General features: G+C 54.9%; 41 protein-coding genes, 1 tRNA gene and 7 pseudogenes (1 of these 49 running past the window's edge). 22 read left to right on the top strand and 27 right to left on the bottom strand.

What is annotated here, in order from left to right:
- Positions 1 to 193 precede the first annotated feature (193 nt).
- From ET810_RS11425 to ET810_RS11410, 4 genes are all read right to left on the bottom strand, one after another.
- The gene (locus ET810_RS11425; RefSeq protein WP_087453597.1) at positions 194 to 1,375 is read right to left on the bottom strand and encodes a pyridoxal phosphate-dependent aminotransferase; all 1,182 of its coding nucleotides are present in this window, start codon (positions 1,373 to 1,375) and stop codon (positions 194 to 196) included.
- Positions 1,375 to 2,016 (bottom strand): DUF3239 domain-containing protein, encoded by a 642-nt coding sequence (locus ET810_RS11420; RefSeq protein ID WP_087453598.1) that lies wholly within the window; start codon positions 2,014 to 2,016, stop codon positions 1,375 to 1,377. Before ET810_RS11420 ends, ET810_RS11425 begins: the two co-directional genes overlap by 1 nt.
- 67 nt (positions 2,017 to 2,083) lie before the next feature.
- Positions 2,084 to 3,733: a DNA repair helicase XPB gene (locus tag ET810_RS11415; protein WP_134316060.1), complete on the bottom strand. Its 1,650-nt coding sequence runs from the start codon at positions 3,731 to 3,733 to the stop codon at positions 2,084 to 2,086.
- A 113-nt stretch (positions 3,734 to 3,846) separates the two neighbouring features.
- Complete coding sequence (locus ET810_RS11410; protein WP_134316059.1) at positions 3,847 to 6,153, bottom strand: helicase-associated domain-containing protein; 2,307 nt, start codon at positions 6,151 to 6,153, stop codon at positions 3,847 to 3,849.
- A gap of 67 nt (positions 6,154 to 6,220) precedes the next feature.
- Between ET810_RS11410 and ET810_RS11405 the strand changes: the two genes are divergently transcribed.
- Positions 6,221 to 6,409, top strand: coding sequence for a hypothetical protein (locus ET810_RS11405; RefSeq protein ID WP_134316058.1), 189 nt, complete (start codon positions 6,221 to 6,223; stop codon positions 6,407 to 6,409).
- A 132-nt stretch (positions 6,410 to 6,541) separates the two neighbouring features.
- On the opposite strand, the gene ET810_RS11400 is transcribed toward ET810_RS11405, so the two are convergent.
- The gene (locus ET810_RS11400; protein ID WP_087453600.1) at positions 6,542 to 7,165 is read right to left on the bottom strand and encodes a resuscitation-promoting factor Rpf1 domain-containing protein; all 624 of its coding nucleotides are present in this window, start codon (positions 7,163 to 7,165) and stop codon (positions 6,542 to 6,544) included.
- Positions 7,166 to 7,985: 820 nt separating this feature from the next.
- Between ET810_RS11400 and ET810_RS11395 the strand changes: the two genes are divergently transcribed.
- Entirely contained in the window at positions 7,986 to 8,378 is a 393-nt protein-coding gene (locus ET810_RS11395) for a cold-shock protein (protein WP_087453601.1), read from the top strand.
- A gap of 70 nt (positions 8,379 to 8,448) precedes the next feature.
- On the opposite strand, the gene ET810_RS11390 is transcribed toward ET810_RS11395, so the two are convergent.
- The gene (locus tag ET810_RS11390; protein ID WP_087453602.1) at positions 8,449 to 8,976 is read right to left on the bottom strand and encodes a DUF2771 domain-containing protein; all 528 of its coding nucleotides are present in this window, start codon (positions 8,974 to 8,976) and stop codon (positions 8,449 to 8,451) included.
- Between the two features lie 28 nt (positions 8,977 to 9,004).
- Entirely contained in the window at positions 9,005 to 9,961 is a 957-nt protein-coding gene (locus ET810_RS11385) for a glutaminyl-peptide cyclotransferase (RefSeq protein ID WP_087453603.1), read from the bottom strand.
- A gap of 56 nt (positions 9,962 to 10,017) precedes the next feature.
- Between ET810_RS11385 and ET810_RS11380 the strand changes: the two genes are divergently transcribed.
- The 3 genes from ET810_RS11380 (at position 10,018) to ET810_RS11370 (ending at position 13,477) form a co-directional block, all read left to right on the top strand.
- Positions 10,018 to 10,752, top strand: a complete 735-nt coding sequence (locus ET810_RS11380) for a DUF3027 domain-containing protein (protein WP_087453604.1) — start codon at positions 10,018 to 10,020, stop codon at positions 10,750 to 10,752.
- 214 nt (positions 10,753 to 10,966) lie between these two features.
- The gene (locus ET810_RS11375; protein WP_134316057.1) at positions 10,967 to 12,445 is read left to right on the top strand and encodes an NCS2 family permease; all 1,479 of its coding nucleotides are present in this window, start codon (positions 10,967 to 10,969) and stop codon (positions 12,443 to 12,445) included.
- Positions 12,446 to 12,601: 156 nt separating this feature from the next.
- Positions 12,602 to 13,477, top strand: coding sequence for a TrmH family RNA methyltransferase (locus tag ET810_RS11370; RefSeq protein ID WP_087453606.1), 876 nt, complete (start codon positions 12,602 to 12,604; stop codon positions 13,475 to 13,477).
- Here the strand turns inward: ET810_RS11370 and ET810_RS11365 are convergent, their stop codons facing one another.
- The 3 genes from ET810_RS11365 to serC all read right to left on the bottom strand — a co-directional run bounded on the left by ET810_RS11365 (position 13,478) and on the right by serC (position 16,857).
- Positions 13,478 to 14,380 (bottom strand): DUF6928 family protein, encoded by a 903-nt coding sequence (locus tag ET810_RS11365; protein WP_134316056.1) that lies wholly within the window; start codon positions 14,378 to 14,380, stop codon positions 13,478 to 13,480. It abuts the gene before it with no gap.
- A gap of 68 nt (positions 14,381 to 14,448) precedes the next feature.
- Positions 14,449 to 15,525, bottom strand: coding sequence for a septation protein SepH (gene sepH, locus ET810_RS11360; RefSeq protein WP_087453608.1), 1,077 nt, complete (start codon positions 15,523 to 15,525; stop codon positions 14,449 to 14,451).
- A 201-nt stretch (positions 15,526 to 15,726) separates the two neighbouring features.
- Entirely contained in the window at positions 15,727 to 16,857 is a 1,131-nt protein-coding gene (gene serC, locus ET810_RS11355) for a phosphoserine transaminase (protein ID WP_134316055.1), read from the bottom strand.
- A gap of 666 nt (positions 16,858 to 17,523) precedes the next feature.
- Here serC and ET810_RS11350 point away from each other — a divergent pair.
- Both ET810_RS11350 and fkpA read left to right on the top strand, forming a co-directional pair.
- Positions 17,524 to 18,819, top strand: a complete 1,296-nt coding sequence (locus ET810_RS11350; protein WP_087453610.1) for a citrate synthase — start codon at positions 17,524 to 17,526, stop codon at positions 18,817 to 18,819.
- A 183-nt stretch (positions 18,820 to 19,002) separates the two neighbouring features.
- Entirely contained in the window at positions 19,003 to 19,362 is a 360-nt protein-coding gene (gene fkpA / locus ET810_RS11345; protein ID WP_013241465.1) for an FKBP-type peptidyl-prolyl cis-trans isomerase FkpA, read from the top strand.
- A gap of 74 nt (positions 19,363 to 19,436) precedes the next feature.
- On the opposite strand, the pseudogene ET810_RS11340 reads toward fkpA, so the two are convergent.
- Together ET810_RS11340 and ET810_RS11335 are read right to left on the bottom strand one after the other, a co-directional pair.
- Positions 19,437 to 20,942: pseudogene (locus ET810_RS11340) on the bottom strand (carboxyl transferase domain-containing protein).
- A 186-nt stretch (positions 20,943 to 21,128) separates the two neighbouring features.
- The gene (locus ET810_RS11335) at positions 21,129 to 21,749 is read right to left on the bottom strand and encodes a superoxide dismutase family protein (RefSeq protein ID WP_087453612.1); all 621 of its coding nucleotides are present in this window, start codon (positions 21,747 to 21,749) and stop codon (positions 21,129 to 21,131) included.
- Between the two features lie 327 nt (positions 21,750 to 22,076).
- On the opposite strand from ET810_RS11335, the gene ET810_RS12115 reads away from it, so the two are divergent.
- From ET810_RS12115 to ET810_RS11305, 6 genes are all read left to right on the top strand, one after another.
- Positions 22,077 to 22,253, top strand: coding sequence for a hypothetical protein (locus ET810_RS12115; protein ID WP_166741008.1), 177 nt, complete (start codon positions 22,077 to 22,079; stop codon positions 22,251 to 22,253).
- Positions 22,254 to 22,330: 77 nt separating this feature from the next.
- Positions 22,331 to 23,191 (top strand): aldo/keto reductase, encoded by an 861-nt coding sequence (locus tag ET810_RS11325; protein ID WP_087454850.1) that lies wholly within the window; start codon positions 22,331 to 22,333, stop codon positions 23,189 to 23,191.
- 93 nt (positions 23,192 to 23,284) lie between these two features.
- The gene (locus tag ET810_RS11320) at positions 23,285 to 24,115 is read left to right on the top strand and encodes an enoyl-CoA hydratase (RefSeq protein ID WP_375167317.1); all 831 of its coding nucleotides are present in this window, start codon (positions 23,285 to 23,287) and stop codon (positions 24,113 to 24,115) included.
- 421 nt (positions 24,116 to 24,536) lie between these two features.
- Positions 24,537 to 24,878, top strand: coding sequence for a DUF485 domain-containing protein (locus ET810_RS11315; RefSeq protein ID WP_087453615.1), 342 nt, complete (start codon positions 24,537 to 24,539; stop codon positions 24,876 to 24,878).
- Positions 24,879 to 24,880: 2 nt separating this feature from the next.
- Positions 24,881 to 26,524, top strand: coding sequence for a solute symporter family protein (locus ET810_RS11310; protein ID WP_134316054.1), 1,644 nt, complete (start codon positions 24,881 to 24,883; stop codon positions 26,522 to 26,524).
- 147 nt (positions 26,525 to 26,671) lie between these two features.
- The gene (locus ET810_RS11305) at positions 26,672 to 27,490 is read left to right on the top strand and encodes a hypothetical protein (protein ID WP_134316053.1); all 819 of its coding nucleotides are present in this window, start codon (positions 26,672 to 26,674) and stop codon (positions 27,488 to 27,490) included.
- Between the two features lie 43 nt (positions 27,491 to 27,533).
- Here ET810_RS11305 and ET810_RS11300 read toward each other — a convergent pair whose 3' ends face one another.
- The 8 genes and pseudogenes from ET810_RS11300 to ET810_RS11265 form a co-directional block, all read right to left on the bottom strand.
- Positions 27,534 to 28,442, bottom strand: a complete 909-nt coding sequence (locus tag ET810_RS11300) for a DUF1906 domain-containing protein (RefSeq protein WP_134316052.1) — start codon at positions 28,440 to 28,442, stop codon at positions 27,534 to 27,536.
- A gap of 239 nt (positions 28,443 to 28,681) precedes the next feature.
- Entirely contained in the window at positions 28,682 to 29,956 is a 1,275-nt protein-coding gene (locus ET810_RS11295) for a cation:proton antiporter (RefSeq protein WP_087453618.1), read from the bottom strand.
- Between the two features lie 88 nt (positions 29,957 to 30,044).
- Positions 30,045 to 30,628, bottom strand: a pseudogene (locus ET810_RS13255) (Ltp family lipoprotein).
- Between the two features lie 375 nt (positions 30,629 to 31,003).
- Entirely contained in the window at positions 31,004 to 32,410 is a 1,407-nt protein-coding gene (locus ET810_RS11285) for an MATE family efflux transporter (protein ID WP_134316051.1), read from the bottom strand.
- Positions 32,401 to 33,471, bottom strand: a complete 1,071-nt coding sequence (locus tag ET810_RS11280) for a cysteine synthase family protein (RefSeq protein WP_087453620.1) — start codon at positions 33,469 to 33,471, stop codon at positions 32,401 to 32,403. Before ET810_RS11280 ends, ET810_RS11285 begins: the two co-directional genes overlap by 10 nt.
- A pseudogene (locus tag ET810_RS13250) lies at positions 33,468 to 34,575 on the bottom strand (alanine racemase). The gene ET810_RS11280 and the pseudogene ET810_RS13250 overlap by 4 nt, the downstream one beginning before the upstream one ends.
- Positions 34,569 to 35,559: pseudogene (locus ET810_RS13245) on the bottom strand (ornithine cyclodeaminase). The pseudogenes ET810_RS13250 and ET810_RS13245 overlap by 7 nt, the downstream one beginning before the upstream one ends.
- Positions 35,556 to 36,554 carry a TauD/TfdA family dioxygenase gene (locus ET810_RS11265; RefSeq protein WP_087453621.1) on the bottom strand — a complete coding sequence of 333 codons (999 nt, stop codon included), beginning with the start codon at positions 36,552 to 36,554 and terminating at the stop codon, positions 35,556 to 35,558. Before ET810_RS11265 ends, ET810_RS13245 begins: the two are co-directional and overlap by 4 nt.
- A gap of 160 nt (positions 36,555 to 36,714) precedes the next feature.
- Between ET810_RS11265 and ET810_RS11260 the strand changes: the two are divergent.
- The 4 genes and pseudogenes from ET810_RS11260 (at position 36,715) to ET810_RS11245 (ending at position 41,453) form a co-directional block, all read left to right on the top strand.
- Positions 36,715 to 38,257 (top strand): annotated as a pseudogene (locus ET810_RS11260) (ABC transporter substrate-binding protein).
- Positions 38,251 to 39,208: pseudogene (locus tag ET810_RS11255) on the top strand (ABC transporter permease). Before ET810_RS11260 ends, ET810_RS11255 begins: the two co-directional pseudogenes overlap by 7 nt.
- A complete protein-coding gene (locus ET810_RS11250) occupies positions 39,205 to 39,981 on the top strand; it encodes an ABC transporter permease subunit (protein ID WP_134316050.1) in 777 nt (258 codons plus the stop codon). Before ET810_RS11255 ends, ET810_RS11250 begins: the two are co-directional and overlap by 4 nt.
- Positions 39,978 to 41,453: an ABC transporter ATP-binding protein gene (locus tag ET810_RS11245; RefSeq protein WP_134316049.1), complete on the top strand. Its 1,476-nt coding sequence runs from the start codon at positions 39,978 to 39,980 to the stop codon at positions 41,451 to 41,453. The genes ET810_RS11250 and ET810_RS11245 overlap by 4 nt, the downstream gene beginning before the upstream one ends.
- 331 nt (positions 41,454 to 41,784) lie before the next feature.
- Here ET810_RS11245 and ET810_RS11240 read toward each other — a convergent pair.
- A tRNA-Arg gene (locus ET810_RS11240) sits at positions 41,785 to 41,857 on the bottom strand.
- Positions 41,858 to 42,040: 183 nt separating this feature from the next.
- Between ET810_RS11240 and ET810_RS11235 the strand changes: the two genes are divergently transcribed.
- Both ET810_RS11235 and cobF read left to right on the top strand, forming a co-directional pair.
- Complete coding sequence (locus ET810_RS11235; protein ID WP_087453624.1) at positions 42,041 to 42,319, top strand: cg0963 family protein; 279 nt, start codon at positions 42,041 to 42,043, stop codon at positions 42,317 to 42,319.
- A gap of 6 nt (positions 42,320 to 42,325) precedes the next feature.
- Positions 42,326 to 43,081: a precorrin-6A synthase (deacetylating) gene (gene cobF, locus ET810_RS11230; protein WP_087453625.1), complete on the top strand. Its 756-nt coding sequence runs from the start codon at positions 42,326 to 42,328 to the stop codon at positions 43,079 to 43,081.
- On the opposite strand, the gene ET810_RS11225 is transcribed toward cobF, so the two are convergent.
- From ET810_RS11225 to ET810_RS11210, 4 genes are all read right to left on the bottom strand, one after another.
- Positions 43,078 to 43,329: a mycoredoxin gene (locus ET810_RS11225; protein ID WP_013911060.1), complete on the bottom strand. Its 252-nt coding sequence runs from the start codon at positions 43,327 to 43,329 to the stop codon at positions 43,078 to 43,080. The two genes, cobF and ET810_RS11225, sit on opposite strands and share 4 nt — an antisense overlap.
- Positions 43,330 to 43,347: 18 nt before the next feature.
- On the bottom strand, positions 43,348 to 43,875 hold the full coding sequence (locus ET810_RS11220) for a dihydrofolate reductase (RefSeq protein ID WP_087453626.1): 528 nt from the start codon (positions 43,873 to 43,875) through the stop codon (positions 43,348 to 43,350).
- Entirely contained in the window at positions 43,875 to 44,675 is an 801-nt protein-coding gene (locus ET810_RS11215) for a thymidylate synthase (RefSeq protein WP_087453627.1), read from the bottom strand. Before ET810_RS11215 ends, ET810_RS11220 begins: the two co-directional genes overlap by 1 nt.
- A 112-nt stretch (positions 44,676 to 44,787) precedes the next feature.
- Entirely contained in the window at positions 44,788 to 45,546 is a 759-nt protein-coding gene (locus ET810_RS11210) for a 3'(2'),5'-bisphosphate nucleotidase CysQ (protein WP_087453628.1), read from the bottom strand.
- 204 nt (positions 45,547 to 45,750) lie between these two features.
- On the opposite strand from ET810_RS11210, the gene ET810_RS11205 reads away from it, so the two are divergent.
- Complete coding sequence (locus ET810_RS11205; RefSeq protein WP_216605356.1) at positions 45,751 to 50,745, top strand: ATP-dependent helicase; 4,995 nt, start codon at positions 45,751 to 45,753, stop codon at positions 50,743 to 50,745.
- A gap of 4 nt (positions 50,746 to 50,749) precedes the next feature.
- On the opposite strand, the gene ET810_RS11200 is transcribed toward ET810_RS11205, so the two are convergent.
- Entirely contained in the window at positions 50,750 to 51,379 is a 630-nt protein-coding gene (locus ET810_RS11200; RefSeq protein WP_087453629.1) for a mismatch-specific DNA-glycosylase, read from the bottom strand.
- A gap of 72 nt (positions 51,380 to 51,451) precedes the next feature.
- Between ET810_RS11200 and ET810_RS11195 the strand changes: the two are divergent.
- Both ET810_RS11195 and ET810_RS11190 read left to right on the top strand, forming a co-directional pair.
- Positions 51,452 to 52,272, top strand: a pseudogene (locus ET810_RS11195) (DNA-formamidopyrimidine glycosylase family protein).
- Between the two features lie 42 nt (positions 52,273 to 52,314).
- Complete coding sequence (locus ET810_RS11190; protein WP_087453630.1) at positions 52,315 to 52,728, top strand: YccF domain-containing protein; 414 nt, start codon at positions 52,315 to 52,317, stop codon at positions 52,726 to 52,728.
- Positions 52,729 to 52,793: 65 nt separating this feature from the next.
- Here the strand turns inward: ET810_RS11190 and pgi are convergent, their stop codons facing one another.
- Positions 52,794 to 54,072, bottom strand: partial view of a glucose-6-phosphate isomerase gene (pgi, locus tag ET810_RS11185; protein ID WP_134316048.1) — the 3' portion only. 365 nt of this gene lie beyond the right edge of the window; 1,279 of the gene's 1,644 nt are visible here — the last part of the coding sequence; the start codon falls outside the window, past its right edge; it ends in the stop codon at positions 52,794 to 52,796.

Raw genomic sequence — 54,072 nt, 5'->3', positions numbered from 1 at the left:
GAGAGTAGGTCGCCGCCAACCAAAAAATTTGATATGTAGGAAGAGAGTCTAGGTATGATGCCTTACCCCCTTGGGGGTGGGTGTGGTGCCTAGACTCTCTTCCCTTTTTTTACGCGTAAACAACCCCTTAACACCCCCTCGAGTAGGGGGTGTTAAGGGGTTTAAGCTTTTTAGAGGGGGTTGTTCACAACCCCTAACAAACAGGGGCAATCAGACGCTCAATCGCCGTGAGGATCTCTTGTCGGTCTCTGCAGTATGCAAAGCGAACAGCGCTGCTCCAGCCCACGGAAGAGCCTGTAAACGGCTCTATGGGGATGGCTGCTACGCCTTTTTCTTGGGGAAGATCGAGGCAGAATTGGTTGCCGGTTTTATCGGTCATAGAGGAGATATCGGCGACAACGTAGAAAGCGCCGTGGGTGTCGTAGACGTTGAATCCTGCTTGGCGCAGGCCGTCGGAAGGCAGAATGCCTTTAGCTTCGGTCTCTGCGACGGTGCTGTGAATCCATGCGTCTTCATGGTCTAGCGCGTAAGCGACAGCGGGTTGGAATGGGGTGGCACCGACGTAGCTCATAAATTGCTTTGCTTTAAATACTGCATTGAGTAGCGGTGCGGGGGCTAGAGCCCACCCGGTTTTCCATCCAGTTACGTTGAATGTCTTGGCCGCGGAGGAGACCGTAATGGTGCGTTCTCGCATACCTGGAAGGCTAGCTACCGGGAGATGAGAGTGGTCGCCAAAGGTGTAGTGCTCATAAGCCTCGTCAGAGAGGACGAGGAGATCATGCTCAGCACAGACGGAAGCGAAGGCTTTGAGCGTTTGTTCATCAAAAACAGCGCCCGTTGGATTATGCGGTGAATTGATAATCACCATGGATGTACGCGGGGTAAGCGCAGCTGTAAAGGCATCTATGTCGAGTGTCCACGAGCGTCCATCTGGAATGAGCGGAACAGCAGCTATACGACGCGCGCCAGCGAGCGCGATAGATGCAGCATAAGAGTCATAATAGGGTTCGAAGACTAGGACGTCTTCGCCTGGTTCTACGAGACCCAATATCGTGGCGGAAATCGCTTCGGTTGCGCCCACCGTCACAAGTACTTCGGTGTCGGGATCGTAGGAGACACCGAAGTGTCGTTCTCGGGCGCTGGCAATGGCCTGGCGCAAACGAGGAATCCCACGAGCCGGCGCATATTGGTTGTTGCCTTGAGCTATTTCTTGCTGAGCTCGTTCCAGCATGGCCGCGGGGCCATCGCTTTCGGGAAAACCTTGACCAAGATTGACCGCATGGAATTCTGCGGCCTTTGCACTCATCGTGGCAAAGATGGTTTGGCCAAATTCGTTTAGACGCTGGACGCCGGGAGTATGTGGAGTATGCGTCATTAGTCGATCACCAACAGATCAAATTTGGTTTCTTTAACATCGTCCAACCGTGTGAGGTTTTTGTGCAAGGTGTTCCACTGCTCGTCAGGAATTTCCTCGATGGCGCGTTCAATGACGGTGGGGTCAGTGGTGGCCCAGCCGATGGGCATGGGAGAAATCTGGTCCCAGGTACCTTGGCTGTGTACAGAGCGTTGCCCTGCAACAGCAACCACCGGGACACGTTCGCCCACGGTGCGCTCTACGCCCTCAAGGTTGGTGATGTTGCGAGTAGCCAGAGCCCACGTGGGAGGAGCTTGTTCATCAACATTTGCGTTGACTAATGCCATAACAACAAAATCGCGGGGATTAACCTCTGCGATCATTCCTGCTGCTAAAGGATAGTTCTGGTAGAGGCTTTCTGAGGTTCCCACTTTTTTAGGGATCACGGTTATCATCGCAAAGCTAATCAGGGCCATGACCGCAAAAATCGCAAAAACTATTCCGCCAAAGGTCCCTCCTAGGGCCAAGAGCAAAGCGATGCCGATGACGAGCTGTATGAGTCCAAAAAGACCAGCTGAAAGCTGTAAGCGCTTGGTGTCCTTTAATAACTCATTATTCTTTTTAGCGTAATCGGAGTCGATAGGAAAAGAAAACTTTTGCATGATTGGTCAGGTCCCTTGGTAGAAATACGCGGAAAGCAGCCTTGGGCTGCTCTTATAGCTTAACTGTCTAGATGAGGTCGGCGGCATCGATGATCCGGTACGCGTAGCCCTGTTCGGCCAGGAATCGTTGCCTATGTGCTGCATACTCACTATCGAGGCTGTCGCGGCTCACAACGCTATAGAAGTGCGCCTCTGAGCCATCGGACTTTGGGCGTAACAGTCTTCCTAGCCGCTGCGCCTCCTCTTGCCGCGAGCCGAAAGTGCCGGACACCTGGATGGCTACTGCGGCTTCCGGCAAATCGATAGAGAAGTTAGCTACTTTGCTCACCACGAGAGTGGTGATGTCTCCAGCGCGGAATTTGTTAAACAGCTCCTCACGCTTTTTGTTGCTTGTCTTCCCCTCGATCACGGGGACACCAAAACGCGTACCGAGTTCTTCTAATTGATCGATGTAAGCGCCGATGATGAGCGTCGGCAAGCCTTGATGGCGCTGCAGGAGCGTATCGACGGCGCGAAGCTTGGACTCCGCGCAGGCAGCAATGCGATACCGATCTTGGTTTTCCGCTGTGGCATAGAGCATGCGCTCTTCTTCTGTCATGGTCGTGCGGACTTCAGTGCACTCTGCGGTAGCGATAAACCCGCGTTGTTCTAAGTCTTTCCACGGGGCATCGTAGCGCTTTGGTCCAATCAAACTAAACACATCGCCTTCTCGGCCGTCCTCCCGGACAAGCGTTGCAGTAAGGCCTAAGCGTCGGCGGGATTGGAGATCGGAGGTCATCCGGAAGACCGGTGCCGGAAGAAGGTGGACCTCATCGTAGATAATGAGTCCCCAGTCGCGAGAATCAAAGAGTTCAAGGGCACGATATTCCCCTTTGGTTTTACGAGTGACCACTTGATACGTTGCGATGGTCACCGGTCGAATCTCCTTTTTCTCCCCGGAATATTCGCCGATCTCCTCTGGCGTTAGCGTTGTGCGCCGTAATAGCTCGTCGCGCCATTGTCGTCCGGCTACGGTGTTGGTGACCAAAATAAGGGTGGTGGCTTGCGCCTGGGCCATAGAAGCCGCTCCCACCATGGTCTTTCCTGCCCCACAGGGGAGCACGACCACGCCGCTTCCGCCTTCCCAGAAGGAATCCGCAGCCATCTTTTGATAGTCGCGTAGTTCCCAGTGCTCATGCTCCTGGGACAACGCAATCGGGTGAGCCTCACCATCCACGTAGCCCGCGAGATCTTCAGCCGGCCAGCCAACTTTGAGCAGTTCTTGCTTGAGCCGACCTCTCTCAGACGGATGCACAACGATGGTTTCTGCATCAATCTGTGCGCCTAACATGGGATGGATCTTCTTATGACGAATCAGCTCAGCAAGGATTGCCGGTTCTGCCGATTCCAGAATAAGACCATGCGCAGGATGCTTGTGCAGCCGTACTCGACCGTACCTAGACATGGTCTCGGCGACGTCGATAAGCAAAGCCTGCGGGACGGGGAAGCGTGAGAACTTTTCTAATACATCGACAACGCCTTCTGCGTCATGACCTGCGGCACGAGCGTTCCATAAAGCTAAAGGAGTGATCCGATAGGTATGAATGTGCTCAGGGGCTCGCTCCAGCTCTGCAAAGGGAGCTAGCGCTGCTCGTGCGGCACCGGCTTGGGCGTGGTCGATTTCTAACAAAACGGTTTTATCCGACTGGACGATCAGCGGGCCGTCAGCAAATGCCACAGGGAAACACTCCTCAACCCTCAAGGGAAATACAGACTGTCCATTATGGCATTGAGCACCGTGGCATCCCAGCTTTTATGCACGAATACGCTGTTATATCGACAGGGCGTGGATTACTCGGACTGGTTGATCACTATCTCGGTGATCCTGTGGATGGTAAAACGATGCATGGCACCGTCGACAGGATCTACGGCAGAAAGCTGACCACTAGAAACAGTGATGGGCGTGACCACCCTATGCACCGCTTGGCCATGTTTGTCCACGAATCCGAGCGTGACGGTGCGCTTGGCACGAATCGCCGACTGCAGCGCACTGAGAACTCCTGAACCATGAACCGTCGCCTTTGTGCCCGCCGCGACGGCTTCCTTAGCAGCATCATGTCGCAGAATAGACGCTATGGCGGCAGCAATGTGTGCCTCATTGTCTTCCTCTGGGTGGTGCGACCGCAGCGGTGTGGACAGGCGAGAGGGCGCGGGCCGGATATCGATACTGATGCCGTTGGCATCTTCAGCAACTGGATGAAAACCTTCCTCACGCAGCGCCTGAAGCACTCGAACCAGCGGCGCCTGCGATATGGCGACAGTGGGTGCTATGAGCCTGAGGCCAACAGCTTCCGCCGCGGAGGTCCGACTGACCTGTAACAGCAAAGCTTCATCGGCGCAACGTAGGTAACTTACGGCGGGCCCACCCCTTAAAGAGCCGTGACGACGCGCAACGTCAGCGATGAGGTACGAGATAGATTGCGGCAGCTCACCCAGGACATGAGCCTTGAGAAAGCCTGTGAGCTCTTCAGGCGTACGCCCTGCGTCTAAGGCACGTCGTACGCTTGATTCCGTGATGCGATAGACGCTAGCCAACCCCATCGATTCGGCCTCGCCCAAAAGTGCCATCTCTTGCATAAGAAGCTGGGGCAGCGGGCCAGGAGCAAGGATTGTCATATCAGCCTGGGGGATGAGCTGTGTGACTTCTGTAGGAGTTAAGGATTGCGTTATCTGATCAAGACGCGAAAGCGCAGTAGTCTCGGTTCCCTTGACAAGGGCATCCAGCACAGAAGTAGTGCCATTGCTCGCGGTGAGTACGCCGATCCAACGAGCTTCTGCAACGAGCTGATCAATATGCTCGGGGGAGACCCTAGACACACGCAGTGGGGCTGCAAAACCGATATTCGCGCGGAGTGAATGATCGGAAATACCTGAAGGTGTGGAATGCTGCGCCGTAGTCCGCAGAACCAGCTCACGCAGCGACGGTAGTTTTTCATTCCACGTGGCTGGCGAAAGGAAGCGTTGAGGTTTGCCCTTATCATCTAGGGTATTGACCACCCAAGGGCGCAAGATCCCATGAAAATACCAGCCGTACACCAACTGTGACCATTGGTGAGACAGCGGAGAAACGAGCCACTCGTCGGCGCGGTGAGTAGGGCAGAGATAGTCACCCCCTGTGTCGTCGGTGGGGAGAGGATCTGGTACTCCTCGGGCGACCAAGTCGCAGGACATAGCCAACGACATGACTCGGAGGGCTGTGAGCTCGTCGGAATCGAGAATCTGCGTGAGCGTGGTGACGCTACGAACTCCCAGAACTCCGTCTTTGAGCAGGGGCATGGGATCATGCCCGAGTTCGCGCAGAAGTATCCGCATAAGGCGTACCACCTCTAGACCAGTCCCGGCGCTATTCTCATCATTCTTACTGGACGCGGCGAACTCCACGCGGGAACTCGGTAGTACAGGGATAAGCGGTGGCTGTTGGCCTCTCAGAAGGTATCGCACAGGCATAGAAAGCCGAACAGTCGTGGCGTCAACCCGTATGAGAAGCCCCTGCGCGATCAGTCGTGGTATCGGTCGCTGAGGGTCTGCATCAGGAGCAGCATCTTTGGTTATTCCTGTGCCGCCGGACCGGTCAAGGGTAGTGAGGATTTTGTGATCGCGTTCATCCAAGGTATCCAGAACCTGCTGGAAATCGGTTTCTTCTTGGGCGCTTACCCCAAATAATTGCCATCCGGTAGGAAGCGCGTTCATTGCCTCAGGGACAACCTTGAAAGACGCGGGGGAACCATACATGAGGGCGCGCAGTACAAGTGAGGTGACAGCTTCTTCGACGAGTACATCAAGGTTGTCCGGAGCCTGTTCCCCAAGATAGTCACGCAGTGCATCCACCAGATTGGGGGCAATCACAGGTTCGAGTTCTGCGCCAAGGGAACTGGCCGCCTCAAGCGTCAAAAGCTCGAATGCAGTGAGGGACATCAATGCACGCGCCAATGATGCGCGTAGCTGTAAACGAGCAGCTAATGAGGATATTCCGGGAGGAAGCGGGTGGGTGACATCGGGCCTATTTTTAAGGATGGCCGCGAGGTTTTTCTCGTCGAGTGAACTCAGCCACTCGCGGAAATTGAGGGGCCACGTATAAGGGGCAAAAGAAGAGCACATGATGGTATTTCAGTTTAGTTGCTCTTTCAGGTGACTTTTACCCCTAAAGTTTGAAACAATGGGACACATGGCAAACATGGAGAAAAAAGGATACGTCGATCCGGGCTGGCCTGCACACGTCCCGGGTGGCGGGCACGCTGTGACCGAGCTTGTGGCTAAAGTCGCTGGTGCTAATAGCCCGTGGGGCGACATTGAGCTACCTGTTCCTGTAGAAGAAACCGGTTATGTTCACCCTTATACCCGGGTGAATAAGTAGCCTGTAGCTCCACTATCTGTGGTGTCCTCACTTGTAGAACAAGCGAGGACACCACATGTGTGTATAAAAAAGATAGGTCCCGTTAGCGCCCAATAATGTAGCGCTAGCGGGACCTAAAATTTTAGGCGTGTTTTACATGCCCATGGCGGTATCAATTACCTGGCGATTTGCCTGGTAGAAGGCATCGAAATTGTTGTTGTTGGCCTGGTAGAAGGCGTCAATTTCAGGGTGAACCCCGATGCCGTAGCCAGCGAGGCGATCCTTGACTACCTTGTAAACCGCATCGACAGCAAGCTTATCGGCGTTTTGGCCGGATGCAGCTGCGTAGTTCTGTGCGTCGTCAACGATCTGCTGTAGCGGTGCTGGTGCAGATGCGACAGAATCGCGAGGCGTTGGTGCTGAGTTAAGCCCAAGCTTTGCGGAGCAGGAAGGCCATGCGCCCCAGCCCTGAGAAGCAAGAACCTTTTCTGCGACGGCGATCTGCTGCTCGCGGGTGGCCTTGTCAGCGGTTGGTGCGTACTGCCCACCGCCGAAGCCTTTCCACGTGCTTGCAGAGAACTGAATGCCACCGTAGTAGCCGTTGCCGGTGTTGATTGCCCAGTTGCCACCGGATTCGCAGCCTGCAAGACGATCCCAGTCAGAATCTGGTGCAGCAGATGCTGCGGGAGCGAACAGGGTGGCTGCTGAGCCGACTGCGACAGTGGAAGCTGCAATCTTTGCCAGTGCAGAAGCGGACTTACGAGCGTGACGTGCCATTAAAGAAAGTTTCCTCTCGTTGTGCCGCCGAGAATCGTGGTAAGCGCAGGACGCGTGTTGTAGTCCATGGGACAAACGCATGTCTTGCAGGGAAGGAACCACACGCTCGATACGAATGTACCGAGTGCGGTGGTCAACCACGAGCCCCTGTCTGCTGAGTGAGTTGTGTGTAGTTGGTTGGGCCGGAGCTCAACCGCGAACGGTCAATTCCTCTGCACTTCATGCGTAGACCGGCTCGATATCCAGACAGGGGCTGGCGAAGATATCGGACGGTGGCCTACGCGGTGCTCGATTGACTACGGTACTGGTTTATAACGGTTGTGTCACGTTTTTCTTTCTTTTTAGCGGCGAAATTCCTGGGAGTTTTGGGTGAAAATGCTGGTCAATGGCTGTTGTTGCGAGATAGAAATTTTTTATCACAGAGGCTAAAAAGAAGGCGTTTTGGGGAAATCTGCACCTTATCGCTGTTTTTATTGTGACCTGTGAGGTAGATGTGACGGTGTCTTGAGAGGTTTCTGGAATGAGCTATACTTTGAGTTTTACTATCTCGAACTTTCCCTAGGAAAACAGTGCATAGGCCGCCGCATCGTCTGAGGAATAACAACCAGTCGCGGTGGTTTCTTTTATTGCTGGCTTCAGTGGGGAAACGTGCGATAAATCTCGGATCGGCGCATAAGGGTCGGTGCGGGAGTCAGTGAAACTAGGTACCTGTCATACTTGACTCTGAGTGCTTGATTGCGTGATTTGCTGCGGTTTTGTGTGCGAATATCGCAAGATAACCATGAGGATCATGTAGATAAAATATGGAAGGAGTCTTGTCGTGCCGATTGGCAGAGTTCGGTGGTACGACCCCGAAAAGGGCTACGGATTCGTTTCTAATCCTGGAGACGAAGACTGCTACGTGGGCAAGAATGTGTTGCCGGCGGGCGTCGATAAGCTTGAAAAAGGTCAGCGGATCGAGTTCGATTTTGCGGACGTGGGGAAGAAACCTCAGGCATTGCGCATAAAAATTCTTGAGGCGCCCAAGACGCGTAGGCCGCAACATCGGCACAAGCATAGCCCTGAGGAGCTTCATGGCATGGTGTCGGATCTTGTGACCATTTTAGAGTTCAAGGTACAGCCAAGCCTGAGAAGTGGCCGGTTCCCAGAGCGTAAAGACGGACGCCAGATAGCTGGAATACTTCGAGCAGTGGCAAAGGAACTTGATTCCTAGGCAGACAAATAATATACCGACTATAAAGAAACGGATGTCTTTATAGTCGGTATTTGTCTTACATAAGGTTTTATGTCACCGTGGCGCGTATCGACCATGTGACGGTGTATGGAGTCTCCTCGCCCTTATCGTCATGGCCTATGAGCACGGAGGAGACTTCAACGACAACAAGCTTTGTGCGATCCTGAGAATCCTTTTTCAAAGACGCAGAAGCGGGGACAGCGACCTCACTTGCCTCATGCGCGGTGTAGAAAGATTGATCGTTTGCTGTGGGATCATCATAGATTTTCAGTAAAGACCAGTCATGGTCGGAGACTTGTGATGGAACTTTGACGGTGAGTTCCTGATCCGCGTTCACGGTTATAACCGGAACGGTGTTTTCCAGGCATTCGACGCCGGGTTCGCAGATACTAAAAGGGAAAACCTCTTGGCTAGATGACGGCGAAGAAACCTCGATCGCGACCTCACGCGGTTCTTTTTCCGGACGGTTATTCCACCACGTTTGGAATGCTATCGACCCCGCTACCACTAGTGCTACCGCCACGATGAGGGCGGTAATCTGGATGAGGTTTCTGCGTCGAGTTCTGCGACTAGCCATGGTGAGCAATACTACCTCGCCTGGAGAACTAGGGGGATACGCGCTGGAGAAACCGGACGCGGTAGAGATCCGGCCACCGTTTGCCAGTGATATAAAAGTTGTCTGTGCCCGGTATATGGGCGATGCCGTTGAGTACGTTGTCAATATCTGGTTGTGCGTTGTTGGGGATAGGGGAGGCGTCGATACGCTCTCTGACAACGCCGCTGGTTACGTCGATACCTAGAATCTCTGTGGACAAGAATTTATTTGCATAGACGGTATCGGTTTGCGCGCCTGAGCCAGCAGGAACGCATTCCAGTTCGTTGAGCCCTTCTACCGGTATCGCTTGTCCCTGGGCGTTGGACACACGAACAGAGATCCGTTTTATTTCCTCAAAAGTCAGTGGGTCGAGAACGCGCAGGCTGCTCGTGCCGTCAGACATGATTAAGCGATCTGAGAAAGCGCACAATCCCCAGCCCTCACCCGGGTACGTTGCCCGTGCGGTTTCCTCCAACGATTCAGGATCACGCTGGATTGCAACATTATTTTTCCACGTCAATTGCCATATTTTCCGCGAACTGTCCTTAGTCGGATCGGTCTTAGTCACCGTGATGCCTTCACCAAAGAAGGAGTCTGGAAGCTGCTTGCGCGTTGTCTGGATATTGTCCACAGAAGTGCGGTAGATCGAGCTGGTTCCGTATCCTCCTGTTCCCACGATTAATGAGTCGCCGTCCATTTCGAGCCCCTGAGTAAAAGATCGTGAGTCGAAATCATGGCGCGAGATTATTTCTGCCTGCAGCTCCAACGGACGTTCGAGTGGTTCTTGCGTTGGTTGGGAAACCTCGGCGGGAGAAGCGCACGAGGTAACGCCGAGCGCGATGGAGAGGAGACCCACTGAAAAAACTTTCATGGTGGGTGTATCCCTACGCGGAAGATGCGACCGCTGTAGCAGTATCAACAGTGGATTGAGGACTTTCATCGTGCAGGTGAAACGGTGCAATCGCATAGCAGTTATTGTGCCCTCAATGTATCGATTGTGGATAGATGCTGGATAATAGGGGAGTGCCGAACAGACGTAATACCAAAAATAGCCAGTCCGGCCCGTTATTGAGTGCCAAGGCGCTTTCAGTCGCACGACACGCCCTAGAAGAACTAGGGGAGGGTGAAGTCGGAGCCCACATCGGGGTAAGAAACGTCAACGAAACCTCCGCGACGCATCGCTTTGTCGCCGACGTACCTGGATATAACGGGTGGGAATGGAACGTGGTGGTCGCATGTGCCAGTGGCTCCCGCTGGGTAACAGTGAGCGAGCTTGCTCTTGTGCCTGGACAAGAAGCCCTGCAAGCACCTGATTGGGTCCCGTACCACCAGCGAGTTCAGCCGGGAGACCTCGGCCCCAATGACTTCCTTCCTCCTAGGCCAGATGATCCACGGCTTACTGAAGATTCGGAGCAAGCAGCTTACGATTTTGGGACGCCGAAGAAGCTGACAAAGGTGGGAATCCAGACCGCCTCAGAACGATGGAAAGACGGAGCTTTTGGTCCTTCGTCTGAGTATGCGAGGAAAGCGGCTCACAATTGTGGCGGATGCGCATTTTATTTCCCGCTTGCAGAACCCGTAGGAAACGATTTCGGCGTGTGCGTCAACGAGTATTCGGCGGATGGGCGCGTAGTTCATACGACGTATGGGTGCGGTGCACACACTGATACGCCTCCCTCTGAGCCGCTTGGGGTAGTAGAAAATAGCCCCTTTGATGATGAAAAACCAGAAATTTTTCCAGCTGGTACTAACCAATAAATATGGTGGTTTTAACCCCTACCCCTGGGCAGCAGCTTTGTCGTCGATTATGTCCCTTGTGGGGCACAAGAAACGATAAAAATGACTCGTTTTGAGGATGAACCCGCTGTGTGTCGGCTATTTTCGGTTTGATCCAAGTGCTCCTGAATGGGAATATCTTGTGTGCGGAAGTTTTTCCGAGGTATCCCTCTTTTAAATATTTGGAGCGAATCAGATGGCTTCTATGCCTACTTCTGATCAAGCAGCGCCGAAGCAGACTGAGAAGTCTCGCGGCGCGTTCGATCGCTATTTCAAGATCAGTGAGCGTGGTTCAACAATTGGAACCGAAGTTCGTGCAGGTGTGGTCACGTTCTTTGCGATGGCTTACATCATCATCCTTAACTCTCTCATCCTAGGGACGAGTCCTGACTCCGAGGGAACAGTACTTGGTATTCCGCAGGTGGCCGCAGCTACTGCTTTTGTAGCTGGCGTAATGACGATCCTTTTTGGCGTCATAGCCAAGTATCCCTTTGGCATTGCGGCCGGCCTTGGCATCAACACCCTTGTTGCTGTCTCTATGGTCTCCACTGAGGGACTGACCTGGGCAGAAGCCATGGGCCTGGTAGTCCTCGACGGCGTGATCATCGTCATCCTGGCGGTTTCTGGTTTCCGTCAGGCGGTGTTTGATGCCATTCCTAAGCCGATGATCGCCGCTATGAGTGTTGGTATCGGCATGTTCATTGCTCTTATCGGGCTTGTCGACGCCGGCTTTGTGCGCCGCCTCCCAGACGCTGCACACACTACTGTCCCCGTCGGATTGGGCACCAATGGTTCGATTGCTTCGTGGCCTACCTTTGTCTTTATCATCGGTCTGCTGATTTGTGGCTTCATGGTAATCCGCAACATTCGTGGCGGTCTTTTCATCGGCATCGTGGCGACCACAATCATCGGCATGATCGTAGAAGCCCTGACCGGTGCTGGCTCTTCCGCGGATAACCCCACCGGAGGCTGGAGCCTTGCAATTCCGATGATTCCGGAAGGCTTTGGCGGAATCCCAGATCTTTCCCTCATTGGTAACGTCTCTCTCCTCGGCGCTTTTACCCGCGTTGGTGCCCTAGCCGCTACCTTGCTGCTGTTTACCCTCGTGTTGGCTAACTTCTTCGACGCAATGGGAACTATGACGGCGCTAGGAAAGCAGGCACGGCTTGTCGACGACAACGGCGTGCTTCCGGACATGAAGAAGGCACTTGTTGTTGAAGGCGCAGGTGCAATTATCGGCGGTGGCGCCTCTGCTTCCTCCGCGACTGTTTACGTTGACTCCGCTGCCGGTATTGCAGACGGCGCTCGTACCGGCCTGTCTAACGTGGTTACGGGCCTTCTCTTCCTCCTCGCGATGTTCCTTACACCGTTGTATGAGATAGTGCCGATTGAAGCAGCTGCACCGGTCCTCGTCGTGGTCGGCGCAATGATGATCGGACAGGTGAGAGAGATTGACTTTACAAAGTTCAACATTGCGCTCCCGGCCTTCCTCACCATCGTCATCATGCCTTTTACCTACTCGATCGCTAATGGCATCGGCGTCGGGTTCATTACCTTCACCCTGATGACTCTCTTTGCTGGAAAAGCCAAAGAAATCCACTGGATTATGTGGCTGGTCTCCGCGTTGTTTGTGATGTACTTCTCCATCGACCCGATTATGTCGGCTCTTGGCTAAGCATTAGTGGACAGCGTTATGTCCCATGAGACTCCCGATTACGGCATGCCTGTGCCTGATCGGGAGTTTTGTTTTATTAAGTGCGGAACGCCTCTCACAAGGGTCTTCGAACTACCGAGGCATTGAAGAATCCCCACGCGCGATAACATGTAATGCGTGACTGAACAACCAACTCCATCGGCGCTTAACATCGTGCATATCGCAGATCCTGAAGACCCGCGTCTTGATGATTTCCGAGACTTGAATCATTCCGACAACCGACCAGATCTTCCTGGCGGAAAAGGGTTGGTCATTGCTGAGGGGCCGTTGGTGGTCGGCAGGCTTATACAGTCGCGTTTTCCTGTTCGCTGTCTGATTGGTTTTCCTGCCAAACTCGAATCATTTCTTAGCGATCCCGCGATAGCCGAACTGGTGCGTGATATCCCAGTCTACTCCCTGGATCGAGAGACACTGGCGAGCGTGGCTGGTTTTGACATGCACCGCGGACTACTTGCAGCGGCCGACCGCGTGGCGGGGCTATCCATCGCAGAGGCCGTATCTGAAGCATATACCGTCGCCATACTTGAGGGGGTAGGCGATCACGAGAACATTGGCTCAATGTTCCGAAATGCCGCAGGAATGGGCGTGGACGCCATCCTATTTGGCAATGGTTGCACAGACCCGCTGTATCGTCGCGTCGTGCGTGTTTCCATGGGGCATGTGCTCCGGACACCTTTTGCTCATTTTGGTGGCAAAAGAACAACATGGCAACGAGAACTAGAAGAACTGAAAGAGGCTGGGTTCCATCTGGTTTCCCTTACCCCTCACCCTGAGGCTGAACACCTTGCAGATGCGCTTGTCGACGCCACCACCGGGCGCCCATACGACAAAGTGGCACTCCTCGTCGGTGCTGAAGGCCCTGGGCTCACCGAACATGCTATGCGCGCAACTGATGTCCGCGCCCGCATTCCTATGGCACCTGGAACTGATTCGCTTAACCTTGCCACATCCGCCGCGATTGCTTTTTATGAGCGTGACAGATCGCTCAGGTAATTAGTGGCGGTCGGTGTGACGCAGCTTTTCAGCTAGCTTGCGGGAAAAAGTTCGAATCTTTTTCCCCGCAGCAACAGCGAGGTGCTGGGCCACATCTTTTGATACTTCCGCGTAACGAGCCAGCTCTGCGGTGACCGGCGGCTCAGAACCATGCTGCTCATAGTCGTCGTAGTCGTTTCGAGATTCTCCCAGTCCAAGTTTGGAGGAAGCTGTGGTAACCAACGACTGAATGCTCTTTTTCTGGTCGGAAGGATGATCCACGAGTTTGGGCTCGGGTCGTCCGTCGACAGCAAAGGCAGCCACGTTGATGTCGGAGGCATCCTCAACGTCAAAACCGAGCCATTGTCTTTGGGCCTCATACATGAGTTCAATGGGCCAGAAAGGCAGAGTAATTCCTCCGCTGTCCTCTGCTTTTTCTCCTGCCCAATAGGGGTTTTCAAAGGGTTCTGGAAGCCCTAGGTCCTCATATACGCGTTCTCTGCGGGCGGAAAAAGACCGCCGTAAGGCGTCGCCAGTCCAATGCGCAAACGCCCCTAGCCCGGTCTCCTCGTTGATCGCAAAGGCATAGACATCTGCCGCTGGAATACAGGAACGAAGCTTTGGATTGAGCTTGGACAGCTTAGTGGCGTCAGCTACACCTGTTTGGATGATTGAAAGCCCCTCAAATCCCGCGATATAGAACTCATGCGGGGAAGCCTGTGCCGAACGATTCAAGGAAAACTGACCAATGGGAGTAATCGGCCAGCGTGGATTTAGTTGGGCTAGTAGCTTTCGGCCAAACCCTCGGTCCGCTCGGGGTTGCTTTGCTATAACCGCGCCGGGGTCCGCGGTTGTGACAAACCACAAGGTCACCACGGCGTCGTGATGTGGAGCTGAGGGATCTCCATAATCGGGTGTGCTCATAAGAATCGTTCCTTATCGCAATGAAGTAAACGTGGGGGAGGGAAGCGATAAAACGGAGGTGGGAATGACTAAGACCGGGGGCGCTTGGTGTTGGTGCGTACACCGAGTAGAACGTCTTCCCAGTGCGGAGTCACAGCCTTGCGGCGACGCTTGGAGGGGGTCTTAGGCTGTTGGTCTGGGCTCTGGAAGAATCCCTCGCCAGAAACTTCTATGGAATCTTGAGAAGAAATCTCGCGTTGTGCTTCTTCTGCGTCTGTGATGGGTGGAAGATCATCGCGAGTTTTTTCTACCTCTGACTCCGCATGCGGGTCCTGAGGAGCCTCGGGAGACCGAGTATTGTCAAAGACATCGACCGCGCGTGGCCTTCCTACCGGGGAGATTGTTCGCACGGGTTGGATGAAATCGGGGTCGATGAGATCTGCGGCAATCCCGTTCCGAGCTATTGCGGTGGTAGAGGACATGCTATTTCGGTGGTAAGACCACTCTGCGGTGAGATCACTGACACCGGATTTCCATGACACCGTGGCAATCCACTGGCCGGAGGCGTCACGGTAGGCATCCCACTGTGTGGTTGATAGATCAAGGCCGCGAGCTGCAAACGCAGTGACTAGTACTTCCCACAACGTAAGACGTGCCGGCCCGTCATCACGTACGGGATGCGACTGCTTAGCCATATCTGCGATGCGTGCACGCTCCAACAGGACTGGGTGGGCGTAGGGCTCAATACGGGATTCTGTGACCCCGTTTTCTTCTGCTAGCTGGGCTACAGTTGCGCCACCCCGGATCCGATCCTGGATTTCTCGTGGACGCATAGCCAGTGGTGTAGAGAGCCGGGGGTCCATTTCTTTGGTGCGCAGCTCGCGTTGCTCAGGGGCGTCTGTTGCCGTCGAAACAGGCGAAACGGCAGCAACGTCCGCGGGACGAGCTTCTTCCGGTTCAGAGGCAGTCTCTTTCACATCTGCTGCAGAATCAGCTTCAGCGGTATTCGTTGCCGCAGGGGATTGATCCTCGGAGGTCTTTCCTAGCAGCGTTGCACGCAAGGAGTCGTCTACGACGAGGAAGTACTGGTCCTCAGGGGACTCAGCGGCGTGGAAGACAAGGGATGTCTTCGTGGACTCGCTTGGTATGAGAACGAGTTCCTGCATCAGTACTCCTTTGCTGTGATGATGGACATAACCATCCTCTACTTTAACGCAGCGATGCCTCCAACGGCCGGTGCTCTGCCGGCATGTGGGATGAATGCTTGCGGAAGAACCATGGGGCGGCTGCGGTGGGCACTGAGAGAACTGTGAGGTTTGGGTGGCGTCGACAAGCTTAACGACGCCACCCATGGGGCGGGACTGCCGTTACGCGAGAGCGAATGAATTGTCCAGGATGTAATCGATTGCGGATGTCAGGATTCTGATGTCTGAAGTCTCGATAGCTGGGAACATGCCGATGCGTAGCTGGTTGCGTCCGAGCTTGCGGTATGGCTCTACGTCAAGAATCCCATGTGCGCGGAGAATTCGAGCCACCTGTGCGGCATCGATGGAATCATCAAAATCAATGGTTCCTACAACTAGGGAGCGTTTTTCTGGCGACGCAACAAAAGGCGTTGTTTCCTGACGTGCCTCAGCCCACTGATAAAGAGCATCGGAAGACGCAGTTGTGCGCTGCACCATGGCAGACAACCCACCCTGGTCATTCATCCACTGAACCTGCTGTTCCAGCATGAGCAGTGTGGATACCGCAGGCGTGTTATACGTCTGGTTTTTGCGGGAATTATCGACGGCTGTCTGCAGATTGAGGAAGTCCGGGATGAAGCGGTCGGAAGAATTGATCTTCTGGATACGCTCCAAAGCTGCTGGGCTCATTGCAGCAAGCCAGAGGCCGCCGTCGGAGGCAAAGCATTTTTGGGGTGAGAAATAATAAACGTCAGCTTGGTCGATCTCTACGGGAAGTCCTCCTGCTCCTGAGGTTGCGTCAATGACCACCAGCTGACCCTCAGAACCTGTTGGGCGGATGACCGGGACCATAGCACCCGTGGACGTCTCATTATGGGCCCAGGACACAACGTCGCAGCCGTCTAAAGCAACGGGAGTCGGTGCATCGCCGGGTTCTGCGGAAATGACGGTGGGCTCTTGTAGCCAGGGGGCTTTGGCTGCTGCACTAGCAAATTTTCCAGAGAATTCGCCATAGGTGAGATGCCCGGATTTGGATTCGATCAGGCCGAAGGTTGCGCAATCCCAAAAGGCGGTAGCTCCGCCAAGGGAAAGGACGATTTCATAGCCATCGGGAAGGTTGAATAGGGAGGAGAGGCCTTCCCGAATGTTGCCCACAACGTTTTTGACTGCGGGTTGACGATGCGAAGTGCCCATAACTGTGCGACCTTTTTCGGTGATCGCTAGGAGTTGCTCTGTGCGAACTTTTGAAGGTCCACATCCAAATCTGGGGTCAACGGGGAGAAGATCGCTGGGTAGTACGGGGAACTCGCTCATGCTCATGCTTTCTAGAGATTGGAAGCTGCCTCGGGTTCTCACGGAAACGTGTGAGTTGAATGTCACAGCCAGTCCGAATAGTACCGGCAAAGCGCATAAATTACTAGGTCTTTTCTGTTGATAATTAGGTTTAATGATTAGCAAATTGCATCATTGCAGGACGCTGTTAGGCCGGGGTTGCTTGAGGGGGTGTGGTGGATGATTTTTGCAGCATGTTGGGGGTTGTTGCTGGGGGTGAAACGGTGCAATGTAGGGTGAGTCACAAAATTTGCTAAGCTGTGAATTGCTCGACCGAAAAGCTGTAAAGCTGGCCAACATCTTTATTAATGAAGTAACGCATAAAGTAAACTTTGTATGTTCAGTTGTTGGCTACCGCTCGGCTGGGATAGGTGTCGTTATTTCGTGAAAAGAATGATGGCACCTAGCGCTAGATTGCTCTGACTGGGTGCGGTAACCTGCACTTATTTAGATACTTTCCCGATGGACACTACGTGCTGAATGGGGGTAGAGATACCTTCCAGCCGTCGTATAAGGAGACACCGTGCCGATGCTAAAAGTCCGAAAAGGTTATAGTTTTGGGCAACGGCGTCTCGTCTTTAACGATTAATACGGCGTCCTTCTACACCTGAATAGGCGTTAATTTAAGTACAAATTGAAAGGGAAGCTGTGGCTACTGACAACAAAGACAAAGCTGTACTCCACTACCCCGGTGGCGAATATGAGATGGACCTCATTCACGCAACCGAGGGCAACGACGGCGTTGTGTTAGACAAACTGCTCTCTGAGACCGGTCTCGTTACATTCGATCCCGGTTACGTCAGCACCGGTTCGACCGAGTCGAAAATTACGTACATTGACGGCGACAACGGCATTCTGCGCCACCGCGGCTATGACATCGCAGACCTTGCAGAGAACGCAACCTTCAATGAGGTTTCCTACCTACTTATTAAGGGGCATCTCCCTACCGTGGAGGAGCTGCATAGCTTTAACTCCGAGATCCGTCACCACACCCTCCTTGACGAGGACTTCAAAGCACAATTTAATATCTTCCCGCGTAACGCCCACCCGATGTCTGTTCTTGCATCGTCAGTAAACATTCTTTCCACCTATTACCAAGATCAGTTGGACCCGCTGGATGAGGCTCAGCTTGATAAGGCAACGGTTCGTTTGCTGGCCAAGGTTCCGATGCTTGCGGCCTACGCATACCGCGCTTCTAAAGGTGCTCCGTACCTGTACCCGGACAACTCTCTGAATGCGCGTGAGAACTTCCTCCGCATGATGTTCGGTTATCCCACCGAGCCTTATGAGGTCGATCCAGTGGTGGCTAAGGCCCTGGATAAGCTTCTTATTCTGCATGCAGATCACGAGCAGAACTGTTCTACATCGACAGTCCGTATGATCGGATCTGCACAGGCCAACATGTTCGTTGCCATCGCAGGTGGCATCAACGCACTGTCCGGCCCGCTGCACGGCGGTGCCAACCAGGCTGTGCTGGAAATGCTGGACGATATCGCCCAGAACCACGGCGGCGACGCAACCGACTTCATGAACCGCGTGAAGAACAAAGAAAAAGGCGTTCGCCTCATGGGCTTCGGCCACCGCGTGTACAAGAATTACGATCCGCGTGCTGCGATCGTGAAAGAAACTGCGCATGAGATCTTGGAGCACCTAGGCGGCGACGAGCTGCTGGATCTAGCCATGAAGCTGGAAGAGATTGCGCTTTCCGACGACTACTTTGTCTCCCGTAAGCTCTACCCCAACGTGGACTTCTACACTGGTTTGATCTACCGGGCAATGGGCTTCCCGACGGACTTCTTCACCGTGTTGTTTGCTATTGGTCGTCTCCCGGGCTGGATCGCACAGTACCGTGAGCAGCTGGCAACCACGACCAAGATCAACCGCCCTCGCCAGATCTACACCGGTGAGACTTTGCGTAAAGTGACGCCACGCGAACAGCGCTAAGCGACACACAACCAGCTCCTCACAAAGCTTGCTGAGCTGCATTTTGAGGCCGAGCGCGTGAATTCCCAGTAAAGTGGAATAAACGCGCTCGGTTTTCGCGTGCCTCGTCTTGCCCTCAGCTGTTCGAGGCAGGCTAGGAATCCGGGTTCATCCCCATTCAACGATCCTAGGAGTTAGAGATCCATGGAAAAGCCCCAGATTGAGGTGCCCGAAGGTCCGGCGCCAGAGGACATTGTCATCCTTGACGTCGTCGAAGGCGATGGTCCGGAAGCGCAGCCTGGTGGACTCGTCGAGGTTCACTACGTGGGTGTGGACTTTGAAACCGGCCAAGAATTCGATTCCTCATGGGATCGCGGCCAAAGCATCGAGTTTCCGCTGTCCGGCCTGATCGCAGGCTGGCAAGAAGGAATCCCAGGGATGAAAGTGGGCGGGCGTCGTCAGCTCACTATCCCACCAGAGGCAGCGTACGGCCCAGCAGGCGGTGGACACCCATTGTCCGGACGCACGTTGGTGTTCATGATCGATCTGCTCAACGTGGGCTAATTCTTTCCACGTAGAATAAATCAAGAACCGCGCTGTTTTAAACAAAACAGCGCGGTTCTTGATTGTCGTGGCCGTTAGCTGAGGGCGTCGGCAAGCTTTTCATAGTGGCGTAAGCGCTGCTCTCTTCCTACTCGCTGGGGAGCGAGCTGCAGCTCTGTGAATGCTGCGGAGACACTATGGAGCACCCGTTCGGCGAATAGCTGGGGTTCTTCTGCAGCATCGGGTAGCTCGGGGATGATTGCGTCGACAATGCCTGCCGACGTTAACGCGAAGGCAGACACTCCCTGTTCTTCCATCATGGCTGGGGCGTGGTCAACATCGCGATAAATGATGGCGGACGCACCCTCGGGCGGCAGTGGGCTTAGCCAAGCATGAGTGGCGGCCAAAACTTTATCCGCGGGAAGCAGCGCCAATGCGCCCCCGCCGCAGCCCTGGCCCAAAATAACGGAGACCGTGGGAACATCAACGGAGACGAGCTCTCCCAGCGTACGGGCGATTGAGCCGGCCATCCCGGTTTCCTCGGCATGTGCGCTTAGCTCAGCGCCGGGAGTATCAATGACTGAAAGTAGCGGTAACTGCAGGTCGTGGGCTAGCTGAATACCGCGCCGGGCGCATCGTAACGCCTCTGTTCCTAGCTGGGAATCTGCAAAGGGGGGTTGTGCGTGTCTATCTTGTCCAACGACGACTACCGTGCGGCCTTCAATCCGGGCCAGGGCAACGATCACAGATGGCGATATCCTTCCATCGCCGCTTCCTGAGAGCTCAATGTAGTTGGCTTCGCCTATCGCAGATAACAAGGATTGGATTCCCGGACGATCGCTTCTGCGCGTAGCCGTGATAGCTTCCCATGCACTGGGGACGGAGCTTTGTTCAGGAGTTGGGAGCTGCGTATGGCTGCTCGTGGTGGAAGGAATGAGCAATACGTTGACAATCTTGTTCAGTGCTGCTCGTAGCTGTTGGGGAGACACTACTCCGTCTATGACGCCTTTGGCCGCAAGGTTTTCACCAGACTGGACCCCTTGGGGAATCGGGGTACCTGTGGTGAGTTCTACTACCCGGGGGCCGAGAAAACCTAGGAGTGCCTCTGGCTCGGCAAAAGTAAAGTGCCCTGCGGATCCTCAGGAAGCCATTACTCCGCCGGTAGTGGGGTTGCGCAGATACACCAAAAATGGCAGGTGCGCGTCTTTGTGTCGATAGACCGCCGTGGTGATGGACACCATAAGCGCGAATGCAGGAGTCCCTTCTTGCATGCGAGTGCCGCCGGAAGAAGGAGAAATAAGCAGGGGAAGGCACTCAGCCGTAGCGCGATGGATGGCATTGATGATCCTGTGGGCTGTGGCTGCACCGATAGAACCACCGAGAAAAGAAAATTCGCTGAGAATAATGGCTACGCGATACCCACAGACAGTGCCCTCCCCGGTGATAACAGATTCATCTACGCCAGATTTTTCTCGTGCATTAGCCAGAGTACTTTGATAACTTTCGGAAATTTCTCCATAGCGTGGGGGTGTATCCCATGAATAAAAAGAGCCGTGGTCTAGAACATCAGTAATCAAATCGTGTGCAGATGTGCGCGTCATGTGACCACGATAACGGTTTTAAGCAAGAAAAGATGCGGGAACGCGGGCGCAATGCTGTCGGGGGTATCGGCGAATCAATAGGCCAGTCTGAATAAGCGAAAGCCCGTGCACATATGAGAACGGGGAAGTCCTGTGCACGGGCCTGCTGTTGGGATTGGGCTGCGAGATCAGAAAGCCTTAGGAGCTTTACTTCTTGGTGATGACACCACAGGCGACACGGGCGCCGGCATCGCCAGTTTTGAGGGTCTCCTCATCTGGGCCGTTAGGTGCGTAACGCTCTGGGATGTTGGCATAGTTGTCGCGTCCTTCATGAACAATCAGGGACGTCCCATCTGCGCCAAAAAGTAGCTCTTCATCAACAGCATCGGTGACCACCTCAAGGTGTCCTGTGCCATCTGCGTTAACGAGCACGGAAGGAAGATCGCCTGCGTGTGGGTGGTAGCCATCACCGTGTGGCTGATTCTTGCCATGAAGGTGTCCGCCGGCAGACTTAAAGTTGCCCTCGCAGACGCCCTTGTCATGGACATGGAAGCCGTGGAAACCAGGGGTCAGTCCCTTTGCTGCCACTGTGATTTTGGTACCCGCAGCGGTTTTAGTGAACTCAACCGTGCCCACGCCTTCGCCGGATTGGTTCTTTAGCTCGGCGGTGGCAAAAGCGTGTGAGTTGGTTGCGGTGGAAGCCGCGGAGGTCATGGCTTTGTCTGCGGAGTCCTTTGTTGTTGTTGAGTTCGAACAAGCGCTGAGGACTGCAATGCTTGAAACTCCGACCAGTGCTACTGCAGCGCGGAGTGTCAATGTGCGAGACATGTTTTTCCTTTCGTGGAAATTACCTGTTAAAGCCCTAACCACGATTGTGGTTAGCGAGACAGTATGCGCGTGCGCGATAGCTGTTGGGTACATTGTAGCGAAAACTGAGAATTGTATATATATTGCCCTTGTTTTAATGTTCCTGTGTTGGAAATATATGGCCCTGAACTGGCCGTTTGTTGTCAAGAAAGTTTTTTGACTGCTGAGATGAATGTCAAAAATATAGGCAAAAGCATTGAAACGGAGGGGATCGATTGAGACATAGTGCTTGACTATCGCTCGATTCTCTCCGGCTAATAAGTGGAGTGATAAGAGGGTTGACGTCGATTGGCTCGCAGTGTCCGTATCTTCTGTAGCTTTCTATTGCCGGTGGATGTGGGAGACGAGGAGATCGGGGAGGGGCTGCTGGCAGATGGGGAAAGAATGTACAAAGAACGGATGAATGCCAAGCGAAGCTTCTTGGTTTTCTCTAAGATCGGCTCCAAGGTAGTAGTGCGACGCTAAACGGGCGATCCTCAAGAACGCCGCTGATTAACGTCTTCAACGTTTGAGCCTGCGTGACTCCTGAGAGGTGAATGATGATGATTGATGCACAATCCGTTCCTACCGTGACGCTCAATGACGCCACCGAGATGCCCATTATTGGCCTTGGGACGTGGGAATTACGCGGTGAAGATGCCGTTACCGCAGTACGCAGCGCAATTAATCTTGGATATCGCCATATAGACACCGCCGCGCTGTATAAAAATGAGCAGGAGGTGGGCCGGGCTATTCAAGACGCAATTGCTGCTGGTGATGTGACCCGGGATGAGCTCTTTATCACTACGAAGGCGTGGAATGACATGCATGGCGCGGATAAAGTTCAGCGTGCGTTCCAGGATTCTCTTACCCGACTCGGCCTCGACTATGTCGATTGCTATATGGTGCATTGGCCGTGCCCGCAGAAGGGGCTGTATGTAGAGACATTTGAAGCCGTGGCAAAGCTACAGGGCTTGGGTCAATTGCAGTCAGTGGCTGTGGCTAATTTCTACCCTGACGTGCTCGAAGAGATAACTCGTGCGACGGGTATTGCCCCTGCGGTGAACCAAGTTGAGTTGCATCCGGGATTTTCTCAACCTGATCAACGGGAGGTTCATCGTAAACTTGGGGTGATTACGGAAGCGTGGTCGCCGTTGGGACACGGAGAGTCGTTGAACGAGCCGATCGTTGCCGCAATCGCAAAGAAATACGGAAAATCGCCTGCTCAGATTATATTGCGGTGGGTTGTGCAACTGGGATGTTCGGTCGTTCCCAAGTCCGCTCACCCTGATAGACAGCGCGAAAATATCAATATTTTTGATTTTGAACTTAGTGAAGAAGAGCTGAAGGCAATCACCGCACTCGACGCGACCGGTGGAAGAGCATTCCCTGATCCGCGCGAATGGCCAGGCCTGGAAGATTAAGCTTTTCGACGCCCGCCAGATGTACAAGGGCCCACTCTAATGCGGAGTGACTGTGCTGTGAAGAGTGAAAAGGACCCCGTGTAGGAGGAGAAGATAGGATTGCTTGAACATGATCGGGAGGATGAGGCCTTGCATGCTCTGGGCGGGATAGAAACTGTCAAGGTGTCGTCTGATGGCTTTGTACGTCACATAGTTATAGATAGAGATGAGCGTCGGAACGCTCTTTCTCGTGATATGTGCTTAGCGATTGCGCATGCGGTTTCTGAGGCTTCGGCTGCGGCCGTCGATAATGCATCGGTGCGCGCGGTCGTCGTGAGCGGAGTGGGGCGGGCATTTTGCGCAGGCGCAGACCTTGGTTCTGCGGGAGAGCAAGGCCCGGATGGAGCGGTGTATGGTTCCGATTTTCATGATGCACTCTTTGCCATGTTGCACTCGATTATTCAGGCAAAGGTGCTGGTAATAGCTAATGTGCAGGGCCCTGCGGTGGGTGCCGGAATGCAGCTTGCGCTGGCATGCGGCCTCCGCGTTGTTGGGGAGTCGGCATGGTTTAAAGTTCCTGCTGCCTCTTTGGGCTTTGCGCTTGATGGGTGGACGATAGGGCGTGCACAAAAGCTCTGTGGTGGTGCCTTTGCTAGGAACCTGTTGCTTGCTGGTGCAACGTTGACCTCTGATGCTGCCTTGGCTAGTGGATTCGCTCTATCCCGAGGTGACCATGCCGCAGCGGTTGCTTTTGCTCATGAGGTAGCTGGTCTGGCGCCTCTTGCCGTGCGTCAGCTCAAGGGGGCGCTTAATTACGGTGAGACCGACTATGCGTTGGATGAGCAATCGCAAGTGTTATTTTCTCAGTGCTGGTTTAGCGAGGACATGAGGGAGGCCCGGCAAGCGCGGGCGGAAAAACGGGTGCCGCAGTTTAAGGGGCGATAATCCTGCGGTTGTTACTGGCTGCTGTGCATAAAGGTGGGTCCTTATATGGGGCCCGCCTTTTCTGTTGGTCAAGATGCGGCGGTGGGGATCGGTGGCGCTCAGTGAGGCCCAGCGGGGTGGGGCTTTATAAGGCAAATGGTAGAAGTTAAAGCCGCGAAAACTTGCGGATACGGGATTAACAAAATTTGCAAAAGACTGATTGTGGCAAATGTGGGGGTGGGCTTGCGTCCGTGTTGGTGCAGTAAAAGGGTGCTTGAGGGGGTGGCTGGGACGCTAGGGGTAGGGAGGTTTAGAAAATTTACTATCCAAATATCTTGTGACTTGGGTAACTTTTACCCATTGAGTTTGTGACCCGGATCTCACGGGTTGGACTCTCAACGTCTGAAACCCCCGAACACTTCAGAGGAAAGGAGCATTCGAGATGAGTGCACCAACTGAGGCGCATGGCGTGCGGCAGCCAACTGCTGCAGAGTTTCGTGCCATGCAAGTGAGCCCCCAGTTCAAGGAGCTGAAGCGAACATATCGTTCCTTCACCTTCCCGATGAGCATCGCGTTCTTCGTCTGGTACCTCGTATTCGTTATCGCAGCGACCTATGCTCCAGATTTTATGGGGACGAAAGTGGTTGGCTCGATCAACTTAGGCGTGATCCTAGGAATGACACAGTTTGTGACCACCTTTGTGATCACGTGGATCTACATCAAGTACGCAAACAAGAACATCGAGCCGCGTGCACGTGCGATTCGTGAAGAAATGGAGGGCTAAACATGACCACCTCTTATGTTGCAGCGGAATCGTCTGCAGGAAACCCAGTCCTTAACATTATCGTCTTCGTCGCTTTCATCGTGATCACGATGGCCGTCGTGCTGCGTGCAGGTAAATCCACCAAAGAAGCCTCTGACTTCTATACCGGTGGCGGATCCTTCTCCGGAAAACAGAACGGCTTGGCTATCGCAGGCGATTACCTTTCTGCTGCCTCCTTCCTAGGCATCGTTGGAGCCATTGCCCTCAGTGGTTATGACGGATTCCTCTATTCCATTGGCTTCTTCGTCGCATGGCTCGTCGCTTTGCTCCTCGTTGCAGAGCCACTACGTAACGTTGGCCGCTTCACTATGGCCGATGTTCTTTCCTTCCGCCTCAAGCAGAAGCCAGTCCGTGTGGCTGCGGCCTTTGGCACGTTGTTTGTGTCGCTGTTCTACCTGATCGCTCAGATGGCGGGCGCCGGTGCGCTGGTCTCCGTGCTTCTCGACTTGCACAGCAAAGCAGCCCAGTCGATCGTCGTCGCTGTCGTGGGCGTCATCATGATCGTCTACGTCTTGATCGGTGGCATGAAAGGCACAACCTACGTCCAGATGATCAAGGCTGTGCTCCTCGTTGGTGGCGTGACCATCATGACGATTCTGGTCTTTGTGATGGTCAAGGGTGGGCTCTCCAACCTCTTCGATCAGGCTGTTTCCACGCATGCGGCTTCCGATTACCTGGCCAAGAAGGGCTACGACGCCTCCCAGATTTTGGAGCCAGGCCTGAAGTATGGCGCGACTGCAACGTCCAAGCTTGATTTTCTCTCGCTCGGTATTGCGTTGGTTTTGGGTACAGCAGGTCTGCCACACGTGTTGATGCGTTTTTACACGGTGCCAACCGCAACGGAAGCACGTCGCTCCGTCACCTGGGCAATCGTGTTGATCGGTGCTTTCTACCTGATGACCCTGGTCCTCGGGTTCGGTGCAGCCGCTCTCGTTGGCCCGGACCGCATCATGGCCGCGCCGGGTACTGCTAACGCCGCAGCCCCACTCCTTGCTCTGGAACTTACCGGCCCTGTCTTCATGGCTCTGATCTCTGCAGTTGCCTTTGCTACGGTTCTCGCCGTGGTGGCTGGCCTTGCCATTACTGCTTCTGCATCAGTGGCTCACGATATCTACGACGCAGTGCTTCGCGACGGACAATCCACCGAGGAAGAGCAGGTGCGCGTCTCTCGTATCACCGTTATCGTGATCGGTGTCGCGGCTATCGCCCTGGGCATCCTGGCGATGCAGCAAAACGTGGCCTTCCTGGTCTCCCTTGCCTTTGCTATCGCAGCTTCTGCAAACCTCCCGACGATTTTGTACTCGCTGTACTGGAAGAAGTTCAACACCACGGGTGCCATTGCCTCGATCTACACCGGACTCGGTGCGGCACTGTTGCTGATTATCTTCTCCCCAGCAGTATCGGGGTCGCCTACATCGATGATCCCGGGCGCAGACTTCGCTTGGTTCCCGCTGACCAGCCCCGGCATCGTCTCTATCCCGCTGGCCTTCCTAGCTGGTTACATCGGAACCTTGGTGGGCAAACCCGATAACTTTGATGACCTGCAGGCTGAGATGGAAGTTCGTTCCCTCACCGGTGTTGGTGTCGAAGCTCCAGTGGATCACTAGTCCCGAACCTAGTCGCATCCCCGTAACCTAACGGATTTCCGTTCACAGACCTCCGCGGTGAGTCATCACCGGAGCTTGCCGCGGTGTTCGGGGTATCTGGTGGTGTCCGGCGTTGAGCGATCAGCGTCGGACACTATTATTGTCCGCATGGATAGTGGTTCGGGTGCGACAGAATATTGCGCGCCGTATCTACCGCGGTGGAAGTGTGTACCACTGATTGTTTCCGCGGCCGCTCTTGTGTCCCTTCCCTTTGTCTCGGGGGAGGGACCTTCTGGTGATTCTGCCCTGGCTACTCTCGGTCAGCCCAAGGCCTCGGCCGCAGATATTCCCAGCGCACCACTCGTGTTTGATACCGCGGAGCCATTGCAATCGTCTGGTGTGGATTGGCTGCGCGACCAAGTTACATATGTAAATGTGCGCACAGGAGAGCACCGTGGAACTGCGGCAGAACGAACTGCACGGCCGGCGCTAAGCCTGAGCAAGCTGTATATCGCCGACTATGTTTTTGAGCATGGAACTCGCAAAGAACAAATAAAAGCTGTTCGGATGATCCAAAAAACGGACGACGATATAGCAGACGCGCTTTTCGACGCCTATCCAGATTGCATAGACGCAACAGCTAGGAAATACAGCTTAGAGGCTACAAAAACTGTTGGTCGCTGGGGTTATTCATATACGTCAACGTATGACGTGGTTCATTTTATTGTGCAGCTGTTGCGGGAGAATCCCGAGTCTAAAGTTCTCTCCGCGATGCGGTCGGTTGCAAGCAAAGCAAGCGACGGCACTGTGCAGGATTTTGGTACGTACACGCTACCTGGGGTGGAAGGAACCAAACTCGGCTGGTCAAATGACAGAGATATGCACTCGTCGGTATCTTTCGGAGCCGATTTTGTCGTGGCTGCAGCTGTGGTGGGAACACAAAAAGACTTGACCGATCTGGTTCAGCATCAGATCTTGCGGAAATAACTAAGCGGCGACCTTGTGTTAAGGCCGCCGCTTGATGTTGGTCCTAGCGCGGGCTAATCATCTTGAGCACCTCAAGTGCAGCGTTAATCTGCGCCTGCTGCGGTGCAGGAATATTGATAGGAAGCTGAGAAGAGAGCTGCTGGAGATCGGGGAGACCCGGAATTACGGGAGCGGGGTTGCCTGGAAGAAAAGGCGGTGCTGCCGGGGCGGTGCCGGGGAGCCACTGACCCCAATCCGAGGCGTACACATTGTTGATGTCCACGCCGATGCCGGAGATTTTGCTTGCGTATCCAGCTTTCTGGTGGATCGTGGTGCGTGGATGGATGCGGCCGTTGGAGCCCCAATCATGTTGCCAGAAGAAAGAGCCAAGACGATCAGCAATAGCCCAGTCGATCACGTTGTAGTTGCCGTAGATGCCGAGGCTATAGCCAGCGGCACTGAGTGCCGAGCCAAAAGTCTGCAAATATGGTCGGATCTGGTGGTCATATTGGGCGCGCGTTGGGTTGTCATCAATCGCCACATAGATCGGACGTCCTTTAGGGCCACCTGCGCCGACGTGAAGGGCGATGGCTTGTGGTGCGTGGACTACTGCACCGGCGGCGCCCTGCTTCCAATCCGCAGTAGCATCCTTGCCAAACTGGTAAACAGATGCAGTGGCGAGTCCTAGAGCAGCATTGGCTGTGGTCTCTGCGAGTGTGACTGGTTTGCCAAGCATCCAGTTTTCGGTGCCAGGGCGACGTTGGGAAACATATCGGACGGCGCCAATATGTCCTGCTGCTTTGACATCGTGTGCGCGGGGAACTCCGGCGGCAAAGTCGATGACGGTTCCCAGGATCGGTCCGGGTGCGGCAGATGCGGCAGGAGTCGCTGCCAGTGTGGCAGCGCCACCGACAAAGGCAGCAGATGCCTTGAGGAATCCACGCCGGGACATCGGAGTATCAAAGTTGGGCATGCTAAATGACTTTCCTGTCTTTCAAACAGTGTAAAAGTGCTGGGTCGGTCAGAAATATGCAGCGGCAGCAAAACTCAGACACATGATACAAATGAGGCTTTTGGATGTGTTTAAACCTCGTGGGGCGAATTTTGATGCTACAGGCAATAGTTTTAACTACAGTAACACCTCTGGGCGTAAAGAACGAGGGGGAGCACACCACTAAATGTGCTCCCTACCCTCCAAGAAAGCGGTCTTGCCTAGGAATGTGAGGCGTCCTGATTCTGTTGCGGGGACTCCGTATAAGCTTTCGCTGGCTTGAGATGACTAGCGAGCAAGGGGAAGAGCAGTACAGTGATAGAGCCCGCAGCTACCATGATGGACGCATTTTCGTGGCTCAATATGCGGGAAGCCGTGGCGACTTCCGTAACTGCCACGATGATCGGTAGAGCAGCCGCGGCAAACAAGCTCAGCTGTAATTTTTCTCTCCAATCTTTTAGCCCCGAGCCAGTATTAAAGAACATCTCCCGCAAGAAGACTGGAAGACCGCGCGTGATGTAAATCAGCGGGATAAGAATGATGAGGAACCAGGGCTTTTCTGCCACTGCTGCGGGATCAATGGCCATACCCGAACAAATGAAGAATACCGGTATAAGCAGGCTATAACCGACAATATCTAGACGCTGTTCCAGTGCTACTCGGTACTTTTGGGGAACCATTTGTCGCAGGATAAAGCCTGCAGCAAAAGCCCCGAGGACCACGTCTAATTCAAAGACTGCTGCGACAGCCATCAAGATGGCCAGCATTAACAAGATGAGTCGCAGGACTGTCTGGTTTGTTGATCCCGCCCCATCGACCATCGCACGTCCCATCCATGGGAGGAACAATTTCACGGTCTTGGGGACAATGGCTACCACAATAGCGATGAGGAAGAACACGAACAGGACAGCAGCTGTCATCCATGTTGAGCGAGCCGACAGCAATAAAGCCATGGCCAGAATAGGGGCGATTTCTCCGATTGCTCCATGAATCATGAGGGATGATCCCACGGAGGTGTTCAGCAGATTCTGTTGCTTCATAATCGGTAGCAACGTTCCAATTGCCGTGGAGGTAACGGCGATGGCAAGCACGATTGCTGTGGAAAAGTTATCAAAGCCCAAGATGGCAAAAGCTCCGAGGAAGCTCAACACCGCACATATGATCCACGTGGAAAGGCCGGATCGTCCTTCCTTTCCACGGAGGGTTTCCGGATCGATCTCATAGCCGGCAAGAAGAAAGAGCATACCTAGGCCGATTTCTTTGATTAATCCAACGCCTCCGGCTTCCGAGGCCAAGCCCAGCACGTGGGGGCCAATGAGACATCCGAAAGCGATGAGCAACACGACGGCGGGGATACGTTTCCCCGTGGCGTAGGAGAGCAGCGGGGCTACGAGCGCGGCCGCCATGATCCACGCAAAGGACACAAGGGTATCGGTCTGGCTTGCTTCGGCCGCCAGAGTAATCTCCGCAGAAAACGCGGAAGAAGCATACAACATGGGATAAATGGTAGAGCCACCATTGCCCAAAAACCTTATTGGCAGGGCAAGGTGGCTCGATACCGGGCTACTATCTCAACTACCTATGTTATTGCGGAAGGTTGTCAATGGCATAATGCGCCTGCTCGGGGGTAAATTTTTCTCCGTACTCAGAGACCAGTTGGTCGTAAATTGCATCAGAAGACATCGCCATAGTGTCTTGGTATTTCTTTGCTGTTTCCAGTGCGTTTTTGTTCTCCAGTCGGCTTTGATCGTATCAACTGCATACTGTGCTGCTTCGGGGCTGAATTTCTCCCCGTACTCGGATGTTAACTGGTTGTAAATACCAGCTTTAGACATGTGCATGAGCTTTGAATACTGTTCGGCGCTGCGCAATGCATTTTTGAATTCACGCGGGACATCGGGGGTAGCGGCAACATCGGTTGTCTGAGTCGCAGTGGCAACGTCGTTGTGCTGTGGCGTTGCTGCAATGTTGTTTATAGCTTGCTGTTGGGTGGTTGGGGACCCTGCAGAAGTGTTGGTGTCACCGCCACCTCCCAGAGAAGATACAATTCCAAGGACGAGGAGACCACCACCAGCGATGGCTCCCCACTTAAAGCATCCACCTTTCTTTTTTGCAGGAGGCTGCTGGGTGTATGGGTTATCTGTTGGCTGAGGGATAGGTGCAGACATCGGTGCTCCTTTGAACATGGACTATGAGGGAATAGTCATTGATTGTCATGGGTGACAAACACCGCGAGCACAGCATCCGTAGAAAATATAGGTCGCGGTTTCCACGAGAGTCTGGACCGCGGTGCTTGTCTGATATAGAAGATATGAAGCCCTTGTGACATTGGATGTGTAGCATGCGATGGATTGTTCGAAGAAGGAAAGAAGATGGGTGCTACACCAGTGGAAATGCTAAGTTTTTAAAACTTTTTAGCTGAAGTGTGTTGGTGTCTTAGCCAGTTTTTGAGGCCTATGTGTAAAGAAAAGAAGATTGGTAGCTGTTCCTGAATTACAGGACAACTACCAATCTTTGTGGTGTACGTACTCGCAGGTAGCGCCCTATGACTTTTCTAGAGCCTGGGTTTTTCGTAGGAAGGTGGTCCATAAAAGGAACGCCGATGTTGCCAGCCCGGCGACTAAACCCCACCAGATTCCATGAGGACCGAGATGAAAACCATAGGCAAAAGCTAAAGCAGCGGGAAGTCCTACAACCCAATAGCCTAGGAGGGAAGCTTTAAGGCCTGTTGAGGTGTCATTGATGCCTCGTAATGCACCGATTGCCACGTTTTGGCCAGTATCCACAAACTCCATGAGCGTGCCGATCATGAGCAAAGACACTGCGAGAGCCAGTGCTTCGGGGGTGGCATCACGCATAAAAGGACGGAGCACAAATTCGGGTGTGAAAAGGAAAAAAATCGCGGCTATGGCTACAACTCCCATCATGGTGGCTAGCGCTTGCAGACCGATACGTCGGGAGAGGTGGACGTCGTGAAGCCCAAATGCACGGCTGACCAGTATTGAGCTGCCGTGGGAAAAACCGATTCCGATTTGGAAAACGATGAACGTAACTTGGTACACCACATTGTGAGCCGCAAGAGCATCAGCGCCGAATGACCCCATGATGAGGGCTAAGACCGAAAACATGCCGGCTTCCGCGCCATAGGTGGCTGAGACCGGAGCCCCTAAACGCAGCTGAGTACGTAGCTGCGGCAGGAGCTGGGAGCGGAACGAGGTTGCGTCGCGACGCCAAAAGTCGATGGCGTGGAACGCGTTAATGTCAGGATTTCTGTTGATTAAGACGAAATAGGCGGCTGCAGATATGCAGTGAACGAGCGTGGTGGATAGACCGATTCCTACGAGACCAAGCTCAGGAAACGGCCCGTAGCCAAAGGCAAAAGCAAAGTTCAGCAAGGCATTGACAACGACCATGGCGAGGGTGATCCCCAAGAGCGATTGTGGTTTGCCTAGCCCTACACAAAACTGCCGTGATACCTGGAACCAGAGACACGGAATAAGACCAGGGGCTAGAGCCCACATCATGGGGATAGCGGCGTCGGTAACCGCCGACGGCTGGCCGAACAACGGCAGCGCGTAACTAATCAGGACGAGAAGGATTGCACCAATAACCCCGCTCGCTGTTGCTAAGAACAGGCCAGTGCGCGTGAGATTGCGGATCTCTTGTTGCAGCTCAGTACTGGGATTATGCTCGTAGCGTGCATGGACTTGCGCGATACGGTTTCCCAAGGGAGTAAGGAGGCCGACCGCCATCGTGCGAATTTGGTTAAACCAGATCACCGCCAGACCACCACCTGCCAGGGCCGCAACGCTGAGATATCCCATCACGATGGTGTCCGTGGTGGATAACGCAATGTTGGCCAGCTGGGTCCCAGCTAAGGGGAGGGAAAGCCGCAGAAGTTGCCTATGTAAAAAGCCGGGATCTTGTGAACCAGAGCTAGCTAGACGCACGTTTTTTCCTTTGACCAAGAGACTCGGGTGAGTTTTAGCGGGGCAGGGGATACTCCCTCACGCAATGCGGTTATATGCTTCCAGATTTGTTCCTCAAGGTCGGAATCAAGCAGGTTATGAGAGCGCATCCATGAGTCGTTGAAGACAGTATCCAAGTATTTTTCGCCGCCATCGCAGACCATGGTTACTGACGTGGACCCAGCCGGCAGCGTAGGAAGCAACTCTAATGCAGCAACAACGGCTCCGCCGGCGGAACCTCCGAGCAGCAGACCAGTATGCCTTGCGATCGTCCGGCAAGCCGCGAAAGCAGCGATGTCAGAGACCTTTGCCCCCATATCGAGGAGATCGTAGCGTACAGCAGTGCCGATAACGGCCCCCTCAGGAGTACCGGTACCCGATTGCCTGTAATCATGCGCCGGTCCGCCAAAAGCGATAGATCCTTCGGGTTCTACCCCTATAGTGTGTGGCCGATAACCCAGCTCATTAAGGCGTTCGGTCACCCCGAACAGGCTCCCGCCTGTGCCCACCGCGCTGATCAGATGAGACGGGCAGTGTCCTAGCGTTTCTATGATTTCGTCTGCGGCGGGGTAGTAGCCCCTGGAATTGGCCTCGTTGTCGTGTTGCTTCATAAAAACCCATCCGGGTTGTTGACCAAGTTCTTCGGCGTAGTCCTCGCGTGCTGAGGTCGCAAGCGCATCGTCGCCTTCTGCCGCAACATATTCGAGGTGAGTGTCCATTGCGCTCATGGCATTGAGTTTGTCTTTACAGGAGTGGTTATCCACCACAGCCACAAATTTATAGCCGCGCTCAACCGCAAGAATTGCTAGGCCTTGCCCCGTGTTTCCTGAGGTGGACTCGACAATCGTGCCGCCGGCCTGGAGCCTGCCCTCTGCTTCTGCGGCGTTGATCATGGATTCCGCCATGCGAATTTTTGCGCTCCCGGAGGGATTAAATTGTTCGAGTTTAAGCAATACTCGGCTTCCAGAAGGCGTAGCGACGAGCTCGAATAGCGGGGTGTTGCCAATGAGCTGGGATACGCGGGTAACAACGGTGTTGGTCATGAAAAATCCTCTGTGAAGTGCTGGTGTGGGGTAGTGGAAAAGACAATTTTTTTGGGAGGCTCTTTGCCATGAAACGCGGATTCGTTGGAATCCATCTGATAGCCCGCCGTATCGGGATAGACCAGAATGTCGCCAGGTTGGGGACGGTCGGGGAAGCGGATAAACCTCCGGCTTAGGTAATCGCCATCCAAGCATGTAGATCCCGCCACGGCGGAACTCGTGGGTTCACCCTGGTCAACGATTGTCCCCGCACGGATGAGATACGGGTCCGGGTAGTACTCGGAGTCAAACCACTGCTCAGACAGGCTCAGGCTGGTACCCTCTACAACGGTTACGTTTCCCTCTGCATTGGGAAGCCTGTGGCAGGAGAGCACGGGAAAGTAGCTTGCTCCTACTGCTTGGCACAAACTTCTTCCTGGCTCGGCCAGCAGCGTGATTCCGTGGGCAATCGCCCTGTCTTTAACGCTCGTCTAAGTCGTATCCATTGCAATGAAAACTCACGCCGATGATGCTTACAGGAAGGCCTCGGTGGCGACCAGACTCTAACGCCTGCGCTACGGCATAACTCTGTTCGGGGCTCATACCAAAGCGCGTGTGTGGTCCGCGAGAACTAAGACGGAGCATGACCCTGAGCTTTTTTATCGGCTGTATATCGTGCATGACCCTGGCTATCGCATCAACGTCCTCGGGCCTAGAGACCGTTAGAAGAGAACCGTGGTAGGTAGCAAGCCGGATAAGGTCAGCGGTTGGAGTGGGGCCGGTAACCACGAGTTGTTCTCCAGGCACTCCTGCGCAGAGAGCAGCATGGAGCTCGTTGGTGCTGGCAACGTCGATTCCGGCGTCGTATCCCTGCGCACATATATCGGCGAGGCACCGCGCAAAGCATCCGGATTTGTTGGATTTCTTGCCAAAGCGCAGACCAAAAGCGATTCCGATATCTGCAGCGGTGTCGATCCAGTGTTTCGCCGTGTCCGTGAAATTGCGCGGGTATAGGACGTGGAAAGGTCCACGGGCGACATGCGCGATGCTCTCCAATGTCGGTGAGTGCGCTAATTCCTCCTGCCATGAGGGGATCGGCATACGACAAACGGGAGCGGCTACCATAGGTCCACCTCCACCCCAAGGTTTTGCTCTATGGCTGCAGCCGCGAAAACAGAACCTACTGCGATGTCTGTAAGGACAAGGCCGCTGTTGTAACAGGAAGTAATGCCTGACGACGCCCGCAATGGGCGTTGGGAAGCTAAAAGCGCGGGGAGCTCGGCAGTTATTTCGGGCATAACACCGTGCGCATCTGCAAAGTCTGTTCCGTGAGATGCATCTGCCGTTCGCTTGTGGTGATAATCCGCTCCGCTTGATGGCAGACGCTGGCATCGATGCCATAACCCACCACCACGACGGTGGCATGTTCTTGGAGGTCCTTGGCGGTAACCACCGCGGGAGTATCGGGCCCGGCTGCCCCGATAACAAGATCACATTCGCGTGCTAATGGCGCAGGGTCATCGACCAGATCAACGGTGATGTCCCTTCCTCGTGACGCTGCTGTTTTAAGCGCAACGCAAGGTCCTTTGCTCTTTCCACACTATCCGGGTGATGTCCTGAGATTATGAGCCGGGACAAAGTGGGAAATTCTGTGAGTAGGAAGGGGGAGGCCTGTTGTCCTTGGACCCCTGAACCGATAACGAGTGTCGATGTAGGGCTGCATCCAGCGGCCTGCGCCAAAACTGCGGAGACGGCGGGGGTTCTTAACGCTCCGATGGGGGCACCATCCATCATGGCGATGGGGGCGCCGGTGGTGTCGTCGTAAAGCGTGAGCGTGGTTGCATAGGATTTTTCACGGTGCCCGTCGGCGTTGCGTGGTTCCCAGTGCGTGAAAGAAGTTTTAAAACCCACGGTAGACAGCGTCGAACTACGGCCCAGCATCGAGTAACTCACGCTGGTGGGAACCTTGACTGTAATTTTTTCGGGGCATTCGGCATCCCCGCGCCCCAGCTCTGTAAGCGCAGTACGCACGGCGCTGAGAACTGATTGGGGATCGACTACCACGTGGGCGAGGTCTGCGCTGCGGAGTATACGGAGTGTGCTGGTCATAGGACCTGCCCGTCGATGCAACGGATGCGCTGCCCATAACCGGGCTCTGCTGATTCAGAGGGTAAACGCTGGGTATTGTGCTCCATCATATTAATGCGGAGCATCCAACGATCGGTTCCGTTGTAGTCTGCTGTGAAGGGGACTCGGCCGTGTACACAGGTGTCATTGTTGATGATTACTAGCTGCCCCGGTTCGATGGGCACTGAATATGTCACCGAATCGAGCGCTGCGGCGAGCTGTTCATAGGCCTGCCACCAGCGTGGTGATCCGGTTGAACGATCGGTATAAGAGGGATCAAAACGCAAACCTAGACCATGGTCGCGTTCCCACACGGCGGTCATGGACTCCGGGGCTGAGTTGTCAAAGTCAGCGTAGGAGTCATCGGGCAGGATGACCGCGCCGGGAGTCATAAGGACTTTGCGGGAATCCGCGTCTAAGTGTTTCCAGGCTTGATCGCAAGGCGCTAAAGTCGTCCCTACTTTTTTTGGGTTGCGGAGCCCAAACAGTGCAAAGTGGGTAGAACGGCGGGGATGAAAAGCATCCTCGGTATGCAGTGTGAGGGAAGTGCTGCTACTCGCACCCACCTGTTGTGCTTCTTGGCCCTTGGTGGGGACGAGATCGGTAATGAGGCGTCCTTCTTGTTGTCCTAGCCAACCGAAGGGACGTCCTACCGCGGATGCCACTATGGCAAGCATGAACCGCCACGTTCGGACTTTGCCGCGGCATTCTTGCCACGAAGCCGGGGTGGGGCCGTTGACCGCAGGGAAAGGAAGTCCCGAGATGAGGGCGGCGTGTTGGCGTGGATCGAGGCAGATAACGTCGCGTAGATCGGCGAGTTCATCGTCGAGAAGCGTATCGATGGCTGCGGCAGATTCGGGGTCGTTGATGGACGAGAGCGCTGCGAGTTCGTCGGCAGATTTAATTAATCGGTGTGAGAGTGCGTCATCTATAAAGATTTTTTTGCATGGAGGTGAGGCTAACCTTTTTGCAATCATGCGTAAAGGCTTAAATGGGATTTATTTTCAATTTCACTGGCGGGAGGGGTTATATTTAGGGCAGCCTTGCCAGATTATTCTGGGCGTGGGAAGAGGTCCTGCGGTTCTTTAAGTCAAAGCAAAAATACTTGTTGTAATTTCGAAACAATCAGGGTGGAAAATGAGTAACCTTTCTCGTCGCCAGTTCTTAACCAGCATCGCTGCGCTCGGCCTCGGAGCCTTTACCGTGGCAAGCTGTACCTCGGGCAACACCTCAAGCAACGGTTCGTCTGGGAAAAACCTCGGAGGCCTCGGGAAAGGTCCTTAAAGTCGGCGCGCTAGGTAAGGCCGCGAGCGCCCAGCGTGACCCCTATAAGCTGCTGCCCAATGATTCCGACATGCTTATCTGCTCTCTCATTTGGGAGGCTCTGACGGTTCCCGGCGCAGGCAAGATCGTTGCCCCGCGCCTCATGGAGCAGTGGAAACAACTCAACCCCATGGAATGGGAGTTCACCATCGCTGCTGGCGCAAAGTTCCACGATGGCTCAGCAGTCACGCCCAAAGACGTGGTGTGGTCGCTGACCAAGATGCTTTCCGACGAAGCCAATGGTTTTAGACTCCCCGTGGAACACGGCTCCATCGTTGCTTCTGGCGAACGCACCGTGCAGATGAAGACAGCGACCCCCAACAGCCAGCTGCCGATGCTTGCTCGCCTGATGACTTTTGTGATGAAAGAAGGATCCTCGCCAGAAAAACCAGTGGGATCAGGTCCTTTCCAGCTGGTGAGCTGGGATAATGGATCAGCAAAGCTGAAGCGATTCGACGACTATCATGGCACGGTCGCAGGCTTTGAAGAGATCCATGTTGTTCCTTTTGAAGACACCACGGCTATGACGAACGCACTGCTCGCAGGGCAGATTGATCTTGCGCAAGCAGTAGGCCCCATTGCCGCAAGGTCTGCAGAAAACAACGACAATGTTCAGATCATTAAGCGTTCTCATGACTCCGTGATTCCTCTGATCATGCGCACATCCGATGGACCTTTTGCCGATCCGAAAGTCCGTGAGGCCCTGCGGCTGGGCGTTGATCGTGAGCAGGTAGTACAGCGGGCGTTGTCAGGGTACGGCAGCGTTGCTCATGACATCCTGGGCACCGGCGATCCCAATATCGATTCATCGTTGGTGCGCCACCGTGACGTGGAGAAAGCAAAGGCATTGCTGGATCAAGCCGGTTTTGATACCTCCAAGACCTACGATCTTTTTGTCACCCCAGAAGCACCCGGCCAGGTTGAAGCCATGAAGGTTATCGCCGAACAGCTGGGGGAGATCGGGGTGCGTATTAAGGTGGTGGAGCAGGAATCTGGCCAATTTTATGACAGCACCTGGACCAAAGTAGACCTGTATTGCGGCTACTGGGGAACCAATGATTCTGTGCTCTTCTTTGCCGGAAAAGTACTCAACGGGGCGTCGAAATCAAACGAGTCCAACTTCCACGATGCCGAGTTCGACGCGGCTTATGCTGAACTGCTCGCGTCTACTGACCAGGCAAAGATTGACCAGCTCAGCAAAAAACTCCAAAAAATTGAGTTCGAGCGCGGCGGTTACTTGGTCTGGGGCGCATCGGACGGCGTGGACATTGCGGCCAAAGGCCTGTCCGGTTTGCCCAAAGCTCCCGGTTACGGACGTGTTCTCCTAGAGACCGTAAAAAGGCCTAAAACGTGCTAAAAGCAGTTTCCCGCGCTTGTACCTGGCTTTTCCCACGGCTCGCTATTCGTGCGGGTGCACTGCTCGTGGTTTTAGGTCTTGTCTTTTTTGCCATTGATCGACTCCCCGGAAAAGCGGCAGCCTCGCTTTTGGGAGCAAATCGAACCCCGGAGGCTATCGCGAGTCTTGAGCAAAGCCTGGGGTTGGACAGACCTCCCGCGACGCGGTTTCTACACTGGCTAGGAAAAGCGTTGACCGGTGACTTTGGGGTATCTGTTCATGGAAGACCTATCTCCGAGCTCTTGGCCACGGCCTTGCCAGTAACAATCACCACCACGGGAAGTGCCTTTGGACTTACCGCAGTCCTATCGATCGCAACCTCCATCTGGTGGGTTCAGCGGCCACCCCGGTCGGGGCTGTCTCGGGGATTAGAGTGGGCGTCGACAAGCATTATTGCGCTCCCGGAATTCGTGATCGGCGTCTTTCTCGTGGCCGTGTTCGCCCTGGGGCTGGGGGTACTGCCAGCCGTCACGATTATCGACGGCGGCCTACCCAGCTCAATGGCTATGTACGTGTTGCCCGTGCTCGTGCTTGTGATACCCCAGGTTGCGTGGAATTCCAGAGTGCTGCGCGCAGCGCTTATCGACGCCACCTCCACGCGACCTGTACACAGCGCCGTCCTTGCGGGAATCACGGGTACGAGCCTGTTACGACGACACGTGCTGCCGCTGGCGCTTCCTAGCTTTGCCACCTCAATGGCAACATCTGCCGGTGTTCTCATTGCCGGCACAGTCTCAGTAGAAGCGCTCTTTAACCACCCTGGCGTGGGGCTTACCCGTGGCCACGGCTGTTTCTCAGCGCGATGTGTCCGTGCTTCTTGCGGTCCTGGCAACCACTGGCGCACTGATCCTCCTCCTACTGACGATGGCGGACATTCTCAAAGTCGTGTGCACCCCGAAAGTGAATGTATGACACGGAAAATACTTGCGCTGCTCGTATTAGCTACAGCCATATATGGGCCGCTCGTCGCCCAGCTTTTTCATCTGCCCGCGCCGACTGCGGCGGCAGGACTGCCCTTTGATACAGCAGGAAACAGCGCATTATTGGGAACTGACCATCTGGGGCGCAGTGTAGTCAGTGCTGTGCTGCATGGAGGACAAGCGCTTATCCTCACCGCTGTGGTTGCGGGAACGTTGACCACAGCGGTAGGTGCCATCGTCGGCTGCTTTGGCGTTTTAAAGCCAAAGCTGGGTTTCATCGTAGAGACATGTGCCGACGCCACGATCTTGGTACCAGCGGTTATCGTGCTTCTTCTTGTCTCCGTGCTGTATCCGGATTCTGGCCTATGGCTTTTGGTCGTAGTGGCGGTGGTCGTCGGTTCACCCTACGCTGCACGGGTCATCGCTGCTGCGGCATACCCGGTAGCGCACTCGGGGTATGTCCAAGCTGCTCGGAACGCGGGGGCCTCTGACATCTCCGTGATTATGCGCGACATTTTGCCCAACATGTCTGCAGTACTGCGTTCAGTATGGGGCTTAAGAGTAGTGGAGGCATTGCACCTACTAGCCGTGGCAAGCTTCCTTGGCGTGGGAGCACGTTTGGGGGAGTTTGCCTGGTCAGTCATGGTGCGCGACAATGCCGGGGGAATCACCCTCAATCCCTTTGCCGTCCTGGCTCCGGCAGCCATGCTGGCGGTGGCATCCATCGCGGTCATGGCTTTGATAGGGCAGAAGGAGACACGATGACGACGCCATCAAACGGCCCTCTTATTCGGGCGGATATCGCAGTGACGCTAGAAGCCATCGAACTTGTCCCCACCACTGCACTATGCGCTCAGGCTGGCAGTATCACAGCACTCATCGGCCCTAGCGGATGCGGGAAGACCACCCTCTTGCTCGCCCTGATTGGGGAGAGACCAGCGGGATCTACGGTGACCGGGACGTTGTCTGTATGGGGAGTCGATCCCACGGGCCTCAGCGCTGCGGAACTTGCGCGCTTTCGCCGTGAAGAAGTCGCCTTTGTCGGACAAGACCCAGGTGCCGAACTTCCACCACTCATGACGATCCACGCGATGCTCACCGAGCTAGCGCCTACAGCGGATGTCCCAGGGATTCTGCACAGCGTGGGCCTACCCGCTGACACTGCGGCAAAGCGCCTCCACCAGCTTTCCGGCGGACAACAACGCCGAGTGGCCTTAGCCCGAGCGCTGTCTAGGAAACCCCGCGTTATCGCGCTAGATGAGCCTTTTGCCGGTCTCGATCCCGTGACAGCCAAGACCATCGCGTCCCTCCTACGCAGCGTGGCCGACTCCGGGGTTGCCATCATTATCACGGGGCATCGGCTTGGGGCTTTTCACGATCTGCTGGATGCTCATGTTTATGTTGGGGATAAGGGCGTTGGTGCTGCTGGCGGTGTGACTGCTGATGCTGATGGAGATGCGGCGCTAGCGCCGGGTGCTGCTGGTGAACCGGCGCAGACTCTGCGCGGGGAATCGGCGACAGACATGGTGTTGCAGGAAGAGGCGAACTCATGTTTGCGAGCCTCGGGCTTAAGCTATGCAACCGATGAGGGGGCGACCCTTTTCTCAGACCTATCCTTTACCGTTGTACCTGGCCGAATGCTTGCCATTATGGGGGCATCTGGCAGCGGAAAATCAACGCTGTTGAGGTACTTAGCGGGAAGTAATCTTCAAGGGCGAGGGACAGTGGAATACCGCGGCATACACCGTGAGGCGTCTACACCGTGGCCGCGATTGCATGCGAAAAAATTGCAGATAATCCCTCAAGATCCGGCATCCACCCTTAACCCAAAGATGCGAGCTGTCGACGCGGTTGCTCGCGCCGTACGCGATGCCACTACCCAGAAGCGGTGGTTAGGGAGAGTAGGAAAACGGCGGATGATTGGCCGTCAAGAGGCCACGCAACAGGCAGTAGAGCTGCTCGAACGCGTAGGCATATCTAGGGAGCTCGCTTATCGCTTGCCTTCGGGACTTTCTGGTGGGCAACGACAACGCGTTGCCATTGCCCGCGCCCTAGCCACACAACCGGCAGTTCTCCTATGCGACGAGATAACCTCTGCACTTGACCCAGAATCCGCAGCACGTGTGATGGCGGTGCTGCACGACTTGTGCCGCAGCGGGATAGGAGTTGTTTTTGTTACCCACGATGAACAACTCGTAGCAGAGCATTGCGGGGAAAACAGCAGAGGTTTCCTCTGAGACTGCTGTATTTGTCGTTTTTGAGAACGCTAGCGAGGGTGTGCTTTGTAAAACGCCAGGTGGGGATTTCTAGCGTTCTCAAAAACGACAATTTTTTGGGAGGCGGGGTGACGTAGCCTGCATTTCCATAGACAAAAGGGGGCTTTGCGGCATGATACGAGGACTTTGTCTATGGAAATGCAGGCCCGGGGAAGAGAAGGTGGGGTCTAGCGCATAGGGAATATAAATTCCACGACATTCCCACGACAAAAGCACCTCAAAAAGCCCCAAAACAGCAAAAATAAAATCCTCTCCTACCCATAAAAGTACAGGTAGAAGAGGATTTTAAAAGTGCCCCAGAGAGGAATCGAACCTCCGACACCGGCTTTAGGAGAGCCGTGCTCTATCCACTGAGCTACTAGGGCGCAAAGGCATCGAGGGAAGATCGTGGAGATCTAAGAGCCTTCGGCAAAAAGAATACCGCACACTGCTAGGAAGTTAAGAATTGGCTGGTATTGGGAAGCGAAAAGCTTCCCGCAAGTGTGTTTTGCCCTCTATGCTGGAAGCAGTTGCTCGTTGAGAGATTCAAAAGTGTGGAGGAAAATGTCATGACTGACAAGCACCCTATTTTTCACGATGTTGAGCGTCGTGCCATTACCGCGACTGTGGTTGAGGAAAAAGGAACTGCCGTTCTTGCTCTCGATGAGACCGCAGAGGACGGAACCAGCCGTCGGATTTTAACGCTTAATAAGTTTGATGCAAAGCAGCTGTCTGCAGTGTGCGATCGTTACCTTCATCAGCAGCATTCCATCGATTATGCCAACGTGAACGCTCTTCTCACCGAGGTTGATCGCGCCGCTTTGTACGACGATGAAGACGACGAATAAACAACTGTGCGCACAATACTTGTTATAGGAATTGGCGCAGGTAGCCCCGAGTTTTTGACCTTGCAGGCAATCTCGGGGCTTCGTCGCGCTCAAGCGGTGGTCGCGCTTGATAAGGGGGAGACCAAATCGGATCTGCTGGCTTTACGCCAGGGGATTGTGGATGCGCATGTGCCAGGAACGCCGATTGTGGCGGTGACTGACCCGGAGCGGGATCGTGACCCCAAGGATTACGATGCAGAGGTATTGCGCTGGCATAAAGAGCGCGCGAACCTCCTTGCAGAGGCGATCCGGGGTGCCTCTTCGGAGGACGGGACCGTAGCGTTTCTTGTGTGGGGCGATCCCTCACTTTATGACTCCACGTTGCGGATCATCGATCATATGCAGAAGCTAGAGGACCTTGAGTGCTCTGTTGAGGTAATCCCCGGGATTACCGCTGTTCAGGTTCTTACTGCGGCGCATGGGATTCTGCTCAACCGCATCGGCGAGGCTATTCATATCACCACAGGGCGCAATCTTGCGTCTACGTCGGAAAAAGATCGTCGGAATTGTGTGGTCATGCTTGACGGCAAGTCGGCTTGGATGGATGTTGCCACCGAGCACACTTACATGTGGTGGGGCGCTTTCCTGGGCACGCCACAGCAGATCATCCGGGAAGGATACGTCAAAGAGATCGGCGCGCAGGTCGCTGATTTGAAGCGAACGCTTCGCGCCGAGCATGGGTGGATTATGGATACCTACTTGCTCCGTGAGCTTACGGATTAAGCGGTGAGTTCTTCCAGCTTGCGGCGAACGTCGGAGGCTGGAGGATTGGTGGCGGTGGTGCCGTCCGAGTACTTGACAGTGGGGACGATGCGGTTGCCGTTATTAACGGATTTGACCCATTCGGAGGCCTGGGCATCGGTCTCCACGTCGACAAGCGTAAACGGAGTGTTGGTGCGCTTGAGTGCACCGATGAGTCGCTGGCAGAAGGGGCACCAGTCGGCCGCGTAAATAGTTACGTGTTCTTTCATCCCACCATCATGACTGGTTCAGGGAGTGCGTCGCAACCTTTGGAATTTGTAGTGCAGCGGCTGTGGGGAAGTTACTGCTTGGTAGTCTTCGTTCACTTTTCCACTTATCGACGCCATCCACTCAGTTTCCGATACGATCTCAAACTCGGGGCCAAGCGCAGGGGCGGAAACCGCGGAGTTGCCGAGGACGTCGAGAAGCTCAATGCGCACGATGGTGCGTACTACTTCCTCCACCTTAGGTAGGGTTGCCGCATAAATTTGTCCGCCTCCCATGACCCACGCGTCTGGGACGTCGGGTAGCTTGCTCACCACGCAGGCACCGGCGCTCCACTGACCGGCTGCGGAGCGGGAAAGTACGTAGTTGTGGCGTCCCGGCAGCGGGCGAAAAGCCGGCGGCAGCGACTCCCACGTCTTGCGCCCCATGATGACTGGGCAGCCAAGCGTGGTTTTTTTAAAATGAGCGAGATCCTCGGGCAAATGCCAGGGCATATCGACCCCATTGCCGATGACTCCGTCGCAGGACTGCGCCCAAATCGCCCGCAGCATTAGACCGCGACCTCAGCGCGAATTGCTGGATGTGGGTCGTAGCCGATGACCTGGAAGTCAGCAAAGTCGTAGGAGAAGAGGTCCTTGGCCTTTGTTAGCTCTAACTGCGGATAGGGGCGAGGCTCACGGGCGAGCTGGGTCTCCACTTGTTCGAAGTGATTGTCATAGATATGGCAATCACCTCCGGTCCAGATGAACTCACCAACCTCTAGGCCTGCCTGCTGCGCAAACATATGCGTGAGCGCTGAGTAGGAAGCGATGTTGAAGGGCACGCCTAGGAACATGTCCGCGCTGCGCTGGTATAGCTGGCAGCTGAGCTTCCCATCTGCAACGTAGAGCTGGAACAACAGATGGCAAGGAGGCAGCGCCATATTCTCTAGCTCCGCGACGTTCCACGCTGAGACAATGTTGCGTCGGGAATCCGGATTGCGCTTGAGCATGTCTAAAGCGCCGCTGATCTGGTCAACATGGGTGCCATGAGGCGTAGGCCAGCTGCGCCACTGCACGCCATACACGGGACCTAGCTCGCCTTCTTCGGAGGCCCATTCGTCCCAAATATGGATGTTATTGTCTTGCAACCACTTGACGTTTGATGAGCCTTGCAGGAACCACAAGAGCTCGCCCACAACGCCTTTCCAATAAACCTTCTTTGTAGTGATCAGCGGAAAAGAATCGCTCAGATCAAAGCGCATCTGCTGTGCAAAAAGGCTCGTGGTTCCGGTGCCAGTGCGGTCATCCTTGTGAGATCCTTCAGAAAGAATTGTGCGCAGGAGGTCCTCGTAAGGTGTGGAGATCATGATGCCTGATCCTAGTCCACTTTAGTGGTGGCTTCCTAACTATTTCTCTGGATTAGTTGGGACAAGACACAAGAAAACCCACTCGAAAGTAACCCGAGTGGGAGGCGAAGGGCAACTAGTACGAGCCGTTTTCCTCGCGGAAGGCGGCTGCCATGGAGAGGATGTCGTCGGCAAGCTCGGGACGACAGACGAGGACATCCGGCAGGTAGGTGTCCTTGTTGTTATAGGTCAAGGGGGAGCCGTCGAGACGCGAGCAATGCAGTCCTGCAGCAAGGCTGACTCCAACGGGGGCCGCAGAGTCCCACTCGTACTGGCCACCAGCATGAATGTAGGCGTCGTAGTCGCCAAGAAGCACATGCATGGCTTTTGCGCCTGCAGAACCGAGCGGCTCGGCGGTGAAACCTAGTTTTTCAGCGACGTGGTTGGCTACAGCAGGAGGTCGGTTGTGCGAGACCGCGATCTTCTTGGCGTAGGGCCCGCGCACTGCACGAACCTCAGACGTGTGGAACACAACTCCCAAGTCGGGGAGGTTAACCGCAGCGTGGGTTGGTATGCCGTTTTCCACCAAAGCGATGTGCACAGCCCAGTCCTGACGTCCCGTAGCAAACTCCTTGGTTCCATCGAGCGGATCGATGATCCACACGCGATCTTTGCCTAGGCGTTCTGGGTTATCTGCGGCTTCTTCGGAAAGGAATCCATCATCGGGTCGGTGCTGTTCCAGCACACGCGCAATCCAGTTTTGTGCCAGATCGTCTCCTGCGTCACCCAGTTCACGTCCGCGCAAAAGGCCTACGTTTCTTACCCCTTTGAGGATTTCGCCCGTTCCCTGGGAAAGTCGCTTGGTTAGGGTCGCGTCGTCAAAGTGAGCAGTCATGACTCTAAAGTTTAGTGGAGTGCGGGCGTTTCGCACTACTAGAACACCAGCGTATTGGTTTTGTGAGTTTTTCATTGCTTCTTGCCTCCTCTTGCCTACGTGCTCAAGAAAAATCATCCGCGGAACAACAGGGACAACAGGAACAACCGCACCATAATGACGCCGTCGTCTCCTCACACGGCTCATACGGTGTTAAATAAGGGCATGTCGTCGGATGAGCACCACGAGCAACCCCAGCCCCATCAACCGCAGACGCCTCGCGTTGCGGCCCATGCGGACGCTTCCTGCGAGCGCTCTGAGGAACACTCTCCGGTGCTGTCGCGTTTTAACCCCCAGGCAGCAACGTGGTTTGCAGAGGTCTTTGCGGCTCCGACACCTGCACAAAAAGGTGCGTGGGAAAAGATCTCAGCGGGCGGAAACACACTCATTGTTGCGCCAACTGGCTCTGGTAAAACACTCGCTGCGTTTTTATGGGCGATCAACGGTTTGACTGCGGCAGGTGGCCAAACCGTGGCTTTCCCCGCACCTCATAGGGGATCTTCAACGGACAAAGGCACGGGCCAAGGCGTCAAAGTGCTCTATATATCGCCGCTGAAGGCATTGGGGGTAGACGTAGAAAACAACCTCCGTGCCCCGCTTACCGGCATCAACCAGGTAGCTGCCCGGTTAGGGCTGGACTATTCCGACATCAGCGTGGCGGTTCGCTCCGGGGACACCCCGGCCGCCGAACGCGCCAGGCAGGTGAGAAGACCCCCAGACATCCTGATTACCACCCCTGAGTCTGCGTACTTGATGCTGACGTCCAAAGCAGGAGCAATCCTGAAAAACGTTGAGACCGTCATCGTGGACGAGATCCATGCGGTGGCCGGAACAAAACGCGGAGCACACCTTTCTCTCACGTTAGAACGATTAGAACGCCTGGCAGGCCGCCCCATCCAGCGTGTGGGGCTATCAGCAACAGTGCGTCCGATTAACGCAGTAGCGCACTTTTTAGCGGGAGACCGCCCCGTAGACATCGTGGATCCACCCGCGGACAAGCAGTGGGATCTTACCGTCAGAGTGCCTGTTCCAGACATGAGCGATGTGTCCACGGCACAGCCTGGTTCCGCCATCGGGGAAGCCGTATACGACGACCCCCGCAGCCTCGGATCCGCGTTAGTGGAGACGGAACTCGTGCTAGAATCTTCCCTTCCTACGCAGGGATCGATATGGCCGTTTATTGAGGAACGCGTTTATCACGACGTGATGACGCATCACTCCACGCTAATTTTTGTGAATTCCAGGAGGACTGCGGAACGTCTCACCAGCCGGCTCAACGAGATTTACGCGCAAGAATACGACCCGGAATCGCCTTCCCCGCAACTTCGCAGAACACCCGCGCAACTCATGAAAGCCAGTGACGTGGCGGGCCTAGCGCCCATGACCATTGCGCGAGCACACCACGGGTCAGTCTCCAAAGACGAGCGAGCCTTGACCGAAAGGATGCTCAAAGAGGGCAGCCTCAAAGCCGTGGTAGCCACCAGTTCTCTTGAACTCGGCATCGACATGGGCGCTGTGGAACTTGTTGTCCAGGTTGAGTCCCCGCCCTCAGTTGCATCAGGGCTGCAACGAGTGGGGCGCGCAGGTCACATGGTGGGCGCTATTTCTGAAGGTGCTTTTTATCCAAAACACCGTGCCGACCTCATCCAAACGGCGGTGGTTGTGGGACGCATGGGTGAAGGCGCGATCGAGGAATTGAAGGTCCCTAGGAATGCACTTGATGTGCTGTTACAGCAGACCGTAGCCGCGGTATCCGTGGAAGACCTTGACGTAGAAGAATGGTATGCCACTGTTGTGCGTGCATATCCCTATCGGGATTTATCACGAGCGGTGTTCGACGCAGTCATCGATTTAGCAAGTGGAGTGTATCCGTCGACAGACTTCGCAGAGTTGAAACCGCGCGTGGTCTTTGATCGCATTACCGGCACGTTGACTGCGCGTCCCGGAGCCCAGCGGGTAGCGGTCACAAGTGGTGGAACTATCCCAGATCGAGGCATGTTTGGCGTCTTCTTAGCCGGCTCGACGGGGGCCGACTCTGCCCCTAGGCGAGTAGGAGAACTCGACGAGGAGATGGTGTACGAGTCGCGGGTGGGCGACGTGTTTACGCTGGGCGCTTCTAGCTGGAGGATCGAAGAGATTACGCGCGACCAAGTGTTGGTGATTCCCGCGCCGGGCCACACCGGGCGATTGCCTTTTTGGACAGGCGACCAAGCTGGACGTCCTGCGGAATTAGGCAAAGCGCTGGGGGAGTTTCGCCGTAGGATTGTGGGGCGTCGTCAAGCTTTAGCAGGCAGCGAACAAGATCGCAGTGACGATCTTTTAGAATTGGAAGAACTCGGGCTCGACACATATGCCCGCCAGAATCTTCTACAGTTTTTACGCGAGCAAGAGGAAGCCACGGGGATTGTTCCCGATGAAAAGACACTGGTGCTGGAGCGCTTTCGTGACGAGCTCGGAGACTGGAGAATCGTCTTGCACACTCCTTATGGCAGGGGAGTCAATGCTGCGTGGGCGCTTGCTGTAGGCGCGAGAATATCTGAGCGTACAGGCATGGATGCGCAGGCGGTGGCCTCCGATGACGGCATAGTCTTACGCCTCCCGGGATCCGACGAGGAACCTGGAGCCGATCTCTTTGTGATCGACGCGGATGACATTGAAGCAATAGTGGCCGAACAAGTGGGAAACTCCGCGTTGTTTGCCTCCCGATTCCGAGAGTGCGCGGCTCGCGCTTTATTACTACCTCGACGTAACCCCGGTAAGCGTGCGCCTTTATGGCAGCAACGCCAGCGCGCCGCGCAGCTTCTCGACGTCGCCCGCAAATACCCACACTTCCCCATTATTTTGGAGACCGTCCGAGAGTGCCTCCAGGATGTGTATGACCTGCCAGCTTTGGTTGAGCTCTTGCAAGAAATTCAGCAACGGCGGATACGAATCGCAGAGGTGACTACACCTCAACCCAGCCCATTCGCTTCCTCCATACTCTTTAACTACACGGGCGCCTTTATGTATGAGGGAGACAGCCCGCTCGCAGAAAAGCGTGCTGCTGCCTTGTCCTTAGACCCTGCGTTGCTTGCCAGCCTCCTAGGGACCGTGGAACTACGTGACCTTTTAGACCCAGAGATCATCGCGGAAGTGCATGACATCATGCAGCGTAAAGCCCCGCACCGTAGGGCGAGGACCGCAGAAGAACTCATTGATACTCTTCGTGTTGTAGGTCCCGTGCCAGTGGACGATCTTCCGGAGATTACTGATCCCCCGATGACTCTGGAACAGGTCATGGCGCAGCTGCGTGGGCGAGTGATGGAAGTACGAATAACCGGAGTCGCGCACCTGGCGCAGACGCTGGATGCACCCCTGCTGCGAGACGCATTAGGAATACCAGTCCCACCGGGTGTTGCTGCGCAGGTGGAGACAATCACCGATGCGTTGGAACAAATAGTCTCGCGATGGGCGCGGGTGCGAGGGCCTTTTACCCTCATGGACGTGCAAGACTGCCTTGGGTTGGCCGCGGGGATCGCGCATGGGGTCGTCGAAAAGCTATGTACGCAATCCAAGCTCGTAGCAGGGCGTTTTAGGCAAGACAGCGATGCTCCGGAATATGTTGCCACGGAGGTTTTAAAAATCATCAGGGCCCGATCCCAGGCTGCGGTGAGGGAACAGACCCAACCGGTGAGTCATGCCACGTTCGGGCGTTTTCTCCCCGAATGGCAGCACGTTGCGCCAGTGGGAGAAACCCCGGAACTCTCTGGGCCGGACGGAGTATTTAACGTTGTAGAACAACTCGCGGGCGTGCGACTACCAGCTTCTGCGTGGGAGACATTGGTGTTGCCGCAACGGGTTCGAAACTACTCGCCGCTAGATCTTGACGAGCTCACGAATAATGGTGAGATTATCGTTGTTGGGGCAGGACGCGCCGGTGCACATGATCCGTGGGTGATGCTTCTTCCCACCGATTACGCGGCAGAGTTGATTCCCCACGCGGAGGCGGCGACGCTATCCGAGACTCAACACAAGGTCATGACGCTACTGTCTCGCGGTGGCGGGTTCCTTTTTGCCGATATTCACCGGGAAACTGTGGCAGATCTTGGAGTTTCCTCGGATCAGTCGTCTGCTGCGGAGCTTGGTGCCGCTTTATGGGAGCTTTTTGAGGCAGGGTTAGTCAGCCCGGATGGGTTTGCACCGATTCGGGCACGGCTTGCGGCGAATTCGGGAACAAAGACTGCGCATAGACCCCAAAGACGCCCCAATCGCAGCCGACTACGCATGGGACGCACAAGCTTTGCACATGCCCATAGACCAGCTCAACCGCCGGATGCGGTGGGGCGCTGGTCCGCAACCATGGCAGCGGATGACAACGCCACAGCGAGGTCGGTTGTACACGGTGAGACGTGGCTGGACAGATATGGCGTGGTTACCCGCGGTGCCGTTGTATCAGAGGACGTTGTTGGCGGTTTTGCCCTTGCCTATAAGGTGCTCTCTGGCTTCGAGGAATCCGGAAAAGCGATGCGTGGCTACATCGTGGAAGGGCTGGGGGCCGCTCAGTTTTCCACGTCGGCGGTGATTGACTGGCTTCGCGGTCTATCCGACACCCCTGATGTAGCAGGCTGGCCTTCTGGCACCCGCTCGCCGAGCGCATATGTGCTTGCTGCGGCAGATCCCGCCAACCCCTATGGGGCGGCGTTACCGTGGCCGGAGCCGGGGCCGACACGTGCGGCTGGTGCCATCGTTGTGCTTATCGACGGCCTCCTCGCCGCGCACCTTACGCGAGGTGGACGAAACCTCACGTTGTGTGCACCGCCCACAGGAATCGAACAGCAAGAGTTCTTAAGTATCGTCCTCGCCGCGCTTGCAGAGTCAGTGCTAGCGGGTAGGATTCAGCCGCTAGTCGTAGAAAAAATAAATGGAGTGGCGGTCTTGCGATCACCCGAATTAGAGCTGCTAAGAGAACTGGGTGCTGGCGTGACACCCAGTGGGTTACGAATATCAGGTGGCTTAAATAACCAGAGTCACACACGTAGAGGACGCAGCCTTGCAACCGCATTGGACGCATTAGACTCCTCGGATTCTGCAGGCATAGCAGGCTTAGGAGACTCACGGTCTGGGGAAGAGCACTATACAAAGCCTCCCCATCGTGGCTTTAGATCTGGCGGATACCGCTAGCAGCTTAGTTATGCGGCGGAGTGGTGGAATCCCATACCGCCCGCCATTGAGCTGCAAGCGAGTCAATTGTCTCATGGGCGTTAAGCCCGCTTGGTTGGGGCACAACCCACAAAGATACGTCCTTGGGCCATCCGTTAATTGTTGTCTCTGTATCTTGTAGACCTAGCACGGCTTTCTTCATCCCAAAAGCTGTACGAAAAGCAGTAATACCGGCCACGGCTACGGCTTGGGGGCGTAACTCACGCGCCAACTCGATGACGCGATGCGCGCCAGCTATTAGCTCGTCTTTTTCTAGTTCATCCGCGCGAGCAGTAGCGCGCGGGACCAGATTGGTCATAGCGATGCCGAGCTCATAAAGCATCTGCTCCTGGGCATCGCTCATGCCCTCGGATACCTCGAACGCTGGAGATACAATTCCGGCTTTGTCTAAGGAAGGCCAGAATCTATTGCCGGGATAGGCAAAAGGAGCATCGACTGCAGCAGTCCACAGACCTGGATTGACCCCGACGATCAGCAACCGAAGCTCGGTACCGGGAGGCGGGAACCTGTCCGATACCGGTTTGTCTTTAAAGTCGGCAAGCTCCGAGCGCTTAGGTCGACGACCACCAAGGGGAGAAGGATGCGCAGTACTCATGGTGTCCGTTGTACCTGATAACGATTTATACGGTTGACGCAGCGGTAGGCGCATCATGGCTACAATGCTGCTATGCCCGAAGGAGATTCCGTCTACCAGCTAGCCCGTCGGCTGAGTTTTATGGAAGGCCGAAAGGTTCTCGGAACCAGCATACGGGTGCCGCAGTATGCTCTTGCCACCTTTACCGGGAGCGTAGTGGAACGCGTGTGGCCCTATGGGAAGCACCTGTTTATGCAGATAGGGGAAGACATACTGCATACCCACCTGAAAATGGAGGGAACATGGGTGGTGTGTCTGAAAGGCGACCGGTGGACCAAACCCGCTCATACAGCTCGCGTGCAACTGCTGTTGGCTGGAGCACCGCATGAGCAGCCGATTGAGGTGGTGGGGTTTTCTCTGGGGTTTGTCCGCGTTTTCCCGTGTCCCATTATCCCGATGTCATCGCGCATCTGGGGCCTGATGTACTAGGAGCTGATTGGGAATCCACAGGGCACGACGAAGCTCGGCGACGGATACTCTCGGCTCCCTACCGTGCCATCGGGTTAGCTTTACTCGACCAAAGAAACCTGGCGGGAATAGGCAACGAATACCGGGCGGAAATCTGTTTTCTCTGCGGAGTACACCCCGCCACCCAGGTACGCGACACCGACGTGGACCGCATACTGACTATGGCACGCCGTCTTATGTGGGAGAATCGACTGTCCCCAGTTCGAGTCACAACAGGCATCAAACGTCCAGGGGAGACGACCTATGTGTTTGGGCGTAATCACAAGCCGTGCCGGCGATGCGGTACCCGAATTCTCCAGAGCACGCTTGTCGACGACCCCTCTTTAGAATTAGAGCGCATTATATGGTGGTGCCCTCACTGCCAGCCATTTTATCCTGAATCCTAAACGTCCAAGCGCTCTCATTCAGAATTGATTAAGGTGGGGGCTATGCGGCTTATACTTAATCTTCTCTGGCTTATTACTGGTGGTATCTGGTTGGCTCTCGGATACATACTCTTTGGCGCCATCGCGTGTATTTTCATCGTGACGATCCCCGCAGGCATCGCTAGCTTCCGAATGGCTGAGTATGCACTGTGGCCATTTGGTAGGACTGTGGTTCAATCCACGAGCAGCTACAATCCCCTCGCCGGCGTGAGTAATGTGATTTGGTTCCTCGTCGCGGGTCTCTGGCTCGCGCTAGGGCATTTGACCACTGCCGTGGGGCAAGCGCTCACCATCATCGGCATTCCGCTTGCCATCGCGAATATCAAGATGATCCCTGTTACCTGTTTCCCCTTTGGCAAGAAGATCGTCGATAGCGACGCGATTCCCTTTGGCTACGAGCCCATGGTGAAGATGTAAAAGAACCTCGCAAGCCCTGCACACTGCGTGTGAGCAAGCAGTGTGCAGGGCTTAGCTATGTCGTATTAATTGCGGTGAGCGCGGTACCAGCCGATGAGCTCGTCGGTAGAGGAATCTCCCGACTGTATGTCGCTAGCTCCGGCTACTGCTGGCGCAAGGTCATTGGCTTGCTGTTTGCCCAGCTCCACGCCCCACTGATCAAAAGAGTTGATATCCCAGATCACGCCTTGGACAAAGACGATGTGCTCGTACAAAGCGATAAGAGCACCGAGAACCGCCGGGGTGAGCTCTTCTGCCAGGATCGTTGTTGTGGGGCGATTACCTGGCATGACTTTGTGGGCGACGAGTTCTGCCGGAACGCCCTCGGCTGCAATTTCTTCGGCAGTCTTGCCAAAGGCCAGGACCTTGGTTTGAGCAAAGAAGTTGCTCATCAGCAGGTCATGCATGGAGCCTTCGCCGGTTGCCGTGGGAAGATCTTGCTTGGGGCGGGCAAAACCGATGAAGTCGGCGGGAACGAGCTTGGTTCCCTGGTGAATAAGCTGGAAGAACGCATGCTGGCCGTTAGTGCCTGGCTCTCCCCAGTAGATCTCTCCGGTCTCGGTAGAAACTGGAGAACCATCGCGGCGGACAGACTTACCGTTGGACTCCATCGTGAGCTGCTGTAGGTATGCCGGGAACCGGCCGAGATCCTGAGAATAGGGGAGCACAGCGTGGGTTTCTGCGCCAAAGAAATCGTTGTAGAAAATTCCGAGCAGACCCATGAGCACTGGAATATTCTCGTGGAAGTCTGCGGTGCGGAAATGCTCGTCCATAGCGTGGAAGCCTTCGAGGAAGCGCATGAAATCCATGGGGCCGATCACAGCCATGAGGGACAACCCGATGGCGGAGTCGACGGAGTAACGACCGCCCACCCAGTTCCAGAAGCCGAGCATGTTCTTGGCGTCAATGCCAAACTCGGCAACCTTTTCCGCATTCGTAGACACAGCAACAAAGTGCTTTGCCACTGCCGATTGGTCACCGCCGGCGGCTTCAAGCAGCCAACGTTTTGCAGCATGGGCGTTGGCTAGGGTCTCTTGGGTGGTGAAAGTCTTTGAGGCGACGATGAACAGGGTGGACTCTGGGTTGCATTCATCAAGAACTGAATGCATATCTGCAGGGTCTACGTTGGAGACAAACTTGGCGGAGATTCCTGCTGTTGCGTAAGTACGCAGGGCTTTGGTCGCCATGGCCGGACCCAAATCCGAGCCGCCGATGCCGATATTTACTACCGTCTTGATCGTGTGGTTGCTATAGCCGCGCCATGCGCCACTGCGCAGTGCTGTCGCAAGATCGCGCATGCGGCCC

The organism is Corynebacterium silvaticum (assembly GCF_004382825.2).
Taxonomy (GTDB): Bacteria; Actinomycetota; Actinomycetes; order Mycobacteriales; family Mycobacteriaceae; genus Corynebacterium; species Corynebacterium silvaticum.
Note: the sequence above shows the minus strand (reverse complement) of the source record. Positions and strands in the feature narration are given on the sequence as shown.

Coding starts and splice junctions, on each gene's coding strand:
- sepH (WP_087453608.1), bottom strand. CDS start 15,525: ATGCAGGAACTCGTTCTCATACCAAGCGAGTCCACGAAGACATCCCTT.
- ET810_RS11200 (WP_087453629.1), bottom strand. CDS start 51,379: ATGAGTACTGCGCATCCTTCTCCCCTTGGTGGTCGTCGACCTAAGCGC.
- ET810_RS11295 (WP_087453618.1), bottom strand. CDS start 29,956: ATGTTGTATGCTTCTTCCGCGTTTTCTGCGGAGATTACTCTGGCGGCC.
- ET810_RS11310 (WP_134316054.1), top strand. CDS start 24,881: ATGACCACCTCTTATGTTGCAGCGGAATCGTCTGCAGGAAACCCAGTC.
- ET810_RS11400 (WP_087453600.1), bottom strand. CDS start 7,165: ATGGCACGTCACGCTCGTAAGTCCGCTTCTGCACTGGCAAAGATTGCA.
- ET810_RS11405 (WP_134316058.1), top strand. CDS start 6,221: ATGGCAAACATGGAGAAAAAAGGATACGTCGATCCGGGCTGGCCTGCA.
- ET810_RS11300 (WP_134316052.1), bottom strand. CDS start 28,442: ATGCCCAACTTTGATACTCCGATGTCCCGGCGTGGATTCCTCAAGGCA.
- ET810_RS11325 (WP_087454850.1), top strand. CDS start 22,331: ATGATTGATGCACAATCCGTTCCTACCGTGACGCTCAATGACGCCACC.
- ET810_RS11420 (WP_087453598.1), bottom strand. CDS start 2,016: ATGCAAAAGTTTTCTTTTCCTATCGACTCCGATTACGCTAAAAAGAAT.
- ET810_RS11245 (WP_134316049.1), top strand. CDS start 39,978: ATGACGACGCCATCAAACGGCCCTCTTATTCGGGCGGATATCGCAGTG.
- ET810_RS11410 (WP_134316059.1), bottom strand. CDS start 6,153: ATGTGCTCTTCTTTTGCCCCTTATACGTGGCCCCTCAATTTCCGCGAG.
- ET810_RS11385 (WP_087453603.1), bottom strand. CDS start 9,961: ATGCGATTGCACCGTTTCACCTGCACGATGAAAGTCCTCAATCCACTG.
- ET810_RS11280 (WP_087453620.1), bottom strand. CDS start 33,471: ATGACCAACACCGTTGTTACCCGCGTATCCCAGCTCATTGGCAACACC.
- ET810_RS11210 (WP_087453628.1), bottom strand. CDS start 45,546: ATGACTGCTCACTTTGACGACGCGACCCTAACCAAGCGACTTTCCCAG.
- ET810_RS11375 (WP_134316057.1), top strand. CDS start 10,967: ATGGCTTCTATGCCTACTTCTGATCAAGCAGCGCCGAAGCAGACTGAG.
- ET810_RS11305 (WP_134316053.1), top strand. CDS start 26,672: ATGGATAGTGGTTCGGGTGCGACAGAATATTGCGCGCCGTATCTACCG.
- ET810_RS11335 (WP_087453612.1), bottom strand. CDS start 21,749: ATGTCTCGCACATTGACACTCCGCGCTGCAGTAGCACTGGTCGGAGTT.
- fkpA (WP_013241465.1), top strand. CDS start 19,003: ATGGAAAAGCCCCAGATTGAGGTGCCCGAAGGTCCGGCGCCAGAGGAC.
- ET810_RS11315 (WP_087453615.1), top strand. CDS start 24,537: ATGAGTGCACCAACTGAGGCGCATGGCGTGCGGCAGCCAACTGCTGCA.
- ET810_RS11425 (WP_087453597.1), bottom strand. CDS start 1,375: ATGACGCATACTCCACATACTCCCGGCGTCCAGCGTCTAAACGAATTT.
- ET810_RS11265 (WP_087453621.1), bottom strand. CDS start 36,554: ATGATTGCAAAAAGGTTAGCCTCACCTCCATGCAAAAAAATCTTTATA.
- ET810_RS11205 (WP_216605356.1), top strand. CDS start 45,751: ATGTCGTCGGATGAGCACCACGAGCAACCCCAGCCCCATCAACCGCAG.
- ET810_RS11190 (WP_087453630.1), top strand. CDS start 52,315: ATGCGGCTTATACTTAATCTTCTCTGGCTTATTACTGGTGGTATCTGG.
- ET810_RS11365 (WP_134316056.1), bottom strand. CDS start 14,380: ATGAGCACACCCGATTATGGAGATCCCTCAGCTCCACATCACGACGCC.
- ET810_RS11235 (WP_087453624.1), top strand. CDS start 42,041: ATGACTGACAAGCACCCTATTTTTCACGATGTTGAGCGTCGTGCCATT.
- ET810_RS11220 (WP_087453626.1), bottom strand. CDS start 43,875: ATGCTGCGGGCGATTTGGGCGCAGTCCTGCGACGGAGTCATCGGCAAT.
- serC (WP_134316055.1), bottom strand. CDS start 16,857: ATGAGCGAGTTCCCCGTACTACCCAGCGATCTTCTCCCCGTTGACCCC.
- ET810_RS11390 (WP_087453602.1), bottom strand. CDS start 8,976: ATGGCTAGTCGCAGAACTCGACGCAGAAACCTCATCCAGATTACCGCC.
- ET810_RS11225 (WP_013911060.1), bottom strand. CDS start 43,329: ATGAAAGAACACGTAACTATTTACGCGGCCGACTGGTGCCCCTTCTGC.
- ET810_RS11250 (WP_134316050.1), top strand. CDS start 39,205: ATGACACGGAAAATACTTGCGCTGCTCGTATTAGCTACAGCCATATAT.